Annotated in this window: 56 protein-coding genes and 1 tRNA gene (2 of these 57 cut by a window edge); 18 read left to right on the top strand and 39 right to left on the bottom strand. The window is 43.1% G+C overall.

Features of this window, described 5'->3' with window-relative positions; translation table 11 throughout:
• From AC1DQW_RS10575 to AC1DQW_RS10520, 12 genes are all read right to left on the bottom strand, one after another.
• Positions 1-368, bottom strand: the 5' end (the start) of a protein-coding gene (locus tag AC1DQW_RS10575) for an alpha/beta fold hydrolase (protein WP_477454051.1). It extends 493 nt beyond the left edge of the window; only the first 368 of its 861 coding nucleotides appear in the window; its start codon is at positions 366-368; its stop codon lies beyond the left edge, outside the window.
• Positions 369-371: 3 nt separating this feature from the next.
• Positions 372-584, bottom strand: a complete 213-nt coding sequence (locus tag AC1DQW_RS10570; protein ID WP_477454050.1) for a hypothetical protein — start codon at positions 582-584, stop codon at positions 372-374.
• Positions 585-627: 43 nt separating this feature from the next.
• Positions 628-1,128, bottom strand: coding sequence for a hypothetical protein (locus tag AC1DQW_RS10565; RefSeq protein WP_477454049.1), 501 nt, complete (start codon positions 1,126-1,128; stop codon positions 628-630).
• A 204-nt stretch (positions 1,129-1,332) separates the two neighbouring features.
• Positions 1,333-4,233, bottom strand: coding sequence for an ATP-binding protein (locus AC1DQW_RS10560; protein ID WP_477454048.1), 2,901 nt, complete (start codon positions 4,231-4,233; stop codon positions 1,333-1,335).
• A 340-nt stretch (positions 4,234-4,573) separates the two neighbouring features.
• Complete coding sequence (locus AC1DQW_RS10555) at positions 4,574-6,127, bottom strand: hypothetical protein (RefSeq protein WP_477454047.1); 1,554 nt, start codon at positions 6,125-6,127, stop codon at positions 4,574-4,576.
• Between the two features lie 187 nt (positions 6,128-6,314).
• Positions 6,315-6,512, bottom strand: a complete 198-nt coding sequence (locus AC1DQW_RS10550) for a hypothetical protein (protein WP_477454046.1) — start codon at positions 6,510-6,512, stop codon at positions 6,315-6,317.
• 254 nt (positions 6,513-6,766) lie between these two features.
• A complete protein-coding gene (locus tag AC1DQW_RS10545; RefSeq protein WP_477454045.1) occupies positions 6,767-7,735 on the bottom strand; it encodes a nucleotide-diphospho-sugar transferase in 969 nt (322 codons plus the stop codon).
• A 37-nt stretch (positions 7,736-7,772) separates the two neighbouring features.
• Positions 7,773-8,315 carry an acyltransferase gene (locus AC1DQW_RS10540; RefSeq protein WP_477454044.1) on the bottom strand — a complete coding sequence of 181 codons (543 nt, stop codon included), beginning with the start codon at positions 8,313-8,315 and terminating at the stop codon, positions 7,773-7,775.
• Entirely contained in the window at positions 8,312-9,226 is a 915-nt protein-coding gene (locus AC1DQW_RS10535; protein ID WP_477454043.1) for a glycosyltransferase family protein, read from the bottom strand. Before AC1DQW_RS10535 ends, AC1DQW_RS10540 begins: the two co-directional genes overlap by 4 nt.
• A gap of 106 nt (positions 9,227-9,332) precedes the next feature.
• On the bottom strand, positions 9,333-10,553 hold the full coding sequence (locus AC1DQW_RS10530; protein WP_477454042.1) for a glycosyltransferase: 1,221 nt from the start codon (positions 10,551-10,553) through the stop codon (positions 9,333-9,335).
• 66 nt (positions 10,554-10,619) lie between these two features.
• Positions 10,620-11,462 carry a glycosyltransferase family 2 protein gene (locus tag AC1DQW_RS10525; protein ID WP_477454041.1) on the bottom strand — a complete coding sequence of 281 codons (843 nt, stop codon included), beginning with the start codon at positions 11,460-11,462 and terminating at the stop codon, positions 10,620-10,622.
• Positions 11,441-11,833: an AraC family transcriptional regulator gene (locus AC1DQW_RS10520; RefSeq protein WP_477454040.1), complete on the bottom strand. Its 393-nt coding sequence runs from the start codon at positions 11,831-11,833 to the stop codon at positions 11,441-11,443. Before AC1DQW_RS10520 ends, AC1DQW_RS10525 begins: the two co-directional genes overlap by 22 nt.
• Positions 11,834-12,263: 430 nt before the next feature.
• On the opposite strand from AC1DQW_RS10520, the gene AC1DQW_RS10515 reads away from it, so the two are divergent.
• The 4 genes from AC1DQW_RS10515 (at position 12,264) to AC1DQW_RS10500 (ending at position 15,147) form a co-directional block, all read left to right on the top strand.
• A complete protein-coding gene (locus AC1DQW_RS10515; protein WP_477454039.1) occupies positions 12,264-12,629 on the top strand; it encodes a cupin domain-containing protein in 366 nt (121 codons plus the stop codon).
• Positions 12,630-12,709: 80 nt separating this feature from the next.
• The gene (locus AC1DQW_RS10510; RefSeq protein ID WP_477454038.1) at positions 12,710-13,828 is read left to right on the top strand and encodes an Acg family FMN-binding oxidoreductase; all 1,119 of its coding nucleotides are present in this window, start codon (positions 12,710-12,712) and stop codon (positions 13,826-13,828) included.
• A gap of 31 nt (positions 13,829-13,859) precedes the next feature.
• Entirely contained in the window at positions 13,860-14,324 is a 465-nt protein-coding gene (locus AC1DQW_RS10505; RefSeq protein WP_477454037.1) for a hypothetical protein, read from the top strand.
• Positions 14,314-15,147: a DUF6544 family protein gene (locus tag AC1DQW_RS10500; protein ID WP_477454036.1), complete on the top strand. Its 834-nt coding sequence runs from the start codon at positions 14,314-14,316 to the stop codon at positions 15,145-15,147. Before AC1DQW_RS10505 ends, AC1DQW_RS10500 begins: the two co-directional genes overlap by 11 nt.
• A gap of 44 nt (positions 15,148-15,191) precedes the next feature.
• On the opposite strand, the gene AC1DQW_RS10495 is transcribed toward AC1DQW_RS10500, so the two are convergent.
• Complete coding sequence (locus AC1DQW_RS10495; protein ID WP_477454035.1) at positions 15,192-15,578, bottom strand: hypothetical protein; 387 nt, start codon at positions 15,576-15,578, stop codon at positions 15,192-15,194.
• An 82-nt stretch (positions 15,579-15,660) separates the two neighbouring features.
• Here AC1DQW_RS10495 and AC1DQW_RS10490 point away from each other — a divergent pair, with 82 nt between their 5' ends.
• Positions 15,661-16,131 (top strand): class I SAM-dependent methyltransferase, encoded by a 471-nt coding sequence (locus tag AC1DQW_RS10490; RefSeq protein ID WP_477454076.1) that lies wholly within the window; start codon positions 15,661-15,663, stop codon positions 16,129-16,131.
• A gap of 84 nt (positions 16,132-16,215) precedes the next feature.
• Here AC1DQW_RS10490 and AC1DQW_RS10485 read toward each other — a convergent pair whose 3' ends face one another.
• The 9 genes from AC1DQW_RS10485 to AC1DQW_RS10445 all read right to left on the bottom strand — a co-directional run bounded on the left by AC1DQW_RS10485 (position 16,216) and on the right by AC1DQW_RS10445 (position 27,167).
• Positions 16,216-16,590 (bottom strand): hypothetical protein, encoded by a 375-nt coding sequence (locus AC1DQW_RS10485; protein ID WP_477454034.1) that lies wholly within the window; start codon positions 16,588-16,590, stop codon positions 16,216-16,218.
• A gap of 11 nt (positions 16,591-16,601) precedes the next feature.
• On the bottom strand, positions 16,602-17,900 hold the full coding sequence (locus AC1DQW_RS10480; RefSeq protein WP_477454033.1) for a TolC family protein: 1,299 nt from the start codon (positions 17,898-17,900) through the stop codon (positions 16,602-16,604).
• A gap of 11 nt (positions 17,901-17,911) precedes the next feature.
• Positions 17,912-21,013 (bottom strand): efflux RND transporter permease subunit, encoded by a 3,102-nt coding sequence (locus AC1DQW_RS10475; RefSeq protein WP_477454032.1) that lies wholly within the window; start codon positions 21,011-21,013, stop codon positions 17,912-17,914.
• 12 nt (positions 21,014-21,025) lie between these two features.
• The gene (locus AC1DQW_RS10470) at positions 21,026-22,144 is read right to left on the bottom strand and encodes an efflux RND transporter periplasmic adaptor subunit (RefSeq protein WP_477454031.1); all 1,119 of its coding nucleotides are present in this window, start codon (positions 22,142-22,144) and stop codon (positions 21,026-21,028) included.
• Between the two features lie 134 nt (positions 22,145-22,278).
• Positions 22,279-23,646, bottom strand: a complete 1,368-nt coding sequence (locus AC1DQW_RS10465) for an ATP-binding protein (protein WP_477454030.1) — start codon at positions 23,644-23,646, stop codon at positions 22,279-22,281.
• On the bottom strand, positions 23,643-24,326 hold the full coding sequence (locus tag AC1DQW_RS10460) for a response regulator transcription factor (protein WP_477454029.1): 684 nt from the start codon (positions 24,324-24,326) through the stop codon (positions 23,643-23,645). The genes AC1DQW_RS10465 and AC1DQW_RS10460 overlap by 4 nt, the downstream gene beginning before the upstream one ends.
• A gap of 11 nt (positions 24,327-24,337) precedes the next feature.
• On the bottom strand, positions 24,338-25,717 hold the full coding sequence (gene mgtE / locus AC1DQW_RS10455) for a magnesium transporter (RefSeq protein WP_477454028.1): 1,380 nt from the start codon (positions 25,715-25,717) through the stop codon (positions 24,338-24,340).
• Between the two features lie 48 nt (positions 25,718-25,765).
• Positions 25,766-26,695: a cation diffusion facilitator family transporter gene (locus tag AC1DQW_RS10450; RefSeq protein WP_477454027.1), complete on the bottom strand. Its 930-nt coding sequence runs from the start codon at positions 26,693-26,695 to the stop codon at positions 25,766-25,768.
• 55 nt (positions 26,696-26,750) lie between these two features.
• Positions 26,751-27,167, bottom strand: a complete 417-nt coding sequence (locus AC1DQW_RS10445) for a Fur family transcriptional regulator (protein ID WP_477454026.1) — start codon at positions 27,165-27,167, stop codon at positions 26,751-26,753.
• Between the two features lie 227 nt (positions 27,168-27,394).
• Here AC1DQW_RS10445 and AC1DQW_RS10440 point away from each other — a divergent pair, with 227 nt between their 5' ends.
• The 3 genes from AC1DQW_RS10440 to AC1DQW_RS10430 are packed head-to-tail and all read left to right on the top strand — an operon-like array spanning position 27,395 to position 29,843.
• Positions 27,395-28,303 (top strand): pentapeptide repeat-containing protein, encoded by a 909-nt coding sequence (locus AC1DQW_RS10440; protein ID WP_477454025.1) that lies wholly within the window; start codon positions 27,395-27,397, stop codon positions 28,301-28,303.
• Positions 28,304-28,314: 11 nt separating this feature from the next.
• Complete coding sequence (locus AC1DQW_RS10435; protein ID WP_477454024.1) at positions 28,315-29,082, top strand: ABC transporter ATP-binding protein; 768 nt, start codon at positions 28,315-28,317, stop codon at positions 29,080-29,082.
• Entirely contained in the window at positions 29,082-29,843 is a 762-nt protein-coding gene (locus AC1DQW_RS10430) for an ABC transporter permease (protein WP_477454023.1), read from the top strand. Before AC1DQW_RS10435 ends, AC1DQW_RS10430 begins: the two co-directional genes overlap by 1 nt.
• Positions 29,844-29,847: 4 nt before the next feature.
• Here the strand turns inward: AC1DQW_RS10430 and AC1DQW_RS10425 are convergent, their stop codons facing one another.
• The gene (locus tag AC1DQW_RS10425) at positions 29,848-31,797 is read right to left on the bottom strand and encodes a KUP/HAK/KT family potassium transporter (RefSeq protein WP_477454022.1); all 1,950 of its coding nucleotides are present in this window, start codon (positions 31,795-31,797) and stop codon (positions 29,848-29,850) included.
• A gap of 191 nt (positions 31,798-31,988) precedes the next feature.
• Positions 31,989-32,111: a hypothetical protein gene (locus AC1DQW_RS10420; protein ID WP_477454021.1), complete on the bottom strand. Its 123-nt coding sequence runs from the start codon at positions 32,109-32,111 to the stop codon at positions 31,989-31,991.
• 113 nt (positions 32,112-32,224) lie between these two features.
• Between AC1DQW_RS10420 and AC1DQW_RS10415 the strand changes: the two genes are divergently transcribed.
• A complete protein-coding gene (locus AC1DQW_RS10415; protein ID WP_477454020.1) occupies positions 32,225-32,509 on the top strand; it encodes a hypothetical protein in 285 nt (94 codons plus the stop codon).
• A gap of 2 nt (positions 32,510-32,511) precedes the next feature.
• Here AC1DQW_RS10415 and AC1DQW_RS10410 read toward each other — a convergent pair whose 3' ends face one another.
• The 13 genes from AC1DQW_RS10410 to AC1DQW_RS10350 all read right to left on the bottom strand — a co-directional run bounded on the left by AC1DQW_RS10410 (position 32,512) and on the right by AC1DQW_RS10350 (position 41,874).
• The gene (locus tag AC1DQW_RS10410) at positions 32,512-33,534 is read right to left on the bottom strand and encodes an LLM class flavin-dependent oxidoreductase (protein WP_477454019.1); all 1,023 of its coding nucleotides are present in this window, start codon (positions 33,532-33,534) and stop codon (positions 32,512-32,514) included.
• A gap of 59 nt (positions 33,535-33,593) precedes the next feature.
• On the bottom strand, positions 33,594-35,483 hold the full coding sequence (mobC, locus tag AC1DQW_RS10405; RefSeq protein ID WP_477454018.1) for a conjugal transfer protein MobC: 1,890 nt from the start codon (positions 35,481-35,483) through the stop codon (positions 33,594-33,596).
• Between the two features lie 4 nt (positions 35,484-35,487).
• Positions 35,488-36,702 carry a relaxase/mobilization nuclease domain-containing protein gene (locus AC1DQW_RS10400; RefSeq protein WP_477454017.1) on the bottom strand — a complete coding sequence of 405 codons (1,215 nt, stop codon included), beginning with the start codon at positions 36,700-36,702 and terminating at the stop codon, positions 35,488-35,490.
• On the bottom strand, positions 36,669-37,079 hold the full coding sequence (locus AC1DQW_RS10395) for a plasmid mobilization protein (protein WP_477454016.1): 411 nt from the start codon (positions 37,077-37,079) through the stop codon (positions 36,669-36,671). Before AC1DQW_RS10395 ends, AC1DQW_RS10400 begins: the two co-directional genes overlap by 34 nt.
• 146 nt (positions 37,080-37,225) lie before the next feature.
• Entirely contained in the window at positions 37,226-37,504 is a 279-nt protein-coding gene (locus AC1DQW_RS10390) for a hypothetical protein (RefSeq protein ID WP_477454015.1), read from the bottom strand.
• A gap of 167 nt (positions 37,505-37,671) precedes the next feature.
• A complete protein-coding gene (locus tag AC1DQW_RS10385; protein ID WP_477454014.1) occupies positions 37,672-38,277 on the bottom strand; it encodes a nucleotide-binding protein in 606 nt (201 codons plus the stop codon).
• Positions 38,278-38,350: 73 nt separating this feature from the next.
• Positions 38,351-38,671 (bottom strand): hypothetical protein, encoded by a 321-nt coding sequence (locus AC1DQW_RS10380; protein ID WP_477454013.1) that lies wholly within the window; start codon positions 38,669-38,671, stop codon positions 38,351-38,353.
• A 2-nt stretch (positions 38,672-38,673) separates the two neighbouring features.
• Positions 38,674-38,991, bottom strand: a complete 318-nt coding sequence (locus AC1DQW_RS10375; protein WP_477454012.1) for a helix-turn-helix domain-containing protein — start codon at positions 38,989-38,991, stop codon at positions 38,674-38,676.
• A 190-nt stretch (positions 38,992-39,181) separates the two neighbouring features.
• Positions 39,182-39,484: a helix-turn-helix domain-containing protein gene (locus tag AC1DQW_RS10370; protein ID WP_477454011.1), complete on the bottom strand. Its 303-nt coding sequence runs from the start codon at positions 39,482-39,484 to the stop codon at positions 39,182-39,184.
• Complete coding sequence (locus tag AC1DQW_RS10365; RefSeq protein ID WP_477454010.1) at positions 39,471-39,806, bottom strand: type II toxin-antitoxin system RelE/ParE family toxin; 336 nt, start codon at positions 39,804-39,806, stop codon at positions 39,471-39,473. Before AC1DQW_RS10365 ends, AC1DQW_RS10370 begins: the two co-directional genes overlap by 14 nt.
• Before the next feature lie 33 nt (positions 39,807-39,839).
• On the bottom strand, positions 39,840-40,208 hold the full coding sequence (locus AC1DQW_RS10360) for an ORF6N domain-containing protein (RefSeq protein WP_477454009.1): 369 nt from the start codon (positions 40,206-40,208) through the stop codon (positions 39,840-39,842).
• A 2-nt stretch (positions 40,209-40,210) separates the two neighbouring features.
• Positions 40,211-41,500, bottom strand: a complete 1,290-nt coding sequence (locus AC1DQW_RS10355) for a site-specific integrase (protein ID WP_477454008.1) — start codon at positions 41,498-41,500, stop codon at positions 40,211-40,213.
• Positions 41,501-41,800: 300 nt separating this feature from the next.
• Positions 41,801-41,874, bottom strand: a tRNA-Pro gene (locus AC1DQW_RS10350).
• A 177-nt stretch (positions 41,875-42,051) separates the two neighbouring features.
• Between AC1DQW_RS10350 and AC1DQW_RS10345 the strand changes: the two genes are divergently transcribed.
• Entirely contained in the window at positions 42,052-43,293 is a 1,242-nt protein-coding gene (locus tag AC1DQW_RS10345; RefSeq protein WP_477454007.1) for an NAD(P)/FAD-dependent oxidoreductase, read from the top strand.
• Between the two features lie 10 nt (positions 43,294-43,303).
• Here the strand turns inward: AC1DQW_RS10345 and AC1DQW_RS10340 are convergent, their stop codons facing one another.
• Positions 43,304-43,726 (bottom strand): DUF4199 domain-containing protein, encoded by a 423-nt coding sequence (locus AC1DQW_RS10340; RefSeq protein ID WP_477454006.1) that lies wholly within the window; start codon positions 43,724-43,726, stop codon positions 43,304-43,306.
• 346 nt (positions 43,727-44,072) lie between these two features.
• Here AC1DQW_RS10340 and AC1DQW_RS10335 point away from each other — a divergent pair, with 346 nt between their 5' ends.
• From AC1DQW_RS10335 to AC1DQW_RS10305, 7 genes are all read left to right on the top strand, one after another.
• A complete protein-coding gene (locus tag AC1DQW_RS10335) occupies positions 44,073-45,218 on the top strand; it encodes a methionine aminotransferase (RefSeq protein WP_477454005.1) in 1,146 nt (381 codons plus the stop codon).
• Between the two features lie 128 nt (positions 45,219-45,346).
• The gene (locus AC1DQW_RS10330; protein WP_477454004.1) at positions 45,347-46,132 is read left to right on the top strand and encodes an amidohydrolase; all 786 of its coding nucleotides are present in this window, start codon (positions 45,347-45,349) and stop codon (positions 46,130-46,132) included.
• Positions 46,133-46,792: 660 nt separating this feature from the next.
• Complete coding sequence (locus AC1DQW_RS10325) at positions 46,793-48,058, top strand: TolC family protein (RefSeq protein WP_477454003.1); 1,266 nt, start codon at positions 46,793-46,795, stop codon at positions 48,056-48,058.
• A 17-nt stretch (positions 48,059-48,075) separates the two neighbouring features.
• On the top strand, positions 48,076-49,176 hold the full coding sequence (locus AC1DQW_RS10320) for an efflux RND transporter periplasmic adaptor subunit (RefSeq protein WP_477401303.1): 1,101 nt from the start codon (positions 48,076-48,078) through the stop codon (positions 49,174-49,176).
• 145 nt (positions 49,177-49,321) lie between these two features.
• On the top strand, positions 49,322-52,462 hold the full coding sequence (locus AC1DQW_RS10315; RefSeq protein WP_477454002.1) for an efflux RND transporter permease subunit: 3,141 nt from the start codon (positions 49,322-49,324) through the stop codon (positions 52,460-52,462).
• A 106-nt stretch (positions 52,463-52,568) separates the two neighbouring features.
• Complete coding sequence (locus AC1DQW_RS10310; RefSeq protein ID WP_477454001.1) at positions 52,569-55,142, top strand: GH92 family glycosyl hydrolase; 2,574 nt, start codon at positions 52,569-52,571, stop codon at positions 55,140-55,142.
• 331 nt (positions 55,143-55,473) lie between these two features.
• Entirely contained in the window at positions 55,474-55,827 is a 354-nt protein-coding gene (locus tag AC1DQW_RS10305) for a magnetosome magnetite crystal formation protein family (protein WP_477402238.1), read from the top strand.
• 370 nt (positions 55,828-56,197) lie between these two features.
• Here AC1DQW_RS10305 and AC1DQW_RS10300 read toward each other — a convergent pair whose 3' ends face one another.
• A complete protein-coding gene (locus AC1DQW_RS10300) occupies positions 56,198-57,076 on the bottom strand; it encodes a polyphosphate kinase 2 family protein (RefSeq protein ID WP_477420552.1) in 879 nt (292 codons plus the stop codon).
• Between the two features lie 284 nt (positions 57,077-57,360).
• Here AC1DQW_RS10300 and AC1DQW_RS10295 point away from each other — a divergent pair, with 284 nt between their 5' ends.
• Positions 57,361-57,671 carry the start of a penicillin-binding protein 1A gene (locus tag AC1DQW_RS10295; protein ID WP_477454000.1) on the top strand. Its footprint extends 2,023 nt past the window's final position, so only the first 311 of its 2,334 coding nucleotides appear in the window; its start codon is at positions 57,361-57,363; its stop codon lies beyond the right edge, outside the window.

Here is a 57,671-nt window from a genome sequence, read left to right as displayed (position 1 = left end):
TCCATAAGCTGCAACACATCCTGGCTCATTAAGCCATAGCTAAAAGGCCTATCAGACATGGTGCTCCGGCCATGACCGCGGTTATCCACAATAATTACCTGGTGTGTTTTAATGAGCCGGGGAACTTCAAAACTCCAGATGTCTGAACTGCCAAAGCCACCATGTAAAAGAATGACCGGATCTTTGCCATTTTTATTGAAAATGGCATAATACATTTTTATATCATTCACGGGTGCCAATCCGCTTTTATCGGCTGCCGGCATTGGCGGCGCAACCGGCAGGGTTTGCCACAGCGGTGTAGTTTGCTGGCCAGCGCCATAACCAGGTATCAGCAGCAACGTGATTAATATGATCCATGTGCTTTTCATATGCTATAATGAACTTCTATACTCCTTATCTTTTTTATTTATAAGCTTTTTCTTTTTTCTGCTGTCCATAATCAGGGTTACTGTGGCATATATGAATACGGCCAACATTGCCAGAATCTCTTGGGTGTTTTTTTTGACAATGCCGTCCACCACGCAAATGGGGCCCAGCACTAACAGGCAAATAAGGGTCGGTTTTCTCGGCAATAAAATGGCCATGGTAAATAATTTAAAAGGTTACCAATTTTAAGGGTATAATAACTTATTGTACAACCAGGTCGGCGTCGATATTTAATTCGTTGTCGGCTTTTACCTTGTCCCAAATGTGTACTTTAACATGATAGGTTTCGCCGGTTACCATTGGTCTTGCAATGGTGATGTCTCCGCGCAGCTCTGAGGCCGCCGCCGGTGGGTGGCCCTGGTCGCCGGCAAACAGGTCGTCGGCTTTAAGTATGGGAGTTCCCTTTTTATCGGTCACCAACAGCATCATCCCCGGGAAAACCTTTCCGTCCTTAAGCCCATAATTGTTTAGCCCGAGCGCTGCTATAGCTATGCTGGTATTCAGGCTTACTTTATTATCGGTCATCCGTTTATTAGCCGGATCTATCAATAAAACGTCCTGCACGATAAAGCCGTTGTAGCTGAACGATAAACCGGTGCGCAGATCTTTTTTAATGCCTTTACTAAAATCGCATCCGACAAATATCAGGCAGCTTAGTTGCACAGTAAGCAGTATTGCTAAGATTGTTTTTAGGCTTTTCATAGGTAGGTAAGAATATTTGTGAAATGATTTGAAACCGCGTTAAACAGTACCAATACAAGTTATAAGACAGTCGTAATCATTTCACAAATAAACATACCCCATCCAAAATACATTTTCGCGCATGTTGCAAATCCTTTCGATTTTGTTGCGTTTTTTATCGGCAAGGATCAATTTGCTTAAAAGCTATAAGGTAATTGTTAAGGTTTAGGCTTCTACCACCTTACTTGGGGCAAAGCCGAAATGGCGCGAGAAACTAACCGAAAAGCTGGCAGGGCTGCCAAAACCAACCATATAAGCCACCTCGGATACGGTGGCAACGCGACGCTCCAACAGGCCATGGGCATATTGAAGGCGAACAATGCGGATCAGTTCGCCGGGAGCCTGGCCGATGAGGCCTTTAAGTTTGCGGTGCAATTGTGTGCGGCTAAGTCCCATATCGGTAGCAAGCTGATCTGCACTATAACCCTCTTCATTCAGGTGGCTTTCAACGGCCTGGCGTATTCTTGCTATAAAATCCTGTTCAATGGAGGGTAGGGCAGTCACATCTTTAAGCCACAGGTCGCAGTTGCTGTAATGCAAGCGTAATTGCTCACGCAAACCAATAAGGTTTCCAATAAGAGCAAGCAATTCCCGCTGATCAAAGGGCTTGGCCAGGTAAGCATCGGCCCCGGTTTCAATCCCCTGTATGCGGCTGTCCAGGTCGGCTTTGGCGGTTAGGATAATGACGGGAATATGGCTGGTTTTTTCATCTTTTTTTAGCGTTTCGCTCACTTGGTAACCGCTTACCTTAGGCATCATAAGGTCGGTAATAACCAGGTTGGGGATGTGTTGCAGGCCAAGGGCTATGCCTTCTTCACCATCTGCCGCGGTAATTAACCGGTACCTGCCGGCCAGCGATTGCCTTATAAATTCCCTTAGTTCATGATGGTCCTCAATCAACAGGATCAGCGGGCTGCCTTCACCGGTCGCCAACGTTTCAGCTTTATCAAATACCGGCGTAAATGCCTCGCCGGTTTGTGTTTCCGCTACAGGTTCCGTAACCGCTTCAGCAGCCTGGTATGGCATATCTATGCGCATATGTGTAAACAAGCCCTCGGTACTTTCAGCCCTTATTTTTCCACCCATCAGTTCAACCAGCTCTTTGGTGAGCGCCAGGCCAATACCCGTACCGCCTGCCGACCGGGTATCCGACGGATCGGCCTGGTAAAAGCGGGTAAAAATGTACGGCAATTTGGCCGCCGGGATGCCTTTTCCTGTATCTCGTACCGTGAGGGTGAAGGTGCTGTTAGTTGCTTCGGCATTTTCATGTAGTACAATTTCCACCTTTCCTTCAACGGTAAACTTCAACGCGTTTGAGAGGATGTTAAGGATTATCTTATCCATTTTATCCCGGTCGGCTAAAATCCAAAGAGCGTGCCGATAGGCAGTAAAATGCAGGGTGATGCCCTTTCGTAAAGCCAGCGATTCGTAGGATAGGGTGTGCAATTTTACAAGCGCAACCAAATCTACCGGCGCCAGGTTTACATCCATCAGGCCGCTTTCTACTTTGCTTAAATCCAGTAGCTGGTTAATCAATTGCAGCAAACGTTCGGCATTGCTGATGATAAGCCGCAGATTTTTATTGGTATCAGCGGCAGGCGTATATAATAACTCCTTAGCCGGGTTCATGATCAGCGTGAGTGGTGTTTTAAACTCGTGGGTAATGTTGGTAAAAAAGCGCGATTTTACCGCGTCTAACTCCAGCAGCTTATCTGCTTGTTCTTTCAGCTCAGCGGTGCGTAGCTGCACAATCTGCTCCAGTCGCCGGGCTTCGGTGGCTATCAGTTCCGTTTTTTCGGCCTCCTGGGCAAGTGCTCGGGCCGATAGATTTTCTACCTCCCTCAGTTTGGCCGTAAGGCTTTGATTGGTACGCGCAAAATCAAGCGCCAGGTAAAGCGATAAGCAAAGTGGCAAAACTAATGATCCCGCGCCCATTACAAATAAACGCAGGGAGTTAAGCCCATACGGCCAGATGGTAAACATATCATCCCAGGCAAAAACAAAAACCAATATTATTGTGCCTACGCCAATACCAATAAGCCAGGCATCTTTTTGCCCCCGCTTAATAACCTGGGCTGCCGACCATAGGCCATCCAGCATGCAAACAATATAGGTTATGTAAAAATAGTCGTCCCATGTAGCAAACTTGAAAATCCAAAACTTTAAAATATACTCTACAAGGTAAAATAGCGTAATGCCGCTTAAGGCCATCATGCGCCACCTGGGTACCTGGCGGTAATTGAGTACGTATAGTAACAACACCGCAGCCCACATGATGAGCACTTTGCAGGCAATGGTTGTAAAATCGGCAAGGTATTGCACCGATGGATACGGCGTTAAATAATACAGGTAAACAGCCATGCCATTTATACCTACCAATAATACAAACAGCGCGTAATAAGCGTTAAGTTTTTGCCGGGGATAAAAAAGAAAGAACAGGAAATGCAGCAGGCCCAATATCAGTTGCGCCGCAGCAAACATGGGCAGATAATCAAGCAACTGTTTACTCGCTCTGGTTTTTTCGGCCCGTTTTACATAATCGCCAATGGAAAGCTGAAAGCCCCAAAAATTGGGGTAAACCCCAAAGAAATTTGAATAACGGATAGTAAGCAGGTGGGGGCGGGTATCGGTAAACCAAAGCGGGATCAGTTCCCTTGGCGCGCGGATAGCCTCCATTTGCTGTGCCGAGTGGCCAACCTTGCCATAGCCGCCTATCGGCTTACCATCCATAAATATTTCTGAAGCGCCATCGTGATTAATAGCGATGAAAAGTTTTCTGTTAACCAGCCCGGTATCGGCCTTTAGCCACAAGCCGAACCAGCCCATCCCCCCCCATTGCCTGGGCGCTTTGGCGGTATGGCGCAGGGTATCCCAGCCCGCCGTGGTGGTTGCAGGCCGCTTACTGACAGGCAATTCGCCGGGGTGAAAAAACCAAACAGAGTCATCAAGAAAAACCTGGTTATGTTTACCAAAATCGCTGCCACGTATTACGGCTGCCTGCTGCGCGCCGGCCCGGTTTACCAGGCACAATAATGCAATGCAGCCCAACAGCATGCAAGCCCTCATGTACTTATTTGAAAAAATATTTCTCCAATACATACAAAATATCCGCCAACTCCTTGTTTCTCAAAATAATACTTTCAAATCAGGTGGGCAATGGTAAATGATAATATAGATTTTAACGCAAGTATGCCATAGATATCAAATGTATGACATACCCTTGCCTTTGGTTAACGCTTCCCACTATCAAGGTGCGTTCGGGACTCTCGCCCTATAGTTTGCGCCCGTGCCCGGCGCACCATAATAAACGGGATGGTATTTTTGCATCACTCTGTTTACTTATTTTACGATATTTAAGTATTTGATTATAAACATTTTATTTAATAAACACAAACTTAAAACACTATCACTTTGGGAATTGGGCAATATTCCAAATAGCTAGATTAACTATATTCCCCACAAAACTAACACCTTTTGTAATAGCCCCATTATTACTAACACCATAGTTTAAACCACCCGTATATCCATTAATGGTATTATAGCTAATAACTGCATTGTCAAAGGCAATAATCATACTGTTATCATAACCAGTACCCTTGGTGGCTGCAGCCTTGTAAGTGATAATATTATGATCAATATTAAAAGTATAGTTTTGCTGGCCGCTTATAGTCCTGGTGTAAGTTGATATTCCGTACCTGGTTGAATTTGTTTTATTATTGAACGTTATATTATTACGCTTTAACAGAATAATCGACTTTATTGAACTTCCGGCATCAATATTAATGGCATGAGAAATTGGGTCGGCAATTGTATTAGAGTCAATAGTTACATACTGTGTGGTTGTGTTGCCAAAAGTTTCTATGCATTTTAAACATCCAACAACCGTATTTCCTTTTACAATTGTTGTTTTAGATACGTCAGCAATAGCATTACCCAAAAAATTTACAAATATTCCAGAACATATGCCCGTATCATATATATTGTTGTTAATCACGCTTACCTTATTACTGCCACCAACTTCAATATAAAAATCTTTAGCATCTGTAATTTTATTATTTTTAACAACGGTACTTATCGCAACAGCTGAAATACCTGATCCTTCTCCGGGATTTATCCCTTTTAATTTTCCGGTTCCTTTAATTATGTTGCCACTTATAAGGGTGCCAATAACGTTTTGCTGATCTTCTATTCCCATTCTTCCAGCATTCTCTATTGTGTTATTCAATACTTTGTTATTTATACATGGGCTACTTCCGTTACCAATACCTCCTAACGCATTGGCATTGGAGTTAACTAATTGGTTGTACTGAACAGTATTATTGAATGCGCCATTTTCACAATAAGTTATTCCCAGAGTTTTAATATAATTATTTGAGATAATGTTATTTGATGAAGGTCCCGTGATCCATACAGCATCCATGCCTTTACTATATGGAAAAGAAAAATCGAAGTTATTCCCGTAGATTGAGCAATTGCTGGAATTGGACAATAGTATTACTGCATTAGCCCAACCTGATTGGTTAAGCATATTATCTGCCGGCTGCAATTTTATTCCCCATACGTTAACTGATGTTTTGTTAGTTAGGTCAATATAAATTCCCCGGGAATTTAATAACCCTGTTCGGGTGTTAGCTGCTTTTAAAACTGCGTTATTAAGCCCACATCCTGTTAAAGTAACGCCGGATGGTATTGTTAACGTATTACTTATGATATAGCTTTTATTAATGTTAACAACTTTGTAATTATTTAAAGCTTCTTGCAATGCAATCGTAACATCTGTACCTGCAGGGGCATCAAATTGAACTGTTGAGGCATTTGTATTTAAGACAATTTTTTTAACATCAATACTTTTTGCTACAATATAGCCTGCCATTATAGCATTTTCATTCTTACAGGAAACTAATAATAAAGCTACTACATTCAATGAGAACATAGCGCGAGCGAAAATTCTAAAAATCATACGATGAAATTAAGTAGGATTAAAAAAAACAATAGTTCGCCAGATGATATACAATGATTTTGCAGTAATCAGTTTGTTAGCACTATTTTTCGAAATTCCGACCGCTCCGAACCCAAAACTTGCTAAATATGGCCATCAGTTGTAATTATATGCTTTTATACATAAACTAATCACTACAGCCATCGGGCTAAAATATTAAAGCACCTGCTAAAAATCCTAAGAGAAATATGATTACTATAGCCAAGATAAGCCCTCCTTTATGATAAGTACCTTCTCCCCCATCCACTGTTATCTTTACGTGATTCGGATCATCCCTTATTTCTGGTTCCGAATGGTAATCAGAATCAACATTTCGAGTTTTATCTGTTGATAAATTGTCAGGCATGGTCACTAATTTTTTAACGGTATGTCAGTTGCAATAAAACATTAATGCCCAAGAATTGTATTGGTTTTAAAAACTTGTTGCATCTTATTACGCTAAAAATAAAAAAAAGTTGCCAATTTAAACTGATAAGTATAGGTGATTATTTTAAGCCTTAAACATTTATGTTAGCGCAAGCACTTTTTTGAGTTAATATCACTACAATCATAGTCCAAACCTTCAATAGTAAAATAAGTCGTTTTCTCTTTAACTCGTCATTAATTAAAAAATTTTTTTTTAAAGTATGTAAAAATTGTGGTTATATCATTCTCCCGCAATAGTCTCAAGGCACGCTGTTTAGAATGACTATAAAAATTATTAAATGTGTATTTGTCAGCTTCCCTATCTACCATTATACTATCCGGATGTTTCAAAGGAAAAATCATTGTCTCACTTTTAACATTTGTTTTGGTAGAATCTTTCAGAAAGTAATGAGTGCCCTGGCTAAAAAAACCCAAATTAATGACTAAATTTTGGTTAGGTGTAATACACAAGCCGCCACTTTTCCAAATGGCATAATAGAAATGAAAATCCCAAACGTTATCACTTTCCTTACTTGCCTTATAAAGAGATTTCGACCAATGTTTTTTCTCTTGTAGTGAGTTGAAGATAGAATTAAGTTTTCCTTTTCTTATTTCTTTCGCAGCTTCGGTTATATCAGGATTAAATATATGCCAGCTCCTTCGCCATGTTGCCCAACCCCATGAAGCCGGATAATGTGAAAAATAATAACTGCCTTGGCCTCTTTGGCGTCCGTTTTGGAAGTTGTTTCCACCAATAAACTTAACAACGTCTTCATTTTTGTATTTAATCAACAACTCTTCACAAAATGAAAAAAAAGTTTGGTTTGGCTCGCAATCATCTTCCAAAATAATCCCAGCTTCCTCGTTTTCAAAAAACCAGGAAATGGCCGAGCGAACTGCTGGCCCACATCCAAGATTATTTTCTCTGAATAGCGTTTTTATTTCGCAATCCCAATCAATCTGTTCAATAATCTTTCGTGTTTCTGCGCAGTTTTTTACATCGTCGGCCCTGTTTGCCCTGGGGCCATCAGCCGCCACATACAAAAACTTAGGTCTTATTAATTTTATTTTATCGAAAACTTTTTGAGTTAAATACGTCCTATTAAAAATTAAAAAAAGAATAGAAGTATTAAAAAGGGATGGCTTTAAATCAGTGTGAGACATTCTTAATTAATTAATAGTTAATACGACCAGGTGTTATTTATCTAAATTTGGAATTAAATAGCTCGACATGTTCATTTTTTTCATTTAGGGTGGAGAAACGGTCTTTTAYTTTTTTTGCAGGGTTACCACCATATACAGCATATGCTTCAACATCTTTTGTAACTACAGAGCCGGCAGCTATAATACATCCGGCACCTATTTTTACGCCACTCATCACTATAACACCGTAGCCTATCCAAACATCCTCTTCAATTATGATGGTTTCATATAAGCCCTTCCAACTGTAATCAGCATCTCTAATTTGTGAAGCTAATCTTATTGGCACCCCCAATTGCTGAAAGTTGTGGTCATATCTCCCCACCAGTGCTACCCTATTGCCAAAAATCACATGATCACCGATTTTACAATTGGTTTCAATTTGCGAATCTCTTCCTATATAGAAATTTCTTCCAATTTCAAGGTGACTTTTGGCCCATAATCTTACCCGGGCGCCAGCATGAAAATTTTTCCCAATTTTATAATTACGCCATTTTATATTTACCAGGTAAATATCCCGTAACTTTAACAGCAACTTAATCATAATATCCTTTTAATCATTAATATAACAGTTTCTAATTTAGAGATGACCCTTGCTTTTATTCCGAGTTTTACTAAAAGCTTTTTATCGTAATATGGATGTACTGAGATTGTATCCGGAAAATTAAAATCAACTGATTGCCCGTTATCTAAAATTGGTCGGTAACGTTTATCTGAACCGTTTGTGTGAGTCGCCAAATTATCAAAGCCATTGTTATAAATCTTAGACCTGACAGGATATAAAGTGAGCCCTTTAACCTTATATTGGTAATAAAACCACCTGATTGCCCATGAATCTAACAAGCCCTTCATTTGATTTTTTAACATCTTGTTAAGGTCCGATCCTCCCTGGGCAAATTCTTTTCGTTTCTTTTTGTCCCTCTTAAATGATTCGTAGTCCTTCACTTGCCAATCAACCTCACTCCATCGGTCTTTCCATGTTGCCCACCCCCAGGACCATCCGCGCTTTAAAAAATAAACATCGGAAGCTTGAAATTCATCCTCACCTAAATCTAACGAATATCCTGAGACGGAAAATACAGCACTTGAATCTTTATATCTTAGCAGCGCCGCATTCATAAAACTCAAAAAATTAGTTGTTGTTAACAGATCATCCTCTAAAACTATAACACTATCAGAAAACGCTAACACCTCTGTAACACCATCTATAATTGAATTTGCCAGCCCTTTATTTATTGCGGCTTCCTTTATTTTAACGCTTTTAAAGCTATCGACGGTTTTTAGAAACTCTCTAACTTTAATTACTTGTTCAACATCTTTGTCGCTTTTGGGCCCGTCAGAAAAAATATAAAGATCTGATTCAGCAGACCAAATATTTTTTTGCAAAGTCGCTATGGTAAGTTTCAAAGATTCCAATCTTTTATATGTAAAAACTAAAATTGGTGCAGTATCCATAGGCTGATTTTTAAAAGGTGATAAGTGTTTAGTTAACCAACAAAACGATTTTGATCCTTTTATATCGCTGTTAGTTTGTGATTTTTTTTACGTTTATTTCAGTACTTTAAGAACTGTTATTTGGATAACTTTCAGCAATAATGGTTTGGATCTTGCTATCCCAGGTTTGCTTTAATGCAAAAGCATGCGCAGCTTTACTCATAGTTGTAACCATGTCCTGATCATGATAGAGCTTCAATACAGCTTTGGCTAATTCTTTTACAGCCTGTTGCGGATCATTGCAAGCACATCTAAATCCAGTTTCATCGTTTACAATAATGGCTTGCCCATGCAGGTTTAAAGTAATAACAGGCATTCCATAGGCCATTGCTTCTACCAACTGGGCCGGGCAGGAATCTCGTAATGACGCGAAAAAGAAAACGTCATGCCCGGCATAAAATGCCTTTATTTCTTCAAATGGCACATTTCCTTTCCACGTTACACTTGCCGATAAACCTTTTTCGTTTATAGAGCTCAACAAAGCTTCCCTTTGTTCCCCGTCACCCACCATTGTTAACGTAATACCCTGGTATTGCTGTAATTCCTTCATTACTTCTATCAGCAACAATACTCCCTTTCGAGGCATCAGGCGTCCTACCCATAAAAGCCTAAGGGTGCCAGCCCGGCAAATCTTAGGCTTAAACTCAGTGGGGAAAAATGAAAATGGTAAAGCCGCATCCAGCGTATAATGTACCGGTGATGAGCTCCGTTCTTTCACTAAGGCCGCGGTATCAGGGTTGGATACCCAAATAGCAGATGCAGCATTAAACATGGTTTTACAGGCAGGATTAAACCGCATTAAAAACCGCGAAACTTTTTCCCGTTTTTGTTCAACACTCCAACTTTGCCCAAAGTATTTTTTAAATGCAACAGGCGACTGTTGGCCACCGCCAGCCGGTCCAAACACAAAAGGTATGGGAAGTTTATACATAAAAGACCCTAATTGAACACTCCCCCAGGTAACATGATGCGATAGGTCGAAACTTATTTTCTTATTTAATGACTTTGCCTTGCGATAAGCAAGCCATTGCCATAAAATATAATACAAGTACATAGTTGCTTTTGACATACCAAAAAGAAATTCCAGGCGTAAAGGCAATGCAATATAGTGGAAGAAAAGATTAGCAGGCACATCAAGCGTTTCGATATGAGGCCGGCCTACATCGCGTGTAAAGCAATATACCTCAAAATCATTTTTGGATAACCCTATTGCCCAATTCCAACCGTTCCCCGGTTCAGACCCTTGTGTTGGGTCACAAGCAAACGCCGATAATAGAACTTTTTTCATTGGTAACTATTTTTAATTATTGGGTTTTGTTTAATTTTTGATGCTTTGATACTTTATATCAATCTATCATTTAATTAAGCCCGGCAATATCAGGCGCAAATGAATTGACAAAAAATGTTTCACTGCTGTCAATATTCCAAAATGCCTCTTTTCATAAGCAAAAAACTCGTTTGGAGGGCTATAGCTTAATGGCGAGTAAAGGTTTTTTATCCGATCTTTAAATTTAACTTTCGATTGTCGCCATTTGGGAAAACTCTCATTGTACTCGCAAGCGGCAATAAACTCACCGGTAGTATATGATAATATCCCAACTTTTTTAGCCCTTAAACCATAATCATGATCACCAATGGCATGTGTAAACTTCCAATCAAGGTTGCCGATTTTGTTATACACAAACCTGGGTATTAACACACAATTGCCATGGATAATGTCACATGACACTATTCCTGTGTTAGGGTGATTCATAATTCGTGTGTTACCCTGTATATTCCCACCACCGTAGGTAAGTTCGCCTTGTTTAAAAGGAGATTCTATACAGCCACAAATAATAGATTGACTGTTAGTTAACGCCGCAGCGGATAACAATGATAGAAGCGCATTACCATAAATCTCGGTATCATCATTAAGCCACAAGTAATAATCAATTCTTTCATTTTCTTCGGCGGCGATTGCCCAGGCCGTATGCATACCCCTGTTCCAGAAAAGGTTACCACCACCCATAATGGTTTTTACCATCGGGAAGTTCATTTTTACCGCTAAGCCTGTTCCATCAGTAGAGCCAACGTCTACTAAATAAACCTGGAGGGTGTATTCCTGTCCAAGTCCTTTTTGCTTAAAAAGCAACTTCAGGCAGCTGAGGGTTTTTTGCTTTCTGTTATGGCAGGTCATTAAAACTGCGATATGTGGCATGGCAAATAGTGCTCAATATTTACACCCTCTACCTCTGCAAATAAATTGGCCATGTAAGTATAGTCGTGGTTTAATTTTTCGCTTAGGTGATCTGAAAAATTTACTTTAGCAGGCTCATCAGCATAATGGATCAATTCAACAATAACCTTTTTTATCCTTTCGATAAGGATACTTTTTTTGTTATCCATTAATTCGAGCCCGAATTTTTGCAATCCGGCCTTCAGGTCCGCCAACTGAATCAAAGACACATTTTCCATCATTTCTACTTCACCCAACTCAACGGCTAAGTAGCGTAGTGATAGTTTTTTAAGTTCCTGCTTTACTACCATTTTGCAGCGGATGCATACCATGTTTTTGATGTAAAGCTTCATGTTCTATTTGCTTTTTAGAAGTTATAAAACTGAAATAAGGTGGTTGATCGGCATCAAAAAATAGTCCAGCCAACTTAAATATAAAGATAGACTTGGGATTAGTAATAACTATGATGAGAATTGCTTTGATAAGTGATGTAGAACATTTTTAATGAATGGACAATTAAATCGCTTGTGGATATGGAGATATTATGATTACGTAGACAAGGAATGGAACTCCTGATAGTTTTCATAATGAATAATAAACTCAAAACATGGTTTTCATATTTCATTCGCCGGGCTTAGCTGTAACGCTTCTTCGTGGGAACGACGTCAAATTTCCGCTTTAACGATGTGTGAATGATGTAACAGATATAAAGATTTGTGTAATACATTCCCATCCCGGTAAATGCACCTTTACGCCATATTTAACATCATTAGATTATAGCATATGGGTACCAACAATGACCAGTTGAGAGCTCACAGTTCTGAATTTGAAAAGGGGAAGGCACATATTATTGTTGAGATCATTGAATACGTACCGAACTCAGTGGTGATCAAAACGATCATCAAGAAGTCCACAGGCAACATCAGTATTATGTCGTTTGACAGCGGCGAAGGATTAACGGAGAAAACTTCTCCCTTCGACACCTTTGCCCAGATCGTTGAAGGTCAGGCGGAGATTGTGATAGATAGCGTGGCACACATTCTGCAGTCCGGCCAAGGCATCATCATTCCAGCACACTTGTCAAATTATATTAAACCGAACGGACGTTTCAAGATGATCCAGACCATTATCAAAAGTGGTTACGAGTAAATCAGTTATGAGAAATTGCATCCTGAGCCTGGATTAGATTTTAATGGCATCTGCCTCACCGCGGATTTAAATTCAAAAGAATGAACAGGAGAAAATTTTTACTGATTGCCGGAGGAACAGTAGTTGTTATAGGTGGATCATATTATTTGCTTAGTGATAAAAGTAATTTTGTACGTACCGATATTGACCCAAAGGAAACAGAGGGAATACCACTGAAACCAGACGAAAGGCATATATTGTTTTTGGCCTCCCTGGCTCCCAGTGGGCACAATACGCAGCCCTGGTTTATTAAATATATCGAACCCTACCACTGGGTAATTGGTAACGATAAAAGCAGGTGGCTACCTGGCGTTGATCCGTATCAACGGGAAACCATTTTATCAATTGGTGCATTTGTCCAGAACCTTGAATATGCAGCCAATAACCTGGGGTATGACTGTCAGTTTACAATGATGGCCCATACCAATCAGGATGAGAATATAATGAATGTAAAGTTGAAAAAAAACGGTAATACCGTTAAATATGATATTGAAAAAATCAAACTTCGCAGAACAGTTAGATCGAATTATGGTAATGAACTACTAAAAAAGGAAGATCTAAATTATTTAATAAACGGAGAGCCAGATGTGTTTCATTTTATCCCCAATACATCTGAAGAATACCTTCTTATTAATGAACAAACTATTGAAGCCAACAAACTTCAATCCTATCGAGATATCGCCGAAAAGGAATTGTCAGATTGGATAAGGTTTTCGAGCAAAGAAGCTGAGAAACACCGCGATGGACTTACAACTGCCGGAATGGAAATAGAAGGAATACCCGGTTGGGTGGTCAGAAATTTTTACGGCAAGGCAAATGTAATGGAAAAGGGATTCCGGGAACAGAATATCAGTAATGTGATCAAACAAGTGTCGCAATCCGCCGGCTGGATGCTGATCAGCAGTAAAGGTAATTCAGTAGAAACTTTGATTGAAACGGGGAAACAAATGCAAAGGTTATTTTTAAAAGTCCGCGATAAGGGTATAGCAATGCACCCGATGACACAGATATTAGAAGAACCGGCAACTTATGGATCATTAAACCGATCAATCGGCATAACCGACAACGTACAATTTATATTGCGGATAGGCTATTTAAAAACTTATTCCGAACCGGTATCGCTTAGGCGGCCTGTTGATTGGTTTATACGTCAGATTTAAAACATACCCTTAATTCAATGTAAAAACGATCATGAAAATGAAACCAACCCTAAGTATTCTATTGTTCTTACTGGCGCTGCTCGGCTTTGGAGCCGTTGCCGGTGGCGGCTTATTAATTATTTCTCCATCGGGTAAATTAATAACCATGCCATTGTCCATGTTGGATAACTCACCGTTTAATACCTTCCTGATACCCGGAATTCTTTTATTCATATTTCTTGGATTCGCTCCGTTGCTTTTAATATTTGCACTGCTAAAGAAAATAGAATCAAAATGGGCAGAAAGGTTAAATTTCTTTAATGATATGCATTGGGTGTGGACTTACACAATTTATATCGCTTTTGCGCTGATCGTGTGGATACAAATGGAAATGGTCTATCTCCAGACAATTCATTGGCTACATACCTTTTATATGTTTTATGCGGTCGTCATCATTTTTGTTGCGTTGTTGCCGCAAGTTAGAAATCTATATAAAATTAAACCCAGTGAAATATAAAAAACCGATGATCATTACACTCACCCTTTTTGGATCCCTGATCTTGCTATTTATTGGTGGCAGGATAAATTTATCGATCAGATTTAGTAAAGAAGTAAAAACACTTTTTTCACAATCAAAGCCTATTTCCAACAAAATATTTAGTGATCAGCAATTACTTGGCCTGCCCGAACCCGTGCAACGATATTTTAAATTGGTGTTGAAAGAAGGTCAGCCCTATATCAGTTATGTAAGAATGACCCATGATGGGCAATTTAAAACCGGAGCAAATAATGGCTGGATCAACATAAATGGAGAGCAATATGCCACTACCGAAAAGCCGGGTTTTATCTGGAAAGGTTCTACGACGATGTTTACTGCGCGTGACATGTATATTGCTGATAAAGGAAGGCTTGTTGTTTCGCTTTTATCCATTTATAATATGGTAGACGGCCGGGGCGAAACATTTGACCAGGGCGAGCTATTGCGCTGGCTTGGTGAAAGTGTTTTATACCCAACCAATTTATTGCCCAGCGAAAACTTACAATGGTCCGCGATCGACACACATACTTCTAAATTTACTTTTAACCATAATGGCTTATCCCTGTTTTATGTCGTAACGTTTAATGATGCCGGCGAAATCATACAGCTTGAAACAAAACGATATATGGATAAAGAGCACTTAGAAACATGGATAATCAAACTGGCAAAGTATAAAGAAATGAATAATGTAGTTGTGCCCACCGCTTTTGAAGTTTTGTGGAGGTTGAAAACAGGAGACCTAAGTTATGCGAAATTTAACATGAAAAAAGTTGAATATGACAATCCTCGAAAATTCGAATAGCAAATGAATATAATTTGCCCTTAGTTGTGAAAACAGAAAAGGCATTAATACCTTGAAAAATGCTCCCTTACAAAGGCATGTTGCTGGTTCTCTGTCATTTTATCAGCGTTTATAACTTCAATTTTTATTTTGGCGAAAAGAGGGTTGTCCTTGAGCGTATTATACAGTTCCACTTTAGCATCAGTAGGGCCAAAAAGAATCACTTCGTCATAATTTCTAATTATATCGCCTAATTCTCTATAATAATCCGCTTGTTCATGTTGCTCTTTATTATGCATGAGGTTTTCGCTCTTTGCGAGTGTTTGTTCCTTTTCTGCATGTGTGAATTTTGATTCAATTGTTTTTGTTGAAATAGGGTCTGTTGTAAACTCCATTAAATTGGCACTTTGATGGTCCATCCAAACGCCTAAATCTTTTGCCGTGTCTATCATGTTTAAAAGTGATCATTGCCACAGGTTTTACTATTACATAACTTACAGTATAAATTACATCATTCACACCTTTTGCTGATGTATTTATGATAAAACAAGGAAACCGACCTGGGCGGATTTAGGTTGTGGCAGCGGTACGTTTACCCGTGCACTGATCGATCTGTTGCCACAGGGAAGCCACGTTACCGCAGTTGACCGGGAACAAGAGCGGTTGAACATTCCCGGTGTTGATTTTGTCAAAGCCAATTTTGAAAAGGAGGAGTTGAGGTTGACTGGTCTTGACGGTATCCTAATGGCCAACGCGATCCATTATGTGTCAGACAAAGAGCTCCTGATCAGGAAACTGGAAACCTTATTTGCCGGAAGCCCGCGACTCCTGATCATCGAATACGATACCGATAAGGCCAATACCTGGGTGCCGTACCCGATCAGTTTTCATCAATTGCAAACCTTATTCCGGAACCTCGGTTATGAGCATATCAGCAAACTGAATGAAAAGCCATCGGCTTTCCGCTCAGGAATGATGTATTGTGCTTTAATAACCAAATACTAATGGCAAGAATATTCATCACCGGTTTCTGAAATAACTGTGCAGATGATGATCCCGATGGCGGAATCACATACTCACAGATCATGGTTATTGTACATCAATAGTAAAGTTAGATATATTATCTCCCCTGTAGCGGCGTACCACAGTGGCAATAGTATCCCCCTGTACTGTTGTTTGATTTGTATATCCAATGGCCTTTATATAATACCTTCCGGGTGTCAGGTTACTGAAGGTAGTAATCCCGTTGCCGTCTGTAGTGAGGATACCATCATACTGGCTATCCGTAAAGTTTGGATTGGTGTAAACACCCATTTTTAAATATACTTTGGCTGCTGCTACGGGCTGGTCATGATAATGCACTGTAATAATTAGGCTGCCATTACCGCTGGGATCTTTTTCACAGGAATAAAACATGGTCAGGAAAACCAGTGATAAGCAAATGAAGTAAAATTTCTTTTTCATGATTCGGTTGATTATTGTAAATCCCAGATGCCTGCTGAGCGCTCCAGCGTAATCAGGGCCGAGGCGTAATTGAATAGGGCCTGATAGTAACTCTGCTGCACATCATTATAAGTACGCTGGGCATTCAACACCTCCAGCAGCGAGGTTTCGCCACGTTTATAGCTGTAGGTTTTCCCGTCCAAAACTTTTTGTGCTTCGGTTAGTAAACCATTCTTAAACTGCGTGGCCTGTTGCTGCGCCGCCTTATAATTCATCCAGGACTGCATCACTTCCGTTTGGATTTGCAGCAACACCTGGTCATATTGTACTGCCGATTGTTTGATGGTGTACTGCGCGGCCTTAATATCCCCCTTATAATGATTGGAGAATTTCAGGGGTATGGACAGTCCGGCATTCAAACTACGGTAAGCCGGTGTTGGCGCTATGTCGCTGGTAGCTGCCGCATTGTAAGTGCCACCCAGGTTAATGCCGAGGTCAATTGTCCGGTTGGCTTTAACCAGTTGCAGGCTTTTTTCAGCAGCGGTTTTAGTGTTTAAAGCCACCACCAGATCGGCCCTGTTATTTTGCGCGTTGGCAATCAGGTTACCCAATGAAAAATCCCTGTCCAGTTTATCAAAATCGCCTGAAGGCATAAATAAGGTATCAGCATGGGCTTTGCCGGTCAGTAAGTTAAGTTGTACCAGCGCTGTTTTCCAGTCAGCTTCATTCTGGAACAGGGTATTTCTTAAGGTACCTGCTTCCAGTTTGGATTGCCGTGCATCGGTTTGTGTAATAGCACCCAGTTTAAAACGGATAGAATCAGCCTTGGCCAGCTTATCCATATTTTCCCAGGAGTTTTTCTGAACCTGGAAAATATAAAAATTCTGTATGGCCGTGTAATAAGCCAGTGACGCGTCGGCCCGCAGGTTACGGAAATAATCCTCCAGCATGGCTTTGTTTAGCTCCACCTGGCTTTTAGCCAGATCTATCCTTGACCTTCTTTTTCCGCCCAATTCCAAAGTGGTGCTCAGGCCGGCGTTATAGCCGTAGCCCAGTTTCTTACTGGTATTCTGATTATCGAATGCCCCGAAAGATAATTCAGGATCGGGAAACACTTTCGCGGATTCTATTCCTGCTTCGGCAATACTTACATTGTATTTTTGAGCCTGATAATCCAGGTTCTGTTTTCCCACCAGACTTAAAAATTGCGCAAGTGGTAGTTTGATCTTTGCAAAAGCGGTATCAGCGCTTTGCTGCGCCAATGCTTTTGTATTCTTCATCACTACGATGAATAAAAACAGATATATGATATTGAAATTCTTAGTTTTCATGTCTTTAAAGCTTATTTCTGAGGTTCTGCCGGTTTAAAATCATCCTTTCCCCATTTGCTTTCCAGCATGTAATACAGGGCAGGCAGCACAAACAGGGTAATGGCTGTTGCTACAAACAATCCGTATACAATTACCGTCGCCAATGGCCTTTGCACATCAGAACCGATGCCTGTTGCCAGCGATGCGGGCAGTAAACCCAATGCTGCAACAGTGGCGGTCATCAATACCGGGCGAAAACGATCTTCGGCTCCCTCCACAACAGCTTTTAGTAAATCGTATCCTTTTTTCCGCAGGTCATTGATGTGCGAGATCAGTATTACGCCATTCTGTATGGCTACACCAAACAAGGCGATGAATCCTACGGCCGAAGACACATTCAATGTCATACCCCTGATGTTCAATGCCAGCATCCCGCCGAATAAAGCCAGTGGCACAATGGACAAGATCAATCCAGCCTGGCGGAATTTGCCGAACGCCCCATAGAGCAATAAGAACATAATGGCCAGAGCCAGCGGTACAATCACCATCAGCTTGGCATAGGCCCGGTTCTGGTTTTCAAACTGCCCGCCCCATTTGATCGTGTATTTGTCATGATCGTACTTGATGGTACTTTCAATTTTACTTTGCGCTTCGTTTAAAAACGCGGTCAGATCATTGCCGCGCAAATTGAGTTTAACAGTCAGATGGCGTTTGTTCAATTCCCTGGTAATGGTGCTTTCGCCTGTCGCAGTTTTTACGGTTGCAATTTGCGACAATGGGATTTTGGCACCTGTTTGAGACGTAAGCATCAGGTTGGAAATTTTTTCGGGCGTGTTGCGGCTTTCTTCGTTATAGCGGCAGATCACATCAAATACTTTATTGCCGGAAAACACCTGTGATATAGCTTTGCCTCCAATAGCTACTTCAATCAGTTCAGATACGTCGCTTACATTCAGGCCATAACGGGCTACGGCATCGCGATCAACAGATATCTGCAGTTGCGGTAATGGCGGCTCCTGGTCAATAGCCACATCGGCGGCACCTTTGATGCTTTTGATCGTGCTCATTACATTTTCTGCAATACGGCGTGTCTCTTTAAAATCTTCCCCKTATATTTTTACCACCAGTTCGCTGTGCGCGCCTGCAATTTTATCCATCACGCCATCGATCATAGGCTGGCTGAAACCGACCGTATAGCCTGGCATAGTTGCATATTCTTTGGCCAGATCGTTAATCAGGTCGGCTTTTGTCCTTCCATTTTTCCATTCGCTGTAAGGTTTGATGCCAATGCTGCATTCAAAGTGCGAGGCTGTCCAGGGATCGGTACCATCATCGTTACGGCCTGCCTGCACCATCATATAGGTTACTTCACTGTACTTCATGGTGTGCTGCCGCAGGGTATCACTCATTTCTTTTGATTTCTGTAAGGATACGCCCGGAGGCAATTGCACCTGTAACCATATAGAGCCTTCATCCAAAGGGGGTAAAAAATCTTTACCTACGGTGATGGAAAGGGCAACCGCACCAATTAAGGCAATGGCCAAAGGAATAAAAACCTGCGTTGGTTTTTTCATCACCTTTTTGCCGCCTTCAAAATAGGCTTTAGTCAACTTCTCCAACCATTTGTTTTGGAAGAGTTTCCGGGGCTTCCGGTAAACGGCATAAGCCAGGCCCGGTATCAGCAACAGCGCAACCGCCAATGCACCCAGCAAGGCAAAACCCACCGTAAAAGCCATCGGGGTAAACAATTTCTTTTCTACCCTTTCAAAAGAGAACAGGGGCAGGTAAGCAGTAATGATGATCACCGTGGAGAACAAAATAGGTTTGGCAACGGCCAATGCTCTTTGCCCGATGGTGTTTTCCTGCAATTCTTCTGTCGGGCTTTCCTCTCTCTTTTTCAAAATGGTTTCCATCATTACAATAGCACCGTCTACAATAATCCCAAAGTCGATGGCTCCAAGCGAAAGCAGGTTTGCCGGGATATGAGTAAAGTGCATCAGTATAAAAGCAACCAATAAGGCCAACGGGATGGTGATGGCCACGATCAATGCACCGCGCCAATTACCCAGAAAAACAATCAGCACAATAATAACCAGGGTCATGCCCTCCAGCAACGTATGCGATACGGTATGCAGGGTGGTGTCAACCAGGCTGGTCCGGTCTATATACGGCCTGATCCTTACCCCTTCGGGTAATACATTTTTATTCAGGTCATCCACAGCGGCATGGATGCCCCCTAATACTTTTGATGGATTTTCGCCTTTTAACAGCAGCACGATGCCTTCATCGCCTTCACTGTAATTTACTTTACGGTCGGTATAACCTAAAATGCCCTTTCGTTCCAGGTTGCCGTATTTCAAAGTACCTACGTCCTTTAAAAAAACAGGTACGCCATTGACCGACTTAACAACAACGTTACCCAAGCCCTCCAATGTTTTTACCAGGCCGATGCCGCGTACTACATAACCCAGGTCGCCCCGTGTCAGTACGCTACCGCCCGCGTTGGCATTGTTATTATTGATAGCGGCTTGTATATCGGTAAGGGAAAGTTTGTATTGTTCCAGCTTGCCAGGATCAACCTCCAGCTGGTATTGCGTGGTGATACCGCCAAAGTTGGTCACATCGGCAACGCCTGCCACTTGCTTGATGCGCGGAATAATCGTCCAGGTTTGCAGATCGGTGATCTCCCGCAGGTCATGATTTTTGCTTTCGATGATATAACGATAGATCTCCCCGATGGGTGAGGTTAGCGGGTCAAGGCCGGGCTGTGCGCCATAAGGCAGGGTGACATCGCCCAGGCGCTCGGTAATGCGTTGCCTGGCCCAGTAGTCCTCAATACCATCTTCAAAAACGATAGTGATGATAGAAAGCCCAAACGTGCTTTTGCTGCGCATCACATGCATGCCCGGCATCCCGTTCAATGCCCTTTCTACGGGAATAGTAATCTGTTGCTCCACCTCTTCGGCAGCAAGGCCGGGTACTTGTGTCACTACCTGCGAGGTCACATCGGCAATATCAGGATAAGCCTCTACAGATAACTGTGTCCAGGAATAATAGCCAAATATGGCCAGCAGGACGAATAACGCCGCGAAAAGCCAGCGCTTGTTTATAGCGGTAAAAATTAGTTTCTTCATGATGGCTGTATTTTATTTGGCATCCAGTAGATAAAAGCCACCAGAGGTTAATATCCGGTCCCCTGATTTTAAGCCTGATTTGATCACTACCTGGTCATGATCGGTATTGGCTGTTTCAATTTTTCGTTTTACATATTTCCCTGGTGCCGGTTCTGTAAATACAAAGCTCTCATCGTTCATTTGCAATACAGCTGTGGTAGGAATCAGAATAACCTGGGAAGGTGCATTATCAAAATCTACGGTAACATACATACCCGGTTTTAACGTGCGATCCGCATTGTTACATTCGATGAGTACCTGAACGCTGCGCGTGTCTTCATCCACCATATCATTCACATGATAAACTTTGCCCTTAACCTGTTTCTCTGGCAAGGCAGCGATTTGAATGGAGCATTCATCCAGTTCGTGGATAAAGCGGATATCTTTTTCCTTAATCTGTCCCGCTACCCAAACTTTAGATAGTTCGGCTACAGTTGCCACGCTGGCCGCATCATTTTTGATAAATTGCCCCAGCACCACCTTGTTTTCGATCACCTGACCGGCAATGGGCGAACGCACCACCAAGGGCTGACCCAGCACCAGTTGATCCGGGTCGGCCTTAAATATTTTGATACCGATCACCGCGTTCTCATATTCTTTTTTTTCGACCTCATAGGCGGTTTTGGCTTCTTCCATATCTTTTTGTGTGCCCACACCATGCGCCGTCAGATCCTGTTGCCTTTTCAGGGTTTTTTCTGCCAGCTGCAGCTGAGCTTTCTCCTGGAAAAAGATCTTTTGCGCCGTGATAAAATCCGGGGAACTCACTTCAAACAAAGGGGTTTCCGGTGTGGTACGCATCCCCAGCTTTAAATAGGATCTGGTAATCCGGCCCGAAAATGGCGGCGCAATCTCGGCATATTGAGTTGGGATGGCTTTTACCGTACCCGCTGTCAATAGTTGTAAGCGATACGATTGCTCTTTCACCACATCGTTTTTAAGCTTACCCGCCAGTTTGGAGTTTGGCGTTACCTGGATCGTATCGCCGGATAAAGTATAATCGCTTGTTTCTTTGGCGGCTTCCGGTTGATGGCAGGCTGCCATCATAAACATACAGCCGGCAAGCCCTATAGGGAAGAATAGATTTTTTTTCATGACCTTTTGCTTTTAATCAATAATTGCTGCCGGGGACAGCGATTATTTACAGGCGCAAAGGTAGATGGCCTGTTTTCGACGGGCCGTTAGAGGACTATTAGAAAAAAATTAGAAATTCATTAGAATTGGAGCATTTATACATGCGGAAGTTCAATGTTGAACGTGGTTCCCTCATTAACCTGAGAGCTTACGGTTATGATGCCTTTATGCAGTTCGATGATCTTTTTGGTGAGGGACAGCCCAATCCCGTTCCCACCGGCAAACTGCTTGTTGGCGCCCCGGTAAAACGATTCAAAGATGTGCGGGAGTTCGGCTTCATCAATACCTAAACCCTGATCGATGAAACGCAGGATAGTTTTATCACTGCTGTAGCTGATCGATACTGTAGCTTCCTTTGCTTTGGAAAATTTGCAGCCATTTTCCATCAGGTTTTTAAAGGCAACCCGTAACAGGTATTCGTTCCCTAAAATGGAAATGAAATTATCACCTTCTATTTCCTGCTCAAAACGAATGTCTATTTTACAGCCAGGCTGGTCATGCAAGGCATCATTACGGGCATCCAGGATCACCTCATCTAAACGCAACTCTTTAAAGCTGATCTCGGTATGGTCATAGTTAGCTTTGGCCAGGTCGAGCAGGCTGTTAGACAGGCGTACCAGTTTCTGCACATCGCTGATGGCGTGATGAATGGAGGCTTTGTAGGAATCGTTGCTTCTTTCCTTTTCAACAGCAACCTGTAATTCGGTGAGCATGGCCGTAAGCGGGGTGCGCAGTTCGTGCGATATATTGGAGACAAACTCTTTTTGCGCATCAAAAGACTTTTCCAAACGATTAAGCATTTCATTGAAGGTGACGGCCAGTTCGCTGATCTCATCTTTTTCTTTTCCCGTATCGATGCGCAAGTCCAAATTGGTTGCTGTTATTTCCTCCACCTTGTCCACCATATCAGAAACGGGTTTTAAGGCTTTGCTCGAAAAGACATGACCCGCGATATAGATCAGGAATACGGCAACAAAAAAACAGACGATCAGTGTGTATTTAAGATTACTTAACTTAACGTAGCCATTCTGATCTTTTGCTGCTGCGGTAATGACATAATTGGCGTTGTTGTGGTGATACAGGATACCCACCACCTGCAAATCGCCCTGGTAAAATTTGATCTCCTTTTGGCTGACGATCCGGGCGATCATCTGTTTGGTTTCCTTTACCTTATCTATTTCAACGGCATCATGGTAAAGCAAATGAAAAGAAGTGTCATAGATGGCTACCTCTTCTTCCAATAAAGTATTTTCGGAGTTATGATAGATCAATTGTAAGACAGCAGGTGGGATTTTCGCATCCAATAACAGGTTCGCTTTATTGATAGCAGCATGGCGCAGTGAACTGTAATATTCTTCTTCCCGGTTATGGGAGAAAGAAAAATAGACCACTAATGCGAAAGCGAACAACAGACTGGCGATGATGGCCGTAAACAAAAAGGTGAGTTTATTGCGGATGGTCATAACGCTGCTATAAAAATAAAACCGAGGCCCGATTTCGTGTGGATGAGCTTCGTATCAAAATCCTTGTCGATTTTTTTACGCAGGTAGTTAATGTACACATCTATAAAATTGGTACCGGTATCAAAATGGGTATCCCATACCTTTTCCGCAATTTCGGTACGCGATAAAACCCGTTCCCGGTTGTGCATCATGTATTCCAGCAATTTCAGCTCTTTTGGCGTAAGGCTGATGGTTTTGCCAGAACGGCTTACGGTTTTGGTCTGGTTATTTAATTCCAGGTCAGCATACCTTAAAATATCGGGTTGCGAAAGGTGACTGCCGCTTTTACGGTTCATCACCGCCCGGATGCGCACCAATAGTTCCCGAAAATCAAAAGGTTTCACCAGGTAATCATCCGCACCGGCATCAAAGCCTTCTATTTTGTCGTCAGTTGTGCCTAAAGCTGTAAGCAGAATAATAGGCAGACCAGGCTTAGCCATGCGGATTTCCCGGCATAGTTCAATACCGGTGAGCTGTGGTAAGATGATATCCGAGATCACCAGGTCGTAATCGTTTTGAAGGGCCAGTTTTTTACCGTTCAACCCATCGTAAGCCACCGTTGCGGTATGCCCCTGTTCTTCCAGGCCCTGTTTCACCAGCGTGGCTATACGTGCTTCATCCTCAATGATCAATATGTTCATAGGAAACCGGATTATAATATCGTCCCTTTTAATAAAATGGCAGCGATACTGAAATAGATCACCAATCCGGTTACGTCAACTAAAGTGGCCACAAATGGCGCGGAAGAAGTAGCCGGATCTTGCTTCAACTTTTTAAGTACAATAGGGATCATAGAACCGCTCAGCGTTCCCCACATGACAATACCGATCAGGGAAAAGAAGATTGTAGTCGCCATCAGCAGCCAGTGGGTTCCGTAATCATACCAGCCCAATTTCTGCCAGGCGGTGATCCTTAAAAACCCGATTGCGCCTAAGATCACACCTAACGACAAACCGGATAATAGCTCCCGGCGCATCACGTAAAACCAGTTTTTAATGGTCAGTTCACCTACGGCCAGTGCCCGGATGATCAGCGTAGCTGCCTGTGAGCCGCTGTTACCGCCGCTGGAAATCACCAGCGGGACAAAGAGCGCCAGAACGACGGCCTTGGCAATTTCCTTTTCAAAAAAGCCCATGGCGGTCGCGGTGAACATTTCGCCTACAAACAATATGATGAGCCAACCTGCCCTTTTTTTGATCAGGGAAAAAACAGAAGTTTTGACATACGGATATTCCAATGACTCCACACCGCCGAAACGCTGCATTTCTTTTGTGCTTTTCTGTTCAGCCACATCGATCAGGTCATCAACGGTAACCACGCCCAGCAGCACATTGTCCGCATTGGTCACCGGCAGTACGGTCCGGTCATATTGTTTAAAGCGGGAAATCGCTTCGTCAGTCGTATCTTCGATGTCCAGTTTTACATATGACCAGTCCATAATATCATGAATGGTTTTGCTGGCTTCATTCAGCACCAATCTCCTGATCGGCATATCATCTATTAATTTACCATCCTTGTCGGTTATATAGATCACATCGGCGGCATCCGAATCCTCATGGTGGAGCCGCAAATGTTCGGTAGCCTGTGCAATGCTCATGTCCTGCTCCAGTGTGCAAAAAGAGGTATTGACCAAACGGGCAACACTTTGCTTGGGGTAACCGAGCATATCCTGGGTTGCTTTGCGGTTCCTTTCATCCAATAATTTTAAAAAGGAAGAGCGCTGCAGGCCATTCAGCGAACTGAAAAAGGTATAACGGTCTGTAGAATTTAAACGGTTCAGCAAAGCAGCCGCTTTTTCCTTTGGCATCGCGCCGATCATGCTTTGTTGCAGATAAGAGCCTAAGAAGTTAAACAAGAGCAGTTGCGAAGCATCCGGCAGTTCCAAAAAGGTATCCAACGCCGATTTTAACGGCAGGCTGTTGAGCATATGTGCCACTTCGGAGGGATGGATATGTTCCTTGTTCCTGCCGGAAAGCAGGGATACCAGTTTGCCTGGCAATAGTTTGTCTTTCAGTTGGGTCAAATTGATCATAGGCTTGTTTTTTTATTAGATACCAATATAGTTAAATATTGTTCAAGGCTATTTGCAAATGATGACAGCACAGCGATCCGCTTCTCTTTCGGTTTCCAGTGTGCTATGCTGGATATTGCTATGCTCAAGATCATGCTTCAGCCGGTGCTTGATTTTTTTTTCGTCCTGAACCGGAACATTGTCCGCTAAAACCAGGTGCGCCGTTAAGGCATTTTGCGTGGTGCTGATGGCCCAGACATGGATATGGTGCATATCGGCAACCCCCGGAATTTTCAGCGCTATTGTTTTCAATTCATCCAGGTCAATATTTTCCGGCACGCCGTCTACTGACAGGCGGTAGCTTTGCAGCAGCAGTTTCCAGGTGCCCGAGATCAGCACCAACACGATCACGATACTCAGGACACTGTCCAGCCAGTACCAGTGTGTAAAATAGATCAGGACACCACCCACAACGATACCGAATGAAACCAGGGCATCAAACATCAGGTGCAGATAGGCGCTTTTGATGTTAATGTCTTTTTCTTTATCCTTCATGAATAAGAATGCGCTGATCGCATTGACAAAAATACCGATGCCGGCAACGATAGCAATGCTCAGGCCAGGCAGCGGTTCAGGGTGGATAAATCGTAAAATCGCTTCATAGGCAATAGCGCCAATTGAGATCAATAACACGACCGCGTTAAACAGCGCCACGATCACCGATGTCTTTTTGTAACCGTAGGTGAATTGATCCGTTGGTTTTACTTTTAATAAGCGGTATGCTAATAAAGATAATCCTAAACCAGCCACATCGGCCAGGTTATGGCCGGCATCAGAAAGCAGGGAAACAGAATGAATAAATAAACCAGTGATCACTTCAACCACCACAAAAAGAAAATTCAGCGATATGCCGATTATAAAAGCGGCATTCACCTTAGTTAAAGTAACCTGGTGAGAATGAGCATGGTCGTGTCCGTGGTCGTGCGAATGGCTGTGCATAAGATATTGTTATTTTTCGCAAAGTAACGGCTTTAAGCCATGCAATGGAATTGCATTATTTGGAGCATTGCGCACAGATACCCTTTACCACCAGGTTCATTTCTAAAGCGCTGAATTTTCCGGGTAAGGAAATATCGGGGATTTTTGAATCGGGCAAGCAGAAAGTTTCCTTGCAGGATATACAATTAAAATGAACATGCAGGTCGTGGTGCTCACCGGGATTACATTCTTCCTTGCACAAAGCATATTTGGAAGAGCCGGTTCCGTCTTCGATCAGGTGAACCAAGCCTTTTTCCTCAAAAGTTTTTAATGTCCGGTAGATGGTGATCCGGTCAGCAGGCGCTAATCCTTTTTCCAGTTCATTCAGGCTGATAGCCGTATTTTGTTTCAACAAAAAATCCAATACCAGCCGCCGCATTGCCGTTGGGCTGATTTTTTTATGGAGCAATGTTCTTTCTATTTCTGCATTCATGTGATAGCCACAACTAATCCGGCATCATTATCGCCATTGCAAAAATAGACTATTAAAAGGTAATATATTACATTCCATTATTACAATGAGCCGTGGCAGGCACTACATATTGCCGCTGATAACAACTATAAGTAGCGTAAATACAACTAATCGTGGCCTCATTTTTAGGGTTTCCGGGAATGAACCTGTCTATCTTTGCGGTGTCGAAATAAATAAAAGATAGTACGATGTTAAATACTAAAACAATCGGTAATAGGATTGCCGAAGCGCGAAAGAAAAAAAATATTTCCCAGGCGCAACTTGCCGGGTTTCTATTTATCAGCCCGCAAGCCGTTGGAAAATGGGAACGCGGAGAATCAAGCCCTGACATCATTACGTTTAACCGGCTCTCGGAAATCCTGGAGGTTGACCTGAACTATTTTTCAGAAAACTTCCAGGCCGCTGAGACTGAACAAAGGGTACAGGAAACTGATGATCTTTCCGGTACTCCGGCGCGCCAGGTGCCGATCAACCTCACTGCGGTCAATCTGCAAGAGGGTGACTTCGCTGGCGTTGTTTTACACAAAGGAAAATTCAAAGCGACCCCATTGCGCAGAGCTGACTTTGCCGGGGCCGATCTAACCGGCACCTTGTTTGAGGTCAGCGAGGCGCATGAAGCCAATTTTGATGGGGCAAATCTAACTGACTGCACTTTTTCCATTACGAGCCTGGATGATGCGAGCTTCCGCAAATCCGTCCTGGTACGTACCGACTTCAATAAGTCGTCGCTGGCCGGAACGAAATTTATAGATGCAGCACTGACCGACGTGAAGTTAACCATGATCGATCTTAGAAAAACCATCTTTGAGAATTGCATCTTTAACGGCGTGGATTTCAAATATTCCGACTTGCGGGGAATGCATTTTGACGGGCAGACCTTCATTGGTGTCCAGTTTGACAAATCCGCGCTGAACGATGTTTCTTTTACAGGGGCGACACTCAGAAACGTATCATTCCGGCTACCTTTTTCCATCACCAACAAATCTTACCGGGCCTTCAAAACCGTCTGCTTTGATGGGGCTATGATGGATAAGTTGACCTATGCCGGGCTTAAAGGGCTATTTGTCGTCGATTTATCAAAGGTTACCATTATTTAAATTAAGGAGGAATGAATATGCGAAACACAGCAATCCAGGTGACAGGGCTGAAAAAGTCATACAAGCAGCTTCAGGTACTGAAAGGCGTAGATTTCGAGGTCGAAAAGGGCACTATTTTCGCTCTGCTTGGCTCCAATGGTGCGGGCAAGACAACGATCGTTAAGATCCTCACTACGCTGCTGAAACAAGACAGTGGCATGGCCATGGTAAACGGATTCGATGTGGTATCAAAGGCAGCCAATGTGCGGGCCTCGATCAGCCTGACCGGGCAGTTTGCTGCCGTGGACGAGATATTGACCGGGCGGGAAAATTTGATCATGATCGCCAGGCTGAGACACATGAGCAATCCGCATCAGATCGCGGGCGATTTGCTTAATCGCTTCGGCCTGACTGAAGCGGCCAACCGTGGGGTTTCCACCTATTCGGGCGGTATGCGACGCCGGCTCGATATCGCCATGAGCCTTGTTGGAGAATCGCCGCTTATTTTTCTTGACGAACCGACCACCGGGCTTGATCCGGAGGCACGTATGGAGGTTTGGAAGATGATCAAAGAACTTGCTAACAATGGTACGACGGTATTTCTGACTACCCAGTATTTGGATGAAGCCGAACAGCTCGCTGATCAGATCGCCATTCTGCATGAGGGCAGGATTATCGAGAGCGGTACGCTGGCGGAACTGAAAAAAATGTTCCCGCCCGCAAAGGTTGAATATATTGAAAAACAGCCGACATTGGAGGAGATATTTCTCGCCATCGTTGGTAAAAAAAACGATAACTAATGGAAACGATAAAAAACTATTTTTTCGAGGATATGCGTGTGATGCTTGGGCGTTCCATGCGCCATATCTTCCGCAGCATGGATACCATCATCACGGTCACCATCATGCCAATTGCCATGATGTTGTTGTTCGTCTATGTGTTAGGCGGTGCTATTCAAACCGGCACAAAGAATTATGTGAATTACCTGTTGCCTGGTATACTGCTAATTGCCATTGCCAACAGTATTGGCTACGTGTCTTATCGCCTGTTTTTAGATAAGCAACGGGGCATATTCGAGCGTTTTAACTCCATGCCGATCGCACGTTCGGCAGCGATATGGGGGCATGTGCTGACCTCGTTGGTATCCAATGTGCTTTCGCTTACCGTCATCGTTCTCATTGCGCTCCTCATGGGCTTCCGCTCACCGGCGGGTGTAGGGTCATGGCTTGCCGTGGCCGGGATACTCGCGCTGTTTACACTGGCCTTTACCTGGGTAGCCGCGATTGCCGGTTTGGCCGCAAAATCGGTGGATGGCGCAGGCGTAATCGCCTATCCGATCCACTTTCTGCCCTTGATCAGCTCGGCGTTTGTGCCGACCAAGACGATGCCGGGGCCTGTTCGCGCCTTTGCCGAACATCAGCCGGTGACTGCTATTGTGGAAAGCATCCGGGCGCTACTTTCAAACCAACCTGTAGGCCATTCCATATGGGTTGCCCTGGCCTGGTGCGTCGGGATCATGGTCGTGGCTTACTTTTTTGCCATGAGGGTGTATAAAAAATAATCGGTCAGATCCGTTCCAGTTTAAGGGGCTGCCGGTTGGTGAAAATCAGGGGATATTTTTCGATGATCACATTACTCGTATCCAGCCCGTAATTCACATCGTCCGTCACGCCGATCCCTTTCAGGTTATAATAGCTCCGGATGAGCAGCGCTTTCCAGAAAGGCAGCTCGTTATCAAAAGAAAGGTAGGAATTGACGATCACGAATTTATAATCACCGATATGGTTGGCGGCAAACTCCATGATTGAGGTCCGTTCCAGTTCCAGTTCACCGCTCTGGATCAGTTCGGCCGCGATCAGCCGGAAAAAGAGATCGACCCGCGGGTAAACCCGGAAACCCAGCCGGAGGCTGACATGGTATACATCATTTTCTGAGAGGGCAGTGACCCGGTATTGTAAAGTATAAGGCTCGTCCGTGATCTCTACGTGATAAAACCAATAAACGTCGGCCTTTTTGACCGGGTTGGAGAAGATGGACCATAACGTTTTATCTTCCACTTCACCCGGGTGTTTAGCGGCCGTCAGGTAGATGAGGTGGGTGGCGAAACCCGGCAACTCGTCATGATGGCTGAGCGTGACCAGTTTTTCCAGGTATTCCGGTTGCAATTGCCGGAAAGTGACCAGCGACTGCTGCTGAAGGCGGCCGCTGCGCCAGACGAGCATGACCCCGGTAATGAGCGCGCCGATCACCAGCATGATCCAGCCGCCTTCTTTGATCTTCTGCAGGTTGGCCACCAAAAAGGAAAGCTCGACCGATAAGAACAGCAGCGTCACCGCAGCTACCAGGACAATGGGCCGGCGTTTTGCCCGCAGCCACAGCGCCACAAGGATGGTGGTCGTCAGCATGGTCAGGGTGACCGAGAGCCCGAAAGCCGCTTCCATCTTCGTGGATTCGCGGAAATAGAGGACCATCCCGATACAGGCCACCATCAGCGCCCAGTTAAAGAACGGAATATAGAGCTGCCCCCGCACGGTACCCGGGAATATGATCCGGTGCCGCGGCCAGAACCCCAGGTGGATAGCCTCATTGGCGAGCGTGAAACAACCGCTGATCAGCGCCTGGCTGGCAATAATGGTGGCCAGCGTGGCCAGGATCACGGCCGGCAGGTAGATCACCTGCGGTACGATATTGTAAAAAGGGCTGAGCGTATTGGCCTTGCCGGCCGTAATCAACCAGGCGGTCTGCCCTGCATAACACAGGATCAGGGCGATCTTGATATAGATCCAGCTCACCCGGATATTGTTCCGGCCCACATGTCCCATGTCGCTGTACATAGCCTCTGCGCCGGTGGTACAGAGAAAAATGCCGCCCAGTAACCAAAAGCCTTTGGGGTAATGAACCAGCAGCTCATAGGCATAAGCCGGGTTGACGGCTTTGAACACGCTGGGTTCATGTCGCAGGGCCAGTACCCCGATGACACCGATAAAAGTAAACCAGACGACCATCACCGGCCCGAAGAATTTGCCGATCTGCTGGGTGCCGAATTGCTGGATGACAAAAAGCGCGATCAGGATCGCGATGACAATGGGAACGGTGGGGATATCAGGATAAATATCCCGCATCCCTTCCACGGCTGAGGCTACGGAAATGGGCGGGGTAATGATGCCGTCAGCGATCATAAAAGAGCCGCCGATGATGGCCAGGAAAATGAGCCATTTGCGGTAATAGCGCTTGATGAGCGCGAACAGCGAGAAGATACCGCCCTCGCCTTTATTATCAGCCTGGAGCGTGATCAGCACATATTTGAGCGTGGTCTGCAGAGTCAGCGTCCAGATGACGCAGCTCAATACACCCAGCGCTTTAGCGGCGCTGATGACCTCCCCCGGATGAAAGATAGCGTTATAGGTATAGAGCGGCGAGGTGCCGATATCGCCGAAAACGATACCCACGGCGATCAGTACACCCGCGGCTTTGATCTTCTGGTGAAAGCCCTGGTGGGCTGTGGTCGCGTCCATGTACAAGTTTAACATAAATCGCGGTCATTTCCCGGTGATTTTTATTTTTTGCACTAGGGCTTTCATGATCGTGCCAAAAATCATCATGACTACGAAGGCAAAGATCAGTAAGTGGACCGAAGTGAGTTTACTTCTGGCCCTGGCCATTCTTATTAAGTGCTGCCGGTGCCTGTTCGCGCTTTTGCCGAAAATCAGCCGGTAACCGCAATCGTGTAAACCATCCGGACCCTACTTTCCAGTTGGGTTACATTTGCCGTAAACATGCCCCATTGACTTTCGGTCAGCCCGAATTTCTTTTCCAATTCTTCCAGCATAATCAAAGATTCGGAATCATAAATAAACCATTAACAGATCATTAACTTTTCAACAAGTCACAACAATTAGCGCCTGATTTTCTTATCTTGTCATTCACCTTTAACACTACGCCATGAAAACAGGAAACAGCTTGACCTTTTTAGGTCGTCTTTTAGACAAGGTATGTGCTGCTGATCTGCTGCACAGGGAACATCGGTTGGCTTTAGGTGCCCGTATAGAGCATTTGCTCAGGGAAACAGGTTTGAACCGTTTACAATTCGGCAATCATATCCGCGCGGAAATGAATGAACTGCGGGGCTGGTTATCCGGGACGCGCGACCTGACACTGGAGGCATTGACAGAAATCTGCACTTTGTTACATATCAGCATCGGCGACCTGGTAACAGAGCAGGCCTGAATTCATCGCCAACCCAGTCCAGGGGCAACATGCTCCAGAATAGCCCGGAGCACATGGATGTTGTAATCGACGCCCAAAGTGTTCGGTATGGTCAAAAGCACCGTGTCTGCTTCCTGGATCGCTTCGTCCTGGGTTAATTCTTTGATCAACTCATCGGGTTCAGCTGCATAACTCTTGCCGAAGACCGCACGTTTGTCCGCTTCAATGTAACCAAAACTATCGGCTCCTTTTCCCTGCTGTCCAAAGTAATACCGGTCCTGGTCCGTTACCAGTGCAAAAATGGAGCGGCTGACCGAAACCCTGGGTTCACGCTGATGCCCTGCTTTTTTCCAGGCCTCTTTGTATAACCTGATCTGTTCAGCCTGCTGGATATGAAAGGGTTTGCCGCTTTCGTCGAATTTCAGGGTGGAACTTTGCAGGTTCATGCCCTGCTCGGCCGCCCACTCCGCGGTCGCATTAGAGGCCGCTCCCCACCAGATCCGTTCCCGCAAACCTTCGGAGTGTGGTTCCAGGCGCAATAAACCCGGCGGATTCGGGAACATCGGGTGCGGGTTAGGCTGGGCGAATCCGGCACCTTTTAATTTATCCAAAAACGCTAAAGCCTTTTGACGCCCCATATCGGCATCGTCCCTGCCTTCTTCCGGTTCGTAACCGAAATAGCGCCAACCCTCGATCACCTGCTCGGGTGAACCCCGGCTGATGCCTAACTGTAAGCGCCCGCCGGAGATCAGGTCAGCGGCACCGGCATCTTCCACCATATACATGGGATTTTCATAACGCATGTCGATCACACCTGTCCCTATTTCAATTTTACTGGTTTTAGCCCCGATAGCCGAGAGTAAAGGGAATGGTGAGGCCAACTGGCGCGCGAAATGATGAACCCTGAAATAGGCACCGTCCAAACCAATTTCCTCTGCCGCAACAGCCAGGTCAATGGATTGCAGCAAGGTATCGGCTGCGGTACGGGTTTGATACGAGGGATGATCGGACCAATGCCCGAATGACAGAAATCCTATTTTCTTCATAAATCAAAGGTAAGCATACTTGCCGTCCGCGGAGGTCACGGTTCGGTAATAATGAGTTGCTACGCGGCACCGATTGGGCCGACCAGGGCTTTGATATCTTCCTTGATCCGCTGGTAGTTCATTTGAATTTCGGCAATTGAACTCGTCCTGGGCTGCGGTATGGCCTCGTAAGTTTGTTCTTCCAACCGTATAGCATCATGGTTGTTTTGGATCTGGCAATGAAAAGTTTTGAGGTCGATCTTGTTCGCGGGGTCGTCGGCGACCATGCCAACGAACTCGCCCGATGATAGCCCGGCTATTTTTGAAGCGGGTATGGCGTAATCTAATTGGGTGGATTTGCTAACGGAAGTGTCGCTGCTGTTGATAGATATGCTCTCTTTGACCTGGTTGATCTTACCAAAGCGTTCAGATAATTGTTTGGCGGTATCGCCGGTAACCTGCCCGCAAACAATATTGCCGACAATATTCATGATCACCTCGGCCTGCTCACGGCCATAATCTTTTTTTAATTGGCTGTAGTCTTGTACCGCTAAAGTCACGGCTACTTTATTGGAACGTGCCGTAGCGATGAGGTTGTCAATGCCGTTAAAGTAAATGGTAGGGAACTCATCGAAGATCAGGCTGCACTTTTGTTGATTTTTACGATTAACCAGCTTATTTATTCTATTGACATAAAGCGATAAGACCGCGCCGTAAACCTGCGACTTCTGCGGATTATTGGCCAGGCAGACAATCTTGGGATCGGTTGGATTATTGATGTCTAATGAAAAATCATTACCGCTCAATACATAGTAAAGTTGCGGCGAACTCAACCGGGCTAAACTGATCTTCGCGCTGGCTACCTGACCTTCTAATTGCTCGAAAGCTTCATTTCGCCAGGCCGAAATAAATGGGTTGATCAATACTTCTATTTCTGGTTCGCTCGCCAGGACAGCAAATAATTCCTTGTAATCAACCAGCGATAATTCGATGACATGCGGCAGCGTGCAATACTTTCCGCGTTCATATTTTTTCAGGAACCAAATGAGCGCAGTGACGAAGTTGATTGGTGATTCCACGAAGAAATCACCTTGTTTTTTGATCCACTCTCTGTTCAAACCCAGCATGATGGTACGTGCAGATTCAATCGCGTCAGTGATATCCAGCATGGTATCTGGTTCCAAAGGATTACTGCGGTGCATAATATTTTCAAAGTTGATCACATAAAATGAACGGCCGCCATGATGTCGCAGCGCATTATAAGCGATGCGGGAAAGATCATCATATTTAAAATCATAAATGAGCATAGTGAACCCTTTGGCGATATGTTGGGTAATGATATGCCGGATAACGAAATAAGACTTACCCGCGCCAGGGCTGCCGCCGACCAGTGTGCCGCGAAAGGGGTTGATGATATTGATCCAGCTATCCCGTTCCTTGCCTTTCAACTGGTATTTCGCCGGTAAATTAATAGAATATTCATTTTCGAGCAGGCGTTCTTCCTGGGGGAAGGTTTCATTTTCTTTGTTGAAAATGTCCCCGCCCAGTTTGAGTTTCAGCATCCGGAAGAGCAGTCCGCCGCCCGTCATAAATAAGAGATAACCGAATGCGGTCGCGCCGATGTAAAGCCAGCCCGACAGGTAACTACTGAAAAAATAAATGAGCAAGCCGGTCAGACAATAGGTAATGACGGTCCTGGACCTGATCTTGTCGTCGCGTTTGCCTTTGCTACCGACCAGTGATACGATCAGTAATGCCAGTGCGCTGAGTTTTGCGACCAGTACGGTTTTGAAGACGGCCATTCTGGATAGCGGCACCAGGATATGGTCGACGATCTTATGCGTTAATTTCAGTTCCTGAAATGCTGAATAACAGGATAGATAAAAATGAATGATCAATATGGCGATGCTGAGTAGCCTGGTAAAATCAATGATCTTGCGCAATGCCTGTTCGTTTTCTCCGGTTTGCATAATGTTAGAGATTAAGTCCTTTACGTTTTTTGCGTTTGAATTTATTTAGGGCGGCCAGGTCTTCACGCTCAGCAGCGAATAAAACATCAAACATTTCGTCACCGCTGATTGATGCCTGATTGAATGTATCCAGGCCGAAAGTGCCTTGATTTTGGCCGGTGGTTTTTGCCAATGGGTCGGGAAGTAACTGTGCGCTGAGTTGATTGGCACTGTAGATTTTCCCTAGATCACTACCATTAAAGACCGCTTTATTTTTTTGATCGATAAAGGTTACGCCATAAATGCGGCCTTCGTCGTTTTGGCGTAAAATACAGTGGACGCCTTTTGCTCTTAGGGCCTTTTGAAAGTTGCTTTTGGTTTGTGGTTTCGCTAATACCTCATCCAGTATTTTAATAAGGCCTGCTTTGAAAGGCTTACGCAATTGCTCATTAAGCCTGAACTTTCCCTCCAATGTTTTCAGTGTCGGTTTACCATAGATCGTGCTGGCCTTGATCGGCACACCGACCTTGTTACCTTGCCGGTCGAGTATCCAGTAAACCAATCCTTCACGTGCATACATCCGGGAGTCTTTAGAACCCCGGTCGGCTTGGATATTGTATGGTTGTAAAACCGCGTTGAGTTCGGGAATACTCGTGAATTTATAGGCCCTCAACGTAAAACCGAGGATATTAGTGATCACCCGTTTGGTTTCGGCTTTACCGTATTCGGCTGCTTCAACACCGACTTTTAGATCCGCCTTTTGCTTTGGTTGTTCTTCAGCCTTCATTAACCCATATTTGATCTCAATCGCTTTTCTCGTTTTCTCCGATTCATTTTGGCCCAGGTAGTGAAGGCTTATCCGTTCGCCGTCACGTTTAATATTAGTGGTTACGATATGGATATGCGGGTGCCCGGCATCCTCATGGCGGTAAACCAAATAGGGTTGTGTTTGAAAGCCGACCCCAAGAAGGTAGTCTTTAACAATTTCACTTAACTTTTCATCCGGCAAATTTTCACCGTTCGGGAAATTCAGGGAAATATGTACCGAGTTGGTTTTTGCACGCTGGTTCATGGCGGCAAGATCAGTCAGCCTGAAAAGCTTGTCATAAAAAGATAAATCGTCACGGTCCTTATAATAACCTGCCACATCAATTAACAGCGCTTTTCCCTGCTTCACTTTATTCTCGTTATAGTTGAGCGCACCGATCAGGCTTTTGCCGCTCTTAATTTTTGCGACCATATATCCGCGTATTGATTCATTCTTTCTTTGATCTGTGTGATGGATGGTTCCAGTTTGCTATTGACCACGCTCATCAAATTCATCCAAAGCCTGGTATCGGCATTTCCGTGAGTGCTGTTGATACTGCGCATGGCCTGGTTAAGATTGTTGCCGATAGCGTTGAGTTCCTGCCTGAGCAGGATCATTTCTTCCAGCACATCATCCATTGCCTTATCACGGTAATAGACCGTTATGGGCTTATCCAAAAGCAGGCTGCGCATGTATTCGCTCAGTTTCCTAAACTGGGTCTTCTTGAACCTGCCGCTCAGCAATCGGTACTCGTCAGGTTTCAAGCGGATATTATACCACCTTGATCTGTTATCTTCCTGTACACTCATATTGTTATTCTTTAAAAATCCGACTTCGGAGGATTTTTGCCTGGACCGTGGCCGACAGCGGAGGCCGGGGCAAGATTCAATTGTGACACAATTGTACATCTTGCTGACTGCTGCGAAGCGGGCGGTCTAATCCTGCTATCAGTGTTTTATTCGACATTTTTTGTTGTTTGATTGGGCTTCGCCTTATTGCTTAGATATAGTTCAAGTGCTTCAATATTGATGTCCTTTAAGGAGCGATCATACTCAACGCCAAACGCCTTTATGCGCTTCAACAGTGATTTTGGTATCCAGTTGTTAAACTGTACTTCTGCGGCTTTGACGACCGTTTGGGCCTTTACCGGCTGTACTTCTTGGATCGGCGTTTTGGGCCGTTCCTGTTTCAATTTATTAGCCAGCCCGCCCAGTTTATCTTTGTATTTATCCATTGTTTTATTTTATAGATTTATAGAACTCTACAATTGCTGCTTGGTGCTTATAGAAATATAGAATTGTAGAATTATAGGATTGTAGCTTACTATACTTAGAAACCTAACATCCTATAAATGCAGAACTTTATAATTATAGAATGATAGCTATATAGAAAACTATATTGCTATACACTGATCAATTCGACAATTTCCTCTGCAAGCGAGGTGACCTCATCCTTTGCTTTTTGGTCGCCACTTTGTAATACTCCTCCCGTCATTGAAGAACGGGCAATGCTCACCCGGTCATGGATCACCGTTTCTAATAAACTTACGTCCAAAGTTTCCAAAAGCTGCCGCACATCATGGGTAATGCCGGAACGAGGCTTAACCATATTTAGCACGATACCTGCGCGGATATTAGAAAACTTTGCCATAGCCTCCTTAATAAGTGCGACGGTTGAACGGATCGCCATGACATCAAAAAAGCCGGCTTTGGTCGGTACCAAAATAAAATCGGAGTGCTGGAACAATTCAGGCAACTTATTGGATAAGTATGGAGGTGTATCAACAATGATCAGATCGAAAGCTAATTTTTCGATATCGGCCAGCTTGTCGGCGCCGATGACAACTAACTCCGGAAAATCGTCCCGGCTATGGTATATACTGCCTTGTAGATCGGTGTCAACCAGTGCTACCGATAACTGATCCTGGAAACAGAGTGCAAGATTGATTGCTAAGGTGCTTTTACCTACGCCGCCTTTTTGGTGGGCTATCGTGATGATCTTTGCCATGATTATAGAATTATAGATTTTTAGAATTTTAGATTAATAGATCTTTATAATTATAGATTGTGGTGCAAGCGGCTTAAAAGCCGCCGGAGAATAAACCATTGGTTCGTAAGCGCTTTTCCAGTTTAAGTTCTTGCTGGTAATTAAATAGCCAGTCGCTGGCTAACAGCTTCCAATTGCGGTAGGGTGTTCCTTTCGGACTGCTCCAATTTGCCTGGTCATAGAATTTGAAGAATAGTCCGGCCTGGTTCGGGAATCCTTTCTGATCGAAGTAAATTTCTACTACTATTTTTTCAGGCGGCATTTCGTAACCGAACCCATTTGTTGACGGAAGCAGCTTGGAGGCCTGCGCCCTGATCTTCGCTTTGAAGCGTTTTGCTTTACGTTTAAGTTCCATAATTAAGCGCTTTTATTGGTTGACATCATAAAGGAGATATCTTCATAATCGTAATAAATGGAGCCGCCAATTTTAGTAAACGGCAGCACTCCGCTATCCCTTAATGATTGCAGGAAGCCGTGGGAAATACCGAGCAATTTTTTAACCTCGGCTGATTTCAGCCATTTCTTACCTGGTTGGCCGCTGACACACTCTTTGATAATGCGCTTAAATTCCTGAAGTATATCTTCTTTGAACTCCAAAAGATCGCTTTGGGTTAAAATCTGGTCCCTGGTGGGCACTGTTCCGGACGTTCTTGTCCTTTGTTGTGTTGTTTCCATATCTTTCTGATTTATCGGGCTTCAAAATTCGCAATCAGCCAAATCAGAAAATGACAACTTTGGTAGGGGTTGAGAGCTTTTTATACCAGCGTAGACTCCTATGAATTAAAATAGATCAGAATAAAAAAGGGGTCACGAATTGTGACCCCTTAACAGGTATCGCGATATGCGATATATATGGGTTTTATAATTACAATTGAACAGAGAGTTGCAAATGTCCGTTCAGACCATTCTCAACAATGTTGCGAAGGGTAGACAGCCGCACGTCTTTCAGGTTGTTTTCAACTTTCGAGATATAGGCTTTGGTTGTGCCGCATTTTTCGGCCAGTTCTTCCTGAGTCATCCCCTTAGACAGCCGGGCCTCTTTCAACATCGCGCCTATGATAAAGGCTTCAGCCTCCCTTTCAAATTTATCACGGGAAGGAGTGCCGATTGGGCCATACCGTTCTTCGATTACCTCATCAGAAGAGATTAGATTTTTATTCTTGCTCATATTCCTTTTTTATAGTTAAAGCCTTTGTTATTTCCTCTGCTGGTGTCTTTTGTGTTTTCTTTTGGAAACCATTGAAAAGGACCACCAGCGTCCCCTCGTCAAAACAGCAAAAAATCCGATAGATGTCACTCCCGTGCTGAACTCTCATCTCGTAAAGGCCATTCGTTCCTTCTAAATGTTTAAGATAAGTCGATGGCACTCTTGGAACATTTTCTATTAACCTGATCGTCCAGTCTATTTTTGCGATCACTTTAGGTTTTTGCGCTTCGATAAAATCAAGCGCATACCTTTTATAGTACTTTACTTTTCTAAACTGCTGCATACAAATTTAATTAAAGTTGCTCAATTGGGCAACTTATTGAATGATTTTTTTATAAGAGAATAGCGATTCGATAATTATCACACTGACCTGGGCGGCACGTTGTCCTTTTAGTACACTGGATAACATGAACAAGCCACTGTTCGTAAAGGCCAATGGCGGCAGCGTTTTTGAAACCGACAAGCCGGGAGATATTTGTTCAGCAATATCTTGCCATTCATCAAGGGTCAGCCAAAACATGAAGTCCGGCGGGAAGCGTTTTGAATTCTTGCTTACTGTTCGATGTAATGTGGCAATATTTACTTCGTATAAGGCGGCGGCATCAAAATCAAGTACTACGGCCTGGCCGCGGACTTTGTATACTTTGCCACTCAATAATTCTATTAATGTTGTTGGTGTTGACATGACTAAGAGGCTTTTTTGAGGTTATTTTTTCCAATTGATTTGCGTTTGGCCGCTCTTACTGCTACTGGCTTAGGTGCCAGCTTATCCCGAAGTATGATCATATCATCACTCACCTTACGCTCAACTACTTTAGCATATATCTGTGTTGTCCTGATGGTGGTATGGCCAAGCATCTTGCTTACAGTTTCAATAGGAACGCCATTAGAGAGCGTTACAGCCGTTGCGAATGTGTGGCGGGCTACGTGATAGGTCAATGTCTTGCTAATATCACACAGGTCTGCTACTTCCTTTAAATAAGTATTCAGCTTCTGATTGGAGATACTTGGCAGCAAAGTTCCTCCTGCTATCGCTTTGGGATGTTCTCTGTAACGTTCAATAATCTTTTCAGCCTGTGGAAGTAGGGGGACATTTACGGGAATCCGCGTTTTCTCCCTGGTGGTCTTAATCCATTTATTATTATCAATTCCCCTGATTATTTTATCAGGCGTAAGTTCCATTACATCAATGTAAGCCAAACCAGTGTAACAGCTAAGCACGAAAAGATCACGTACATATGCTATACGCTCAATCGTAAGCTTTTTATTTTCAATCTTATTCAATTCCGCCATTGTAAGATAGCCGCGTTCAGTTTTGTTAAACTTTAATTGAAACATGGCGAAAGGATCTTTTTCAATCCAACTCATTTTAACTGCTAAGCGGATAATTTTATGGACGCGTTCCAAATGCTTCATCAAGCCATTATTCTCTAATTTCTTCTGGTGATCTTCCGGCACCCGCTTTCTTAAAAAATGCTCCAATTTGGTAATGAACCCATAATCAAGCTCAGATAGAAAAATATCGGAACGCTTGTAATGCTGTTGGACAAATTCTTTCAAGTATCCAGCTGTGGTGTAGTAATTCTTCATCGTACCGGGCGCCAAAACATCTTTCATGTTCGTGTTGTGGTATTCAACGATAGTATGCAAGGTGTGTTCGGAGTCTTTGATGCCTGCAAAGAGATTTTTAAGTATCTCCGCAGTGATAGTTTTCTTCTGCAATTGCAAGTCATGGTAGTGGTTTGTTACCATTCCGCGAAGCTGTTCCAGGTCGCTGTTTAGCTGGCGAAGGTTCTCATCCTTCGGTTTGGCAAATCCCTTTGCATCGTTCCAATCGTCAGGATTGAGGGTTCTTTTCAAAGAAACCTCAGACCGGCTGCTGTTGACTACGATGCGCATGTAAATGGCTGATAATCCGACTTTTCCTCGGATTTCCCGGAGTATAAAGTGTACTCCGAAGGTGTTTTTTGTTCTCATTTTGCTGAGTTTTAAGTGAATAAAAAATTGTTTTGAACTGTTATGGCCAAAACCGTTCACCGGAAAGAGCAAAAAAGTGATCTAAATGAGTTCATTCAGGTCTATTTTTAAAAGGCATAATTGTTTGTACACCAGTTAGTTAGACCCTTTCTGGTGAGTAAATCTAAAACAAAGATTTTACTCACCTTTTTACTCACTTGAAACGAGGAATAGTATGTACTGAAAAGGATTTGAATAAAACAAAAAACCCTGTAAATGAGACATTTACAGGGTTTTGATACTGGTTGGTATCGCATTTTGTCGGGATGGCAGGATTCGAACCTGCGGCCTCCACATCCCAAATGTGGCGCGATACCGGGCTACGCTACATCCCGTTCCCGATTGGGTTTGCAAAAGTAGGATTTTAAATCAACTTGCAAAACTTTTTTTCAAAGAAGTTTAAACTTAAATCCTAATGCATTCATTTGCACAGGTTTGGGTTTAAATATTTTTTTTACCAATATATTTTGAGCAGCATTTATAGCTAAACCAGGTGTTTGAAACATAAAATAATGTACACTGTTGTTCCTGCACATCCCTATAAATCATATATGAACCTTTACGAGCAGCATCCTTATTGGCTCATGAAGAATGGCCTGGTTACCTCCTACCCTTCTTTACAAAACAACTTACAGGTTGATGTAGCCATCATGGGCGCCGGTATTAGCGCGGCCTTAACTGCCTGGTATTTGCGCAATTCGGGGTTAAGCGTGGCTGTATTTGATAAAAACCACGCGGCTATGGGGAGCACTGCGGCCAGCACTGCTTTTTTGCAATATGAAATTGATACCCCTTTAACGCAGCTAAAAAACATGGTTGGTGAAGCGGATGCGGTAAAAAGCTATGAACTTTGCCGTAAGGCAATTTATGATATCGGCAATCTGTGCAAATCGTTTAAACCGACTTTTGATTTTCATTTACGGCCAAGTTTGCAATACGCAAGTTTTAAAACCCATTTAGCTGATTTAAAAGCAGAGTATGCATTACGCAAAAAGCACTATTTTAAAGTAGAATGGCTGGAGAAGGCAGAAATTATTAAAACATTCGGTTTTAATGCTCCGGGAGCCATATTTTCTAAAGATGGCGGCGAAGTTGATGCTTACCTGTTAACTCACGCCTTATTCAACAGTTTCCAGGAAGCCGGGCACAGGGTTTATAATAACACACCTATAAATGATATTGAATACACCCGGGCAGGTGTTACCTTGCATACCATTAATGACCTGAAAATAAAAGCTAAAAAACTGGTGATAGCCTGCGGCTATGAAAGCTTGCATTATATCCCCAAAAAAATAGCCGATATTAATTCAACCTATGCTATGGTTTCTGAACCAGTTTCGGATGAGTTTTTCTGGCACCAGAACAGCCTGGTGTGGGAAACTGCAACGCCTTATATGTATTTCAGGGTGGTGAGCGAAAACCGCATCCTGGTGGGTGGCCGTGATGACCCTTTCCATAGTCCGCATATTGCGCCCTCAATCATTAACAGGAAAGCGGAAATGCTGCGGAACGCTTTCCTGAAAAAGATGCCCCACATTCCCTTAGTACCCGATTTTAAATGGGCCGGCGCTTTTGCATCAACCAGGGATGGCCTGCCTTACATTGGTTCGATACCCGAACGGCCAAATACTTATTTTGCATTAGGCTTTGGGGGGAATGGTATAACATTTAGCGTGATAGCAGCAGCAATCATTCATGATTTGATTTTGGGCAAAAAGAATGACAATGCAGCTATCTTCAGGTTTAACAGGTAAAGTTTAATAATTAATTCAGTTTATTAGACCTGTTCATTAAAGCGGCTGATACCCCAACGCATATTAAAATACCAATTGCAAGTCCGCCAAATAAACGGCCTGAAAATGCAAAGAGCTCATTTCCCATGTCGAAATAATTGATGTAAACGAGTCCGGCCAAACAGGCAAAAATACCACCTGTCAGTAAAATTTTAAAGCTTTGGAATAATGCATCAAAAAAGCCGATCTCGCCTTTTTTTTCATCTTCCTTGTAGCTTTTCACACCAAAATAAACTCCAAAAAGCGGTATCAGTACCGATAAGTACTCAATGGGGGTTACATGGTTACCGGTACTCCTATATCCAAACGACCGCATCACAAACAGCCAGGTTCCGCTCAGGATCCCAAGGATCAACCCTGTTACAAATGCATTTTTCATAACAATGATGGGCATATGTTAATACCCAGTATAAAAATGCGAAATTGAAATCATTTGTTAGCACATATAATTATTTTTTTATGCGATTTGCATCCAGTTACACATAACCAGCATGCTGGGTCATTTAAATTAATAACGTGCAATTGGGGCTGGTAAATTCCGATAGCTGCCCGCGTTCAGGTTACCAGTGCACATGCATTTCAAAGCCCCGCCTAAAATAAATTACCGGCAACAGGGAGCGTATTGACACATTCACGCCTGCAATATTATTTTTCTTACTAAGCTAAATACTTTCAGAAAACTAAAAACACGTAGTATTACGCACATTGGTTTGTGGTTTTTTGCGTACTTTAGCCCTTAGATGATACCTGTTGTTTCAAAACTACCACAAACCGGCACAACTATATTCACTGTTATGTCTGCCCTGGCCCATGAGGCTGGTGCCATAAACCTGTCGCAAGGATTTCCTGATTACAATTGTTCGGCCGACTTGATTGAGCTGGTTAACCAGGCCATGAAAAATGGGCACAATCAATATGCGCCAATGGCTGGTATAATGAGCCTGCGCGAAAAGATTGCCGAAAAAACCGAAAAACTTTACGGCGCGGTTTACAATCCGGATACGGAGATAACCATAACTGCAGGTGGCACACAAGCTATTTTTACAGCCATAAGTGCCGTGATTCATCCAAATGACGAGGTTATTATATTTGAACCCGCTTTTGACTGCTACGCGCCTGCTATTAAACTGATGGGCGGCGTGGTAAAATCGCTGGCGCTTGAGCCACCCAATTACCGCATTGCATGGGATATGGTAAAAAGGCTCATCAACCAAAAAACAAAAATGATCATCCTTAATTCGCCACAAAATCCAACGGCAACCATTTTACACAAGGAGGATATTGATGAACTTAGCGCATTGGTTAAAAACCAGGATATTTTAATATTAAGCGATGAAGTATATGAGCACCTGGTATATGATGGACAAACCCATCACAGCATGGCCCGCTACCCTGAATTGCAGCAGCGCAGTTTTATAGTAGCCTCATTTGGTAAGCCGTTTCATGCTACAGGTTGGAAAGTGGGTTACTGCATGGCGCCTGCTTTCCTGATGCAGGAGTTTAGAAAAATTCACCAGTTTTTGGTATTTGCGGTGAACACACCTATACAATATGCCATCGCTGAGTATTTAAAAAATGAAGAAACTTATTTAGGCTTGCCCGAGTTTTTTCAACAAAAAAGAGACTACTTCCGTAATGGGCTGCAACAAACCAGGTTTGAGCTGTTGCCTTGCTACGGATCGTACTTTCAATCAGTACGTTACAGAAATATCACCGACGAGAAAGATGCGGATTTTGTATTGCGTTTAACTAAGGAGTTTGGGGTGGCATCCATACCTGTTTCTGCCTTTTACAGCAAGGGTATCGATCATCACGTTTTAAGGTTTTGTTTCGCCAAAAGACAAGAAACTTTAGATAAAGCCGTTGATAGGTTAATGAAAGTTTAAATTTAGGATAAATGGACTATAGTTTATAGTTTTAACTTTCAATAATTCAATACCATGGACATTAGATAGTCCATACATTTAAAACATCCATGGACCATTGACTATGGTCTATCGACTTAAAAGCGCTTATGGATAATCTTAAAATAACTGTTTTTCAAGGCTACCTTTTCTGGGAAAATACTGATAAAAATTTACAGAACATTTCCTTGCGATTATCTGGCGGTATTCGCGAAAAAACGGATCTCATTATCCTTCCCGAAATGTTCAGCACTGGTTTTACCATGAATGCCGAACGGCTTGCCGAGCCTATGGGTGGTAAAACCACCAAATGGATGCACCAGGTTGCACAGCAATATGATTGTGTAGTTACAGGAACTATCATTATAAAAGAAAACGGCAAATACTACAACCGCCTAATATGGATGCGACCAGACGGTACTTACGAGCATTACGACAAACGCCACCTGTTTGGTTTAGCTAAAGAAAACGACACCTATACTGCGGGTACAAAAAAGCTTTTTGTTGACCTGAATGGCTGGAAAATTTGCCCTGTTATTTGCTATGATCTGCGTTTCCCAGTATGGCTGCGCAATATTGCCGAAAACCCCTACGACCTGCTCATTGTAGTTGCCAACTGGCCCGAACGCCGCGCTATGCACTGGCGCACCCTGTTACCTGCCCGTGCCGTTGAGAACCAAGCCTACGTAATTGGCGTGAACCGTGTTGGTCATGATGGTAATGAAGTTTACCATTCAGGCGATTCTACCTGTATCGATCCTAATGGCAATGTAGTTTATTACAAACGCGATGAAGATGATGTTTATACCTTCTCGATAATTGCCGATGAGGTGAAAAAAGCACGAAGAGCCCTGCCCTTCCTAAAAGATGCGGATGAGTTTAAGATTATCAATTAGTCATTAGTCATTAGTCATTAGTCATTAGTCATTAGTCATTAGTCATTAGTCATTAGTCATTAGTCATTAGTCATTAGGGTAAATTGCCTTCGATCTATTTGGTTTTAAAATTGTAAAATTTACTTATCAATTTATCGAAATAATCGCACATCTGTAATGGCAAAGCATTCTTGAACACCGGTAAAAAACAAATCCATGGTAAAAAATTGCACATCCCCGGTTGGATATTTTCTTCGTTTTTCGTAAATTTCTATGAGGCGATTATAGCTCCCCAGCTTAATTATTTCTTACAGAAGCCGCAAGCAAACAATCGAATCAAACGACTACATACCAGATAGTTACACAAATAAAAGGCATAAAAACCGGGTAACAACAGGTGATAGGCAGGTATACGCAAAGTGTTTCAAAGGTATACCAAAGGTGTAAGAACGGTATCACTTCGGTATCGGGAAAAGCACATCAAAAAATCCAGGGTATTACGCATTTAAATATTGAATCTCCCTCTTTTTCTAACCCTATTTATTCGGTAAACCCTTAAAATATCCGAAATCTGCACATCTATAATTTGCACATCCACACATCTCCGCCCCCCTCTTCATAGAAAATTCATAACCGATATGAATTTTTGCAGCGTTGAATTGAAAGATGATTATGTGTAAAATGAAAACCCTGCTATTTTTATTAGTTATATTTTTTTTCTGTAATACAAGCCGGGCCAGCGCCCAAACTGATACACTGAAAATTAACTTCCAGGATGCCGAAAAACAGTTTTTAGAAAATAACCTGAGCTTACTGGCTCAAAAGTATAATATTGAGGCATCAAAAGCACTTATACAGCAAGCTAAACTTTGGGACAACCCTGTATTGAGCACCGATCAGAATATATGGGATGGGGGCAGCCGTAAATTTTTTAACCATAACAATGGCGGCGGCCAGGTATTTGTTCAGCTTAGCCAGGTATTTGCCACTGCCGGTAAACGCGGCAAACAAGTACAGGTGGCACAAGACGATGCTAAAGTTCAGGAAGCTGCCTTTGCCGACCTGATGCGTAACCTGCGTTATAACCTGCAATTGGATTTTAGTCAGCTGGCTACCTTAAATGCGCAGGAAAAGGTTTATCAGAATGAAATCAACTCCGCAACAAACCTGGTCGGCGCTATCCAAAAATCATTTGATGCAGGTAATACTTCTATGAAGGACCTCATCAGGCTTAAAGCTTTGCTTTTTGGCTTACAAAACGACATGGTGGAAAACAACAGACAGATAAACGATTTGCAAACCGAGCTAAAAACTTTGCTGCAAACTAAAGAAACAGCCTTTGTTTATCCCCTGATAAATGATAAACCGGCAGAAACTGTAGCGCTTGATATTCCAACACTGATAGAACAGGCCAAAACCAACCGGCCCGATTATTTATCAAATCAATATCAGCTAAGTTCAGCCACGCATAACCTGGCCTATCAAAAAGCGCTGGCTGTTCCTGATGTTACTATTGGTGCGGCATATGATCAAAATAGCAGCTATGCCAGAAACTATTATGGCCTGCAAATTGGCTTGCCCCTACCCTTTTTTAACCGCAACCAGGGTAATATCAAATCGGCTAAATACAATATCCAAAGCCAGGAGAGTACCTTAAAGCAAAACGAACTTCAGCTTAAAAACGATGTGGTTGCCGCTGTAAATCAGTATAAATTAAACCAGCAGTTGTTTTCGACCCAGCAACTGGAGTTTAATGAACAATATGACAAACTGTTTGGCAGCATGCTCAAAGGTTTTCAGCAAAGGCAAATTAGCTTGGTTGAATTTGTTGATTTTTTTGACACCTATAAGGATACTAAGCTTAAAATACTACAACAACAATATAACCTGCAAAAAGCAATTGCTGATCTGAATTTTGCCACCGGGACAACTATAATTAAATCTTAAAACACTTTATGCTATATATGATGAAAAGAGAAACGCTGATACCTGCTCTTTCGGCTTTACTGTTTTTGGCTGCCTGTAAAGGAAAAACACAGCCTGTTGCCGAAAACAAACCAGTATCTGTAAGCGATTCGATGGCTAAAATAATTACCATTGATACCGCCAAAAGAACTACGATAAAAAACGAGCTCACCTTATCGGGCGAGGTATCAAATGATGAAAACACCGTTGTTAAAGTTTTCCCTTTTTCAAGCGGACAAATATTGGACGTGAAGGTTTCCCTGGGCGATAAGGTAAGCAAAGGTCAAACACTGGCCATTATGCGGAGCGCCGATGTGGCGGGTAATTATACCGACCTTACTGCTACAAAATCAGACCTATCCATTGCAAAACGCCAGCTTGAACAAGCCGAATACCTATATAAAAACGGAATATCGAGCGAACGCGATTATACCGAAGCCAAAGAAAACTACAATAAAGCCGAGGCTGCCAACAGGAAAATACAACAGCAGATAGCCATCAACGGAGGCGGCAATACAAATCCGGGTGGTACTTTAGTGATAAAGGCTCCTGAAAGTGGCTACATCGTCGAAAAAAATGTAACCACAGGCAGTTTTATCCGCCAGGATAATAATGGCAGCATGTTCACCATATCAAACATGAAAGATGTTTGGATCTGGGCTAATGTGTTTGAGTCTGATATTAGCAAAGTTAAAACCGGCTATACAGCCAAAGTAACAACCATAGCTTACCCCGGTAAAGTTTTCGAAGGTAAAATTGATGCCGTAAGCTCGGTACTTGATCCGGATAATAAGGTGATGAAGATAAAAGTGGTATTGCCTAATACGGATATGCTTTTGAAACCAGAAATGTTTACCAACGTGGTTATTACCAATAACGATGCAGCCACATCAGTATCAGTACCTGCAAAAGCGGTAATATTTGACAGCAGCAAAAATTTTGTAGTGGTTTATAACAGCAAAACCGATTTAAAGGTACGTGAAGTAAGCGTAATTAAAACGGTAGATGATATAACATACATCGCATCAGGCATTAACGCCGGCGATAAAGTGATCTCCAAAAATGGTTTGCTTTTATATGATGCTTTAACAGGAGATTAATGTAGAAAGTATCAAGTAGTTAGTAGCAAGTAGCAAGACTAAGATCTTTTGCTTGATTACCTACAAGAAAAAATACTTGATACCTCATGCTAATTACTTGATACCGAATTCTGCTACCTGATACTCAATACCCGATACTATCAAAATGAATAAATTCATTAAAAATATAATCTACTTTTCGCTAAGGCACCGTTATTTTGTTTTTTTTATGACACTGGTGCTGGTTGTGCTTGGTATATGGAGTTACATGAACACGCCTATCGAGACGTTCCCGGATGTAACCAATACACAGATCATCATTATTGCTCAATGGCCCGGCCGCAGTGCCGAAGAGGTGGAGAAAATGATTACCATCCCGATGGAGACCGTTTTAAACTCGGTTCAGAAAAAGGCTAACCTGCGTACTACCTCGGCATTTGGTTTATCATACGTACGCATTATTTTTGACGATGATGTGGACGATGCCTTTGCCCGCCAGCAGGTACTAAGCCGTTTAGGCAATGCCGATCTGCCAGACGGTGTTAAACCCGAAGTTGAGCCGCCTTACGGCCCAACCGGCGAAATTTATCGCTATACCCTTAAAAGTCATACCAAATCAATCCACGAACTTACCGCAATACAGGATTGGGTGTTGGACCGGCAGTTTAAATCCGTTCCGGGTGTTGCCGATGTGAACAGTTTTGGCGGCGAGGAAAAAACCTACGAGGTAAGCGTTAACCCATCCCTTTTACAAAAATATGGGCTAACCTCCCTGGATGTTTACACAGCAATAAACCGTAGTAATATTAACGTGGGTGGCGATGTGATCGAAAAGAATGACCAGGCTTATGTAGTACGCGGTATCGGCGTTATCAACAACATCGAAGAGATCCAGAACATCATCATAAAAAATGTTAACAATGTACCTATACTGGCAAAAGATATTGCCGACATTAAGGAAGGTGGTTTGCCTCGCTTAGGCCAGGTAAGCCGCGACAGGCAGCAGGATGTACTGGAGGGTATTATTGTGATGCGCAAAGGCGAGAATCCGGCCGAAGTTCTGGATCGCATCCGTGACAAGGTGAAAGATTTGAACGACAATGTCCTGCCAAAGGATGTCAGGATAGATACCTTTTACGACCGTACCAACCTGATGGATTTTTGTACCGAAACGGTGATCCATAACCTTTGCGAAGGTATTATCCTGGTAACAGTCATTGTATTCCTGTTCATGGCCGATTGGCGCACTACTTTAACAGTCGCCATAATCATTCCACTGTCATTGCTTTTTGCTTTTGTGTGTATGCGTATAAAAGGGATGAGCGCCAACTTATTATCGATGGGGGCGGTTGATTTTGGTATTATCATAGACGGTGCTGTGGTAATGGTTGAAGGCATCTTTGTGGCCCTTGATCATAAGGCCAAAGAAGTAGGCATGCAAAAGTTTAACGGCCTTGCCAAACTGGGCCTGTTTAAAAATGTAGGTGCCGAAATGGGTAAGGCAATCTTCTTTTCAAAGCTAATTATCATTACCTGTTTAATCCCCATCTTCGCATTCCAGAAGGTTGAAGGAAAAATGTTCTCGCCATTGGCTTATACCTTAGGCTTTGCCTTGCTGGGGGCGTTAATATTTACACTTACGCTGGTACCTGCCCTATCAAGCATCCTTTTACAAAAAAACGTAAAAGAAAAGCACAACCCGGTTGTTATCTTCTTTGAGAACGGCATTCGCCGCATGTTTAACTTCACCTATAAAAATCAAAAACTAAGTCTTATAGTCGCGGTAGCCTTTATGGCTGTAACCTTCTTCTCAGCAAGGTTTTTAGGATCTGAGTTTTTACCCGACCTGAATGAGGGTGCCCTATGGGTTGAGGCCGAGCTGCCGATGAGTGTTTCCTTAAATGAAGCGGAAAGCATCAATCAAAAAATGATGCAGATACTGGAAAAGTTCCCCGAAGTAAAACAAACCCTGGCCCAGGTTGGCCGCACCAATGACGGTACCGACCCTAAAGGATTTTTTAACGTGCAGATCCAGGTGGATCTTAAAAACAAAAAAGAATGGCGCAAAGGCATATCCGAAGATGAACTAATAGACATGATGGATAAACAGTTAACCAAAATACCTGGTGCTGTATTCAACTACTCCCAACCTATCCGCGATAACGTTGACGAGGCTGTAGCCGGGGTTAACGCATCATTGGCTGTAAAAATATTCGGCCCGGATTTTGAAACCCTTGATCACAAGGCAGATAGCGTGCTGGGTGTTTTAAAAACAGTTCAAGGCGTTGAGGACCTTGGTGTTTTGCGCAATTTAGGCCAACCTGAATTCAGGATCGAACTGAATCAGCGTAAAATGGCACTATATGGTGTATCAACAGCCGATGCAAACTCAGTAATTGAAATGGCCATAGGTGGTAAAGCTGCAACTGAATTATATGAGGGCGAACGCCGGTTTGATATCAGGATAAGGTATCAGCAACAATTCCGGGATACGCAGGATAAGATTGAAAATCTGATGATTCCTACCCTTAACGGATCAAAAATAGCGATAAAAGAGATTGCGACTATCAAAACAACAACCGGCCCTGCATTTATATACAGGGATAATAACACCCGTTACATAGCCGTGAAATTTTCAATAAGAGGCCGCGATTTGGGCAGTACCATTGCCGAGGCACAGCAAAAAGTTAACTCAAAAGTAAAGCTGGATCATGGCTATTCATATGCATGGGCAGGCGAGTTTGAAAATCAACAACGAGCATCAAAAACATTAGCCCACGTGGTACCAATTTGCTTACTTGTTATATTCCTTATTCTGTTCGTCACCTTTGGTAATGCCAAGGATGCTACACTGGTGATCATGAACGTACCATTTGCATTGATAGGTGGTATACTGGCATTGCACATAACGGGGACCAACTTTAGTATTTCGGCAGGTATTGGTTTTATAGCCTTGTTTGGGGTATGTATCCAAAACGGCGTGATCCTGGTATCTGTTTTCAAAAAGAACCTGGAAGAACATATACCGCTTGATAAAGCCATATTGGATGGTGTAATAAGCAGGGTAAGGCCTGTGGTAATGACAGCCCTGATGGCAGCCATAGGTTTGATGCCTGCAGCTGTATCAACAGGTATCGGTTCAGAAACCCAGAAGCCATTAGCTATTGTGGTTATTGGCGGCTTAGTTACATCAACCATTTTAACTTTATTGATATTACCTATCATATACGCTATAGTTCACCGCTTAATTCATCGCCGGGAAAACCGTAAGCTATTGAAAAAAATAGGCGTTGTTCGTAACGCATAATACCCCTGATTTAAAATCGCCCCAAGTCGGGGCGATTTTTTTATTTATATACTATTTAAGTTTTAATTTGCGTAATTATACCCTAAGGTTAATTAATATGCCAAGTATGCGTATCATCTTTCGCAGTTTTATAGCTGCAATCCTGTTATTTTCTGCGTTAAGTTCATCGGCACAAAAAAGAAAAGATAAAGATTTTGCTCAACTGGTTGATCCCTTTATCGGCACCGGCGGGCATGGGCACACCTACCCTGGCGCGGTTATGCCTTTTGGAATGGTACAGCTTAGTCCGGATACACAACTTAAAGGCTGGGATGGCTGCTCAGGCTATCATTATACCGATACGGTAGTTTACGGCTTTTCGCACACGCATTTAAGCGGAACCGGCATCCCCGATTATTGTGATGTATTATTTATGCCCACTACCGGCGATCCACAGTTTAAAAATACCGAATATCGTTCCGTTTTTAAAAAGAAGAACGAAGTAGCCGCCCCTGGCTATTATAAAACCCAGCTTGATAAATACAACATCGGCGTAGAACTTACCGCAACTACACGCGTTGGTGTTCACCGTTACAATTATCCAAATACCGAAAAAGCAAATATCATTATAGATCTGCAACACCGTGATGAAGTACTTGATTCCTGGATAGAGGTAGTGAACAGTCATGAGATTCGCGGTTACCGCAAATCAAAGTCGTGGGCAAATGACCAGCAGGTATACTTTTATGCAAAATTCTCCAAACCATTTAAGACATACGGTATAGCCAGCAATGATGAAGTACAGAACGGCAAAAACAAGGCTGAAGGCAAAAACATCAAAATGTACCTTCAATTTGATAACCCCGGCGAAGTGATCTCCAAAGTAGGAATCTCGGCAGTAAGTGCCGAAGGTGCTTTAAAGAACCTGGATGCCGAAGTACCCGATTTCGACTTTAAAAAAGTACAAAAGGCAGCCAAAGCAACCTGGAACGCCGAATTGAATAAAATCCAGGTTGAAGGCGGCGGACCATCGTCCTCGCAACAATTTGAACTTAATAACCAGGGCAACATTAATAACCCCTATGGCAATATGCCCGCCGGTAAAAAAGTAAAGGCAGTTGATTATGCTAAGATCAGGCAAACTATTTTTTACACTGCTTTATACCACTGCATGCTGGCACCCAACATTTATAATGATGTTGATGGCCAATACCGTGGTTTAGATCAAAAGGTACATACAGCGCAGGGATTTAATTATTACACCGTATTTTCTTTATGGGATACCTACCGGGCAGAAAACCCTTTGCTTACCCTGATCGACAGGAAACGCACACTCGATTTTGTTAAATCCTTTTTAACGATGTATGACCAGGGCGGGCTACTCCCCATATGGCCATTAGCCAGTACCGAAACCTATTGTATGATAGGCAATCACTCCATCCCGGTCATTGTAGATGCTTACGCGAAGGGCATCCGTGATTTTGATGCGCCCAGGGCCTTTACCGCCATGAAAGCAGCTGTGAACCGTAACCAGTTTGGTTTGGACGTCTATCGTAAGAATGGTGCCGTGTTATCTGATCTGGAAGATGCATCTGTGTCCAAAACATTGGAGTACGCCTACGACGATTGGTGCATAGCCCAAATGGCTAAATTGCTGGACAAACCACAGGACTATACCGAATACATCCAACGTGCGCAATACTGGAAAAACGTTTACAATAACCAGAACAATTTTATGCAGGCCCGCAGCAATGGTGGCTGGCTTACTCCTTTCGACCCTGCCGAAATCAATAGAAATTATACCGAAGGCAACTCATGGCAATACTCCTTTTTTGTGCCGCAGGATGTGGAGAGCCTGATGGCAAGAATGGGCGGTAAAGACGCTTTTGAAGCCAAACTCGACGAGTTGTTTACTACCGAATCAAAACTAAAGGGTAACGATATCCCCGATGTAAGCGGGTTGATAGGCCAGTATGCCCACGGTAACGAGCCAAGTCACCACATGGCCTACCTGTACAATTTTACCAATTCGCCCGATAAAACCCAGTTTTATATCGACCGCATACTGCGCGAACAATACAGTAATAAACCTGATGGTTTGGCAGGCAACGAGGATTGTGGACAAATGTCGGCCTGGTATGTAATGAGTTCATTGGGGATTTATAACATTGCACCGGGGCAACAGCAATTCCAGGTGGGTGTACCACAGTTTGATAAAGCCATTATTAATTTAGAGAACGGGAAGCAGTTCACCATCATCAACCCGGGTGCAAGCATAGACAAAGGCAATATTTACCTGCAGGGCATGAGCCTTGCAAAAAAGGCCTACAATAAACTATACTTAAACTTTGCTGACATTGCCGATGGAGGAGAATTTGAGGTATTCGCAGGCAAACTGGCCAACAAAATATTCATTCAGGATATTGAAAGGCCAACCTCAAAGATAACCGATAGCCTCATCGTTGCTAACCCTTATATCATAGCGCCATCCAAATCATTCAAAACGCCCATGAGCATACAAAKAAAAAGCGCTGATGCTGATGCAAAGATCTACTACACCCTGGATGGGTCAACACCAACAGCAAATTCTACGTTGTACAGCCAACCTGTTACTATTTCGGCCAATGTAACGGTTAAGGCAATAGCCATCAGCAATGGTAAAAGCAGTTTTGTTGACCAGGCAATCTTTACAAAACTATAAAGTGACATCAAACTAATCCTCACCAATAAATACCTGCCCGTGCAGGTGTTCCACCGGAACGGTGGAACGCATTGGAACGCCTGGAACACCATTTCTATTGATAATCAACGCTTTAAGCATTTACAAAAACACAGCACGGAACACCATTTACATTGATTATCAACACCTTAAGCTTTTCAAAAAGGTTGACACTTTTACCCTGAAATTCAAAATAAAAGCAATAGAAATATAAAGATTTATGAAGAAATAACAAGTAATAATTCGATAAATCCACCAAACATTTGAGCATTAATATGGTTAGCCTAATAATCACTTAAATTAACCTCATCATATGGACGACCTGTCAACAAAAGATGACGGCAAATTAGCCGGCATCATTAGCTACTTTACTATTGTAGGGTGGCTTATCGCATATTTTGCACTTTACCAAAACAATAAAACCGCCCTTGCAAGTTACCAGATGAGGCAAACCCTGCTTTTCCACCTGGTTTCGATTGTTGTTTCTTATGCTGCCGGCGCCATTTTATTTTCACCGGGTGCCTCCTTTGGTTTAACAATACTTTGGCTGATAAGAGTCGCCCTTTTTGTAATTTGGGTAATTGGTCTGATTGGGGCAATCGGTGGGCAAAGAAAACCAATGCCGTTGATTGGTGAACCGGCGCAGTCGGTTTTTTCGGGTATATAATAATATTTTTATACGCTCTTTGAAACACATATCCCATCGTCAATGCGAGTGGTAAAATTCCGCGAAACTTTGAAGGGGAAATAACGTTTTAAAAGGTTTGTCATCCTGAACGGAGTGAAGGATCTATTCGCAGACTGTACAGGGCGAAGAAGCAGGGCGAATAATAGATGCTTCAAACGTTCAGCATGACAAATGGCTTTTTTTGCAAACACGTCATGGGTAGGTACGAAGCAATCTCCTACCTACAGAGTAGCTGTGCACATCCGATCTGTATAGTTTGGGATTGCTTCGTACCTCGCAATGACGCGTGTCATGTGCTTCATTTGAAGTATAAAAACATCAATAAATCAAATTTAAACAGCCCCTTTTCTTACTCATTCTCCAGCAACTTTTTCGATTCATTCAGCTTTTTCCTTTCCTCCTTGGCCAGCACCGGATATTTCAAATGCAACCCCTTTAAAGTGTCAAGAATAATGGATGAAATAGCTATCCGGGTAAACCACTTTTTATCGGCCGGCACCACATACCATGGGCAACTTTTAGTGGCTGTTTCTTTGATAGCTGTTTCGTAAGCTTCCATATAATCGCTCCACTTTTCTCTTTCCTCAATATCTGCCGCTGCAAACTTCCAATTCTTTTTCGGATCATCTATCCGTTCTAAAAAACGTACCTTTTGCTCATGCTTGGAAACATTCAGGAAAAACTTAATGATCACAGTTCCATTATCAACCAAATGGCTTTCAAATGCACGAATGCTTTCGTAGCGTTTTTCCCAAAACTTTGGATGAATGTCTTTAACATCGGTTATTCCGGGCAAGTGCTCATTCAGTAAAAGTTCGGGGTTTACTTTGGTTACCAGCACATTTTCATAATGCGACCTGTTGTGGATCCCTATCCGGCCTCTCTCAGGTAATGAACGATAATGTCGCCATAAAAAATCATGTTGATAATCTTCCTCGCTGGGGCGTTTAAAGCTGTACACCTGGCAAGCCCTGGGGTTTAGGCCTGATAAGGTGTGAGCTATAGCACTATCCTTACCTGCTGCGTCCATCGCCTGGAAAATAATGAGCAATGCATATCTATTAGCTGCATAAAGCTCTGTTTGAACGTCGAATGTTTCTGCTATCAGGTTCTTTAAAGTAGTTTTGGCATTCTCTTTATTAAAACCGTTCGAGTAACCGGCGTCAAAGTCTTTAAGTGAAAAAGTCTTGCCGTTATCAACCTTAAACTTATTTACGATATTACTCATGATAAAAAATTTGCGTTACGCATTGTTAACATAAAATTTAGGTGTTAAAATTGCGTTTATTATAATGCTGTTTATTTTAACCGATACCTGCATTTTATTCAATACTAATATTATTTACATTTATCAAAATGGGGCCACAATCAATTTACAATAAAGAATGCTTTTGCGCCTTTACCAGGTAAGAAGGCGGATGATGAGTATATCTTTAATTTTTAAGAAAACAGCATATATTAATATTTGTTTTGGGGCTATGATTTAGCGCCATAATTTTACATCTTTACCCAATGTTCAGACGAATACGAAACCGATTTCTGAGGTTCATAGCCATATTTATATACTTCATTATTATCTTCTTTTGCTCTATCGAGCTCAATTTCCTATGGCTTTCGGGGTACTCTCCTGACATGCAGGACATTAAAAACCCTGTCATGTCCGTAGGATCTGAAGTTTACACTGCCGATGGTAAATTAATAGGGCAATACTACAAAGAGAACCGCTCTCCTGTCGACTTGAAACACATCTCCCCCAACCTTATAAACGCACTCATCTCTACAGAAGATGTAAGGTTTTACAGTCACCATGGTGTCGATTTTTA

Source organism: Mucilaginibacter sp. P5_A4 (genome assembly GCF_056400605.1).
The sequence above is the reverse complement of the archived record's forward strand: the minus strand, read 5'-3'. Positions and strand labels throughout refer to the sequence as shown.

Excerpts from the sequence above, each read along its gene's own strand:
- AC1DQW_RS10320 (WP_477401303.1), top strand. The coding sequence starts at position 48,076 with ATGATGAAAAGAGAAACGCTGATACCTGCTCTTTCGGCTTTACTGTTT.
- AC1DQW_RS10450 (WP_477454027.1), bottom strand. The coding sequence starts at position 26,695 with ATGCACAGCCATTCGCACGACCACGGACACGACCATGCTCATTCTCAC.
- mgtE (WP_477454028.1), bottom strand. The coding sequence starts at position 25,717 with ATGATCAATTTGACCCAACTGAAAGACAAACTATTGCCAGGCAAACTG.
- AC1DQW_RS10570 (WP_477454050.1), bottom strand. The coding sequence starts at position 584 with ATGGCCATTTTATTGCCGAGAAAACCGACCCTTATTTGCCTGTTAGTG.
- AC1DQW_RS10330 (WP_477454004.1), top strand. The coding sequence starts at position 45,347 with ATGGATAATCTTAAAATAACTGTTTTTCAAGGCTACCTTTTCTGGGAA.
- AC1DQW_RS10510 (WP_477454038.1), top strand. The coding sequence starts at position 12,710 with ATGAACAGGAGAAAATTTTTACTGATTGCCGGAGGAACAGTAGTTGTT.
- AC1DQW_RS10440 (WP_477454025.1), top strand. The coding sequence starts at position 27,395 with ATGTTAAATACTAAAACAATCGGTAATAGGATTGCCGAAGCGCGAAAG.
- AC1DQW_RS10460 (WP_477454029.1), bottom strand. The coding sequence starts at position 24,326 with ATGAACATATTGATCATTGAGGATGAAGCACGTATAGCCACGCTGGTG.
- AC1DQW_RS10445 (WP_477454026.1), bottom strand. The coding sequence starts at position 27,167 with ATGAATGCAGAAATAGAAAGAACATTGCTCCATAAAAAAATCAGCCCA.
- AC1DQW_RS10395 (WP_477454016.1), bottom strand. The coding sequence starts at position 37,079 with ATGAGTGTACAGGAAGATAACAGATCAAGGTGGTATAATATCCGCTTG.
- AC1DQW_RS10420 (WP_477454021.1), bottom strand. The coding sequence starts at position 32,111 with ATGCTGGAAGAATTGGAAAAGAAATTCGGGCTGACCGAAAGTCAATGG.
- AC1DQW_RS10345 (WP_477454007.1), top strand. The coding sequence starts at position 42,052 with ATGTACACTGTTGTTCCTGCACATCCCTATAAATCATATATGAACCTT.
- AC1DQW_RS10325 (WP_477454003.1), top strand. The coding sequence starts at position 46,793 with ATGAAAACCCTGCTATTTTTATTAGTTATATTTTTTTTCTGTAATACA.
- AC1DQW_RS10370 (WP_477454011.1), bottom strand. The coding sequence starts at position 39,484 with ATGAGCAAGAATAAAAATCTAATCTCTTCTGATGAGGTAATCGAAGAA.
- AC1DQW_RS10425 (WP_477454022.1), bottom strand. The coding sequence starts at position 31,797 with ATGGACGCGACCACAGCCCACCAGGGCTTTCACCAGAAGATCAAAGCC.
- AC1DQW_RS10435 (WP_477454024.1), top strand. The coding sequence starts at position 28,315 with ATGAATATGCGAAACACAGCAATCCAGGTGACAGGGCTGAAAAAGTCA.
- AC1DQW_RS10555 (WP_477454047.1), bottom strand. The coding sequence starts at position 6,127 with ATGATTTTTAGAATTTTCGCTCGCGCTATGTTCTCATTGAATGTAGTA.
- AC1DQW_RS10495 (WP_477454035.1), bottom strand. The coding sequence starts at position 15,578 with ATGATAGACACGGCAAAAGATTTAGGCGTTTGGATGGACCATCAAAGT.
- mobC (WP_477454018.1), bottom strand. The coding sequence starts at position 35,483 with ATGCAAACCGGAGAAAACGAACAGGCATTGCGCAAGATCATTGATTTT.
- AC1DQW_RS10365 (WP_477454010.1), bottom strand. The coding sequence starts at position 39,806 with ATGCAGCAGTTTAGAAAAGTAAAGTACTATAAAAGGTATGCGCTTGAT.
- AC1DQW_RS10470 (WP_477454031.1), bottom strand. The coding sequence starts at position 22,144 with ATGAAAAAAAATCTATTCTTCCCTATAGGGCTTGCCGGCTGTATGTTT.
- AC1DQW_RS10335 (WP_477454005.1), top strand. The coding sequence starts at position 44,073 with ATGATACCTGTTGTTTCAAAACTACCACAAACCGGCACAACTATATTC.
- AC1DQW_RS10385 (WP_477454014.1), bottom strand. The coding sequence starts at position 38,277 with ATGGCAAAGATCATCACGATAGCCCACCAAAAAGGCGGCGTAGGTAAA.
- AC1DQW_RS10390 (WP_477454015.1), bottom strand. The coding sequence starts at position 37,504 with ATGGATAAATACAAAGATAAACTGGGCGGGCTGGCTAATAAATTGAAA.
- AC1DQW_RS10545 (WP_477454045.1), bottom strand. The coding sequence starts at position 7,735 with ATGTCTCACACTGATTTAAAGCCATCCCTTTTTAATACTTCTATTCTT.
- AC1DQW_RS10485 (WP_477454034.1), bottom strand. The coding sequence starts at position 16,590 with ATGAAAAAGAAATTTTACTTCATTTGCTTATCACTGGTTTTCCTGACC.
- AC1DQW_RS10360 (WP_477454009.1), bottom strand. The coding sequence starts at position 40,208 with ATGTCAACACCAACAACATTAATAGAATTATTGAGTGGCAAAGTATAC.
- AC1DQW_RS10305 (WP_477402238.1), top strand. The coding sequence starts at position 55,474 with ATGGACGACCTGTCAACAAAAGATGACGGCAAATTAGCCGGCATCATT.
- AC1DQW_RS10400 (WP_477454017.1), bottom strand. The coding sequence starts at position 36,702 with ATGGTCGCAAAAATTAAGAGCGGCAAAAGCCTGATCGGTGCGCTCAAC.
- AC1DQW_RS10515 (WP_477454039.1), top strand. The coding sequence starts at position 12,264 with ATGGGTACCAACAATGACCAGTTGAGAGCTCACAGTTCTGAATTTGAA.
- AC1DQW_RS10480 (WP_477454033.1), bottom strand. The coding sequence starts at position 17,900 with ATGAAAACTAAGAATTTCAATATCATATATCTGTTTTTATTCATCGTA.
- AC1DQW_RS10375 (WP_477454012.1), bottom strand. The coding sequence starts at position 38,991 with ATGGAAACAACACAACAAAGGACAAGAACGTCCGGAACAGTGCCCACC.
- AC1DQW_RS10415 (WP_477454020.1), top strand. The coding sequence starts at position 32,225 with ATGAAAACAGGAAACAGCTTGACCTTTTTAGGTCGTCTTTTAGACAAG.
- AC1DQW_RS10550 (WP_477454046.1), bottom strand. The coding sequence starts at position 6,512 with ATGCCTGACAATTTATCAACAGATAAAACTCGAAATGTTGATTCTGAT.
- AC1DQW_RS10465 (WP_477454030.1), bottom strand. The coding sequence starts at position 23,646 with ATGACCATCCGCAATAAACTCACCTTTTTGTTTACGGCCATCATCGCC.
- AC1DQW_RS10520 (WP_477454040.1), bottom strand. The coding sequence starts at position 11,833 with ATGAAGCTTTACATCAAAAACATGGTATGCATCCGCTGCAAAATGGTA.
- AC1DQW_RS10535 (WP_477454043.1), bottom strand. The coding sequence starts at position 9,226 with ATGGATACTGCACCAATTTTAGTTTTTACATATAAAAGATTGGAATCT.
- AC1DQW_RS10430 (WP_477454023.1), top strand. The coding sequence starts at position 29,082 with ATGGAAACGATAAAAAACTATTTTTTCGAGGATATGCGTGTGATGCTT.
- AC1DQW_RS10530 (WP_477454042.1), bottom strand. The coding sequence starts at position 10,553 with ATGAAAAAAGTTCTATTATCGGCGTTTGCTTGTGACCCAACACAAGGG.
- AC1DQW_RS10560 (WP_477454048.1), bottom strand. The coding sequence starts at position 4,233 with ATGAGGGCTTGCATGCTGTTGGGCTGCATTGCATTATTGTGCCTGGTA.
- AC1DQW_RS10355 (WP_477454008.1), bottom strand. The coding sequence starts at position 41,500 with ATGAGAACAAAAAACACCTTCGGAGTACACTTTATACTCCGGGAAATC.
- AC1DQW_RS10300 (WP_477420552.1), bottom strand. The coding sequence starts at position 57,076 with ATGAGTAATATCGTAAATAAGTTTAAGGTTGATAACGGCAAGACTTTT.
- AC1DQW_RS10505 (WP_477454037.1), top strand. The coding sequence starts at position 13,860 with ATGAAAATGAAACCAACCCTAAGTATTCTATTGTTCTTACTGGCGCTG.
- AC1DQW_RS10525 (WP_477454041.1), bottom strand. The coding sequence starts at position 11,462 with ATGCCACATATCGCAGTTTTAATGACCTGCCATAACAGAAAGCAAAAA.
- AC1DQW_RS10565 (WP_477454049.1), bottom strand. The coding sequence starts at position 1,128 with ATGAAAAGCCTAAAAACAATCTTAGCAATACTGCTTACTGTGCAACTA.
- AC1DQW_RS10410 (WP_477454019.1), bottom strand. The coding sequence starts at position 33,534 with ATGAAGAAAATAGGATTTCTGTCATTCGGGCATTGGTCCGATCATCCC.
- AC1DQW_RS10315 (WP_477454002.1), top strand. The coding sequence starts at position 49,322 with ATGAATAAATTCATTAAAAATATAATCTACTTTTCGCTAAGGCACCGT.
- AC1DQW_RS10380 (WP_477454013.1), bottom strand. The coding sequence starts at position 38,671 with ATGGAACTTAAACGTAAAGCAAAACGCTTCAAAGCGAAGATCAGGGCG.
- AC1DQW_RS10340 (WP_477454006.1), bottom strand. The coding sequence starts at position 43,726 with ATGCCCATCATTGTTATGAAAAATGCATTTGTAACAGGGTTGATCCTT.